This is a genomic window from Spiroplasma culicicola AES-1 (assembly GCF_000565175.1).
Taxonomy (GTDB): domain Bacteria; phylum Bacillota_I; class Bacilli_A; order Mycoplasmatales; family Mycoplasmataceae; genus Spiroplasma_A; species Spiroplasma_A culicicola.
Map to the genome: position 1 here is coordinate 519,042 of NZ_CP006681.1, position 57,671 is coordinate 576,712.

At 25.6% G+C, this 57,671-nt stretch carries 48 protein-coding genes (2 of these 48 cut by a window edge); 37 read left to right on the plus strand and 11 right to left on the minus strand.

Translation table 4 applies throughout. From position 1 onward, the window contains the following. The 6 genes from fib to SCULI_RS02445 form a co-directional block, all read left to right on the plus strand. Positions 1 to 808, plus strand: partial view of a cytoskeletal motor fibril protein Fib gene (fib, locus tag SCULI_RS02420; RefSeq protein WP_025363047.1) — the 3' portion only. The gene continues 731 nt to the left of window position 1, outside the view; the window shows 808 of its 1,539 coding nt (coding positions 732-1,539); the start codon falls outside the window, past its left edge; its stop codon occupies positions 806 to 808. Between the two features lie 81 nt (positions 809 to 889). Then, positions 890 to 1,300 carry a hypothetical protein gene (locus SCULI_RS02425; protein ID WP_025363048.1) on the plus strand — a complete coding sequence of 137 codons (411 nt, stop codon included), beginning with the start codon at positions 890 to 892 and terminating at the stop codon, positions 1,298 to 1,300. A 75-nt stretch (positions 1,301 to 1,375) separates the two neighbouring features. Next, positions 1,376 to 3,064: a YitT family ABC transporter gene (locus SCULI_RS05510; protein ID WP_025363049.1), complete on the plus strand. Its 1,689-nt coding sequence runs from the start codon at positions 1,376 to 1,378 to the stop codon at positions 3,062 to 3,064. A 61-nt stretch (positions 3,065 to 3,125) separates the two neighbouring features. Continuing rightward, positions 3,126 to 3,401 carry a hypothetical protein gene (locus SCULI_RS02435; RefSeq protein ID WP_025363050.1) on the plus strand — a complete coding sequence of 92 codons (276 nt, stop codon included), beginning with the start codon at positions 3,126 to 3,128 and terminating at the stop codon, positions 3,399 to 3,401. A 9-nt stretch (positions 3,402 to 3,410) separates the two neighbouring features. Continuing rightward, positions 3,411 to 7,070, plus strand: a complete 3,660-nt coding sequence (locus tag SCULI_RS02440) for a protein translocase SecDF, variant type (RefSeq protein WP_025363051.1) — start codon at positions 3,411 to 3,413, stop codon at positions 7,068 to 7,070. Between the two features lie 22 nt (positions 7,071 to 7,092). After that, positions 7,093 to 7,605: an adenine phosphoribosyltransferase gene (locus tag SCULI_RS02445; protein WP_025363052.1), complete on the plus strand. Its 513-nt coding sequence runs from the start codon at positions 7,093 to 7,095 to the stop codon at positions 7,603 to 7,605. A 1,443-nt stretch (positions 7,606 to 9,048) separates the two neighbouring features. On the opposite strand, the gene SCULI_RS02450 is transcribed toward SCULI_RS02445, so the two are convergent. Further along, positions 9,049 to 10,755, minus strand: coding sequence for an ABC transporter ATP-binding protein (locus SCULI_RS02450; RefSeq protein WP_025363053.1), 1,707 nt, complete (start codon positions 10,753 to 10,755; stop codon positions 9,049 to 9,051). 436 nt (positions 10,756 to 11,191) lie between these two features. Here SCULI_RS02450 and SCULI_RS02455 point away from each other — a divergent pair, with 436 nt between their 5' ends. The 11 genes from SCULI_RS02455 to SCULI_RS02505 all read left to right on the plus strand — a co-directional run bounded on the left by SCULI_RS02455 (position 11,192) and on the right by SCULI_RS02505 (position 24,812). Further along, on the plus strand, positions 11,192 to 11,707 hold the full coding sequence (locus SCULI_RS02455) for a hypothetical protein (RefSeq protein WP_025363054.1): 516 nt from the start codon (positions 11,192 to 11,194) through the stop codon (positions 11,705 to 11,707). A 327-nt stretch (positions 11,708 to 12,034) separates the two neighbouring features. Further along, complete coding sequence (locus SCULI_RS02460) at positions 12,035 to 13,126, plus strand: hypothetical protein (protein WP_025363055.1); 1,092 nt, start codon at positions 12,035 to 12,037, stop codon at positions 13,124 to 13,126. A gap of 168 nt (positions 13,127 to 13,294) precedes the next feature. Further along, positions 13,295 to 15,601: a RelA/SpoT family protein gene (locus tag SCULI_RS02465; RefSeq protein WP_148294460.1), complete on the plus strand. Its 2,307-nt coding sequence runs from the start codon at positions 13,295 to 13,297 to the stop codon at positions 15,599 to 15,601. A gap of 53 nt (positions 15,602 to 15,654) precedes the next feature. Beyond that, positions 15,655 to 16,173, plus strand: a complete 519-nt coding sequence (locus tag SCULI_RS02470) for an ECF transporter S component family protein (protein ID WP_025363057.1) — start codon at positions 15,655 to 15,657, stop codon at positions 16,171 to 16,173. Positions 16,174 to 16,565: 392 nt separating this feature from the next. Further along, the gene (locus SCULI_RS02475; protein WP_025363058.1) at positions 16,566 to 17,204 is read left to right on the plus strand and encodes a hypothetical protein; all 639 of its coding nucleotides are present in this window, start codon (positions 16,566 to 16,568) and stop codon (positions 17,202 to 17,204) included. Between the two features lie 59 nt (positions 17,205 to 17,263). Further along, positions 17,264 to 17,992 carry an ABC transporter ATP-binding protein gene (locus SCULI_RS02480; protein ID WP_025363059.1) on the plus strand — a complete coding sequence of 243 codons (729 nt, stop codon included), beginning with the start codon at positions 17,264 to 17,266 and terminating at the stop codon, positions 17,990 to 17,992. Between the two features lie 2 nt (positions 17,993 to 17,994). Continuing rightward, a complete protein-coding gene (locus SCULI_RS02485; protein WP_025363060.1) occupies positions 17,995 to 19,626 on the plus strand; it encodes a hypothetical protein in 1,632 nt (543 codons plus the stop codon). Positions 19,627 to 19,751: 125 nt separating this feature from the next. Then, the gene (locus tag SCULI_RS02490; protein WP_025363061.1) at positions 19,752 to 20,567 is read left to right on the plus strand and encodes a hypothetical protein; all 816 of its coding nucleotides are present in this window, start codon (positions 19,752 to 19,754) and stop codon (positions 20,565 to 20,567) included. A gap of 142 nt (positions 20,568 to 20,709) precedes the next feature. Then, positions 20,710 to 21,414, plus strand: a complete 705-nt coding sequence (locus SCULI_RS02495) for a DeoR/GlpR family DNA-binding transcription regulator (protein WP_025363062.1) — start codon at positions 20,710 to 20,712, stop codon at positions 21,412 to 21,414. A gap of 2 nt (positions 21,415 to 21,416) precedes the next feature. Further along, on the plus strand, positions 21,417 to 22,355 hold the full coding sequence (locus SCULI_RS02500) for a 1-phosphofructokinase (RefSeq protein ID WP_025363063.1): 939 nt from the start codon (positions 21,417 to 21,419) through the stop codon (positions 22,353 to 22,355). A 12-nt stretch (positions 22,356 to 22,367) separates the two neighbouring features. Next, positions 22,368 to 24,812 (plus strand): PTS fructose transporter subunit IIABC, encoded by a 2,445-nt coding sequence (locus tag SCULI_RS02505; RefSeq protein WP_025363064.1) that lies wholly within the window; start codon positions 22,368 to 22,370, stop codon positions 24,810 to 24,812. Positions 24,813 to 24,856: 44 nt separating this feature from the next. On the opposite strand, the gene SCULI_RS02510 is transcribed toward SCULI_RS02505, so the two are convergent. Both SCULI_RS02510 and SCULI_RS02515 read right to left on the minus strand, forming a co-directional pair. After that, positions 24,857 to 25,105: a hypothetical protein gene (locus tag SCULI_RS02510; protein ID WP_038648046.1), complete on the minus strand. Its 249-nt coding sequence runs from the start codon at positions 25,103 to 25,105 to the stop codon at positions 24,857 to 24,859. Positions 25,106 to 25,308: 203 nt separating this feature from the next. Beyond that, entirely contained in the window at positions 25,309 to 25,896 is a 588-nt protein-coding gene (locus SCULI_RS02515; protein WP_025363066.1) for a hypothetical protein, read from the minus strand. A gap of 138 nt (positions 25,897 to 26,034) precedes the next feature. On the opposite strand from SCULI_RS02515, the gene SCULI_RS02520 reads away from it, so the two are divergent. The 5 genes from SCULI_RS02520 to SCULI_RS02540 all read left to right on the plus strand — a co-directional run bounded on the left by SCULI_RS02520 (position 26,035) and on the right by SCULI_RS02540 (position 30,654). Further along, positions 26,035 to 26,376 (plus strand): hypothetical protein, encoded by a 342-nt coding sequence (locus SCULI_RS02520; protein ID WP_025363067.1) that lies wholly within the window; start codon positions 26,035 to 26,037, stop codon positions 26,374 to 26,376. 166 nt (positions 26,377 to 26,542) lie between these two features. Beyond that, positions 26,543 to 27,781, plus strand: coding sequence for a histidine--tRNA ligase (gene hisS / locus SCULI_RS02525; RefSeq protein ID WP_025363068.1), 1,239 nt, complete (start codon positions 26,543 to 26,545; stop codon positions 27,779 to 27,781). Positions 27,782 to 27,786: 5 nt separating this feature from the next. Beyond that, entirely contained in the window at positions 27,787 to 29,511 is a 1,725-nt protein-coding gene (aspS, locus tag SCULI_RS02530) for an aspartate--tRNA ligase (RefSeq protein WP_025363069.1), read from the plus strand. A gap of 15 nt (positions 29,512 to 29,526) precedes the next feature. Continuing rightward, positions 29,527 to 29,970 carry a flavodoxin gene (locus tag SCULI_RS02535; RefSeq protein ID WP_025363070.1) on the plus strand — a complete coding sequence of 148 codons (444 nt, stop codon included), beginning with the start codon at positions 29,527 to 29,529 and terminating at the stop codon, positions 29,968 to 29,970. Positions 29,971 to 30,117: 147 nt separating this feature from the next. Continuing rightward, positions 30,118 to 30,654, plus strand: a complete 537-nt coding sequence (locus SCULI_RS02540; protein ID WP_025363071.1) for a hypothetical protein — start codon at positions 30,118 to 30,120, stop codon at positions 30,652 to 30,654. A gap of 58 nt (positions 30,655 to 30,712) precedes the next feature. Here the strand turns inward: SCULI_RS02540 and SCULI_RS05760 are convergent, their stop codons facing one another. Together SCULI_RS05760 and SCULI_RS02550 are read right to left on the minus strand one after the other, a co-directional pair. Further along, on the minus strand, positions 30,713 to 31,525 hold the full coding sequence (locus tag SCULI_RS05760; RefSeq protein WP_025363072.1) for a lipoprotein: 813 nt from the start codon (positions 31,523 to 31,525) through the stop codon (positions 30,713 to 30,715). 112 nt (positions 31,526 to 31,637) lie between these two features. After that, entirely contained in the window at positions 31,638 to 33,803 is a 2,166-nt protein-coding gene (locus SCULI_RS02550) for a lipoprotein (RefSeq protein ID WP_025363073.1), read from the minus strand. A 119-nt stretch (positions 33,804 to 33,922) separates the two neighbouring features. Here SCULI_RS02550 and SCULI_RS02555 point away from each other — a divergent pair, with 119 nt between their 5' ends. Next, positions 33,923 to 35,704, plus strand: coding sequence for a gluzincin family metallopeptidase (locus SCULI_RS02555; RefSeq protein WP_025363074.1), 1,782 nt, complete (start codon positions 33,923 to 33,925; stop codon positions 35,702 to 35,704). 9 nt (positions 35,705 to 35,713) lie between these two features. Here SCULI_RS02555 and SCULI_RS02560 read toward each other — a convergent pair whose 3' ends face one another. Then, positions 35,714 to 36,409, minus strand: coding sequence for a hypothetical protein (locus SCULI_RS02560; protein WP_025363075.1), 696 nt, complete (start codon positions 36,407 to 36,409; stop codon positions 35,714 to 35,716). Positions 36,410 to 36,476: 67 nt separating this feature from the next. On the opposite strand from SCULI_RS02560, the gene SCULI_RS02565 reads away from it, so the two are divergent. Continuing rightward, entirely contained in the window at positions 36,477 to 37,181 is a 705-nt protein-coding gene (locus SCULI_RS02565) for a hypothetical protein (RefSeq protein WP_025363076.1), read from the plus strand. Positions 37,182 to 37,247: 66 nt separating this feature from the next. On the opposite strand, the gene SCULI_RS02570 is transcribed toward SCULI_RS02565, so the two are convergent. After that, positions 37,248 to 37,886, minus strand: a complete 639-nt coding sequence (locus SCULI_RS02570; protein WP_025363077.1) for an MBL fold metallo-hydrolase — start codon at positions 37,884 to 37,886, stop codon at positions 37,248 to 37,250. Between the two features lie 284 nt (positions 37,887 to 38,170). On the opposite strand from SCULI_RS02570, the gene SCULI_RS02575 reads away from it, so the two are divergent. The 3 genes from SCULI_RS02575 (at position 38,171) to SCULI_RS02585 (ending at position 42,283) form a co-directional block, all read left to right on the plus strand. Beyond that, positions 38,171 to 38,404 carry a S1 RNA-binding domain-containing protein gene (locus SCULI_RS02575; RefSeq protein WP_053230324.1) on the plus strand — a complete coding sequence of 78 codons (234 nt, stop codon included), beginning with the start codon at positions 38,171 to 38,173 and terminating at the stop codon, positions 38,402 to 38,404. Positions 38,405 to 38,501: 97 nt separating this feature from the next. Then, the gene (locus SCULI_RS02580; protein ID WP_025363078.1) at positions 38,502 to 41,228 is read left to right on the plus strand and encodes a DEAD/DEAH box helicase family protein; all 2,727 of its coding nucleotides are present in this window, start codon (positions 38,502 to 38,504) and stop codon (positions 41,226 to 41,228) included. Positions 41,229 to 41,395: 167 nt separating this feature from the next. Beyond that, positions 41,396 to 42,283 (plus strand): hypothetical protein, encoded by an 888-nt coding sequence (locus tag SCULI_RS02585; RefSeq protein ID WP_025363079.1) that lies wholly within the window; start codon positions 41,396 to 41,398, stop codon positions 42,281 to 42,283. A 70-nt stretch (positions 42,284 to 42,353) separates the two neighbouring features. On the opposite strand, the gene SCULI_RS02590 is transcribed toward SCULI_RS02585, so the two are convergent. After that, positions 42,354 to 42,908 carry a DNA-3-methyladenine glycosylase I gene (locus SCULI_RS02590; RefSeq protein WP_025363080.1) on the minus strand — a complete coding sequence of 185 codons (555 nt, stop codon included), beginning with the start codon at positions 42,906 to 42,908 and terminating at the stop codon, positions 42,354 to 42,356. A 169-nt stretch (positions 42,909 to 43,077) separates the two neighbouring features. Between SCULI_RS02590 and SCULI_RS02595 the strand changes: the two genes are divergently transcribed. The 3 genes from SCULI_RS02595 to SCULI_RS02605 all read left to right on the plus strand — a co-directional run bounded on the left by SCULI_RS02595 (position 43,078) and on the right by SCULI_RS02605 (position 47,266). Next, positions 43,078 to 44,463 (plus strand): hypothetical protein, encoded by a 1,386-nt coding sequence (locus SCULI_RS02595; protein WP_025363081.1) that lies wholly within the window; start codon positions 43,078 to 43,080, stop codon positions 44,461 to 44,463. A gap of 96 nt (positions 44,464 to 44,559) precedes the next feature. Then, a complete protein-coding gene (locus tag SCULI_RS02600; RefSeq protein WP_025363082.1) occupies positions 44,560 to 45,870 on the plus strand; it encodes a hypothetical protein in 1,311 nt (436 codons plus the stop codon). Positions 45,871 to 45,901: 31 nt separating this feature from the next. After that, complete coding sequence (locus SCULI_RS02605; protein WP_025363083.1) at positions 45,902 to 47,266, plus strand: P-loop NTPase family protein; 1,365 nt, start codon at positions 45,902 to 45,904, stop codon at positions 47,264 to 47,266. A 55-nt stretch (positions 47,267 to 47,321) separates the two neighbouring features. On the opposite strand, the gene SCULI_RS02610 is transcribed toward SCULI_RS02605, so the two are convergent. From SCULI_RS02610 to SCULI_RS02620, 3 genes are all read right to left on the minus strand, one after another. Next, a complete protein-coding gene (locus tag SCULI_RS02610; protein WP_025363084.1) occupies positions 47,322 to 47,510 on the minus strand; it encodes a hypothetical protein in 189 nt (62 codons plus the stop codon). Between the two features lie 40 nt (positions 47,511 to 47,550). Next, positions 47,551 to 48,513 carry a GMP reductase gene (locus SCULI_RS02615; protein ID WP_025363085.1) on the minus strand — a complete coding sequence of 321 codons (963 nt, stop codon included), beginning with the start codon at positions 48,511 to 48,513 and terminating at the stop codon, positions 47,551 to 47,553. A 73-nt stretch (positions 48,514 to 48,586) separates the two neighbouring features. Then, positions 48,587 to 49,189 carry an FMN-dependent NADH-azoreductase gene (locus tag SCULI_RS02620; RefSeq protein ID WP_025363086.1) on the minus strand — a complete coding sequence of 201 codons (603 nt, stop codon included), beginning with the start codon at positions 49,187 to 49,189 and terminating at the stop codon, positions 48,587 to 48,589. Between the two features lie 113 nt (positions 49,190 to 49,302). On the opposite strand from SCULI_RS02620, the gene udk reads away from it, so the two are divergent. The 7 genes from udk to recD2 form a co-directional block, all read left to right on the plus strand. After that, on the plus strand, positions 49,303 to 49,926 hold the full coding sequence (gene udk, locus SCULI_RS02625) for a uridine kinase (RefSeq protein WP_038648051.1): 624 nt from the start codon (positions 49,303 to 49,305) through the stop codon (positions 49,924 to 49,926). 21 nt (positions 49,927 to 49,947) lie between these two features. Beyond that, on the plus strand, positions 49,948 to 50,868 hold the full coding sequence (locus SCULI_RS02630) for a PfkB family carbohydrate kinase (RefSeq protein WP_025363088.1): 921 nt from the start codon (positions 49,948 to 49,950) through the stop codon (positions 50,866 to 50,868). A 146-nt stretch (positions 50,869 to 51,014) separates the two neighbouring features. After that, the gene (parE, locus tag SCULI_RS02635) at positions 51,015 to 52,955 is read left to right on the plus strand and encodes a DNA topoisomerase IV subunit B (protein WP_025363089.1); all 1,941 of its coding nucleotides are present in this window, start codon (positions 51,015 to 51,017) and stop codon (positions 52,953 to 52,955) included. Between the two features lie 28 nt (positions 52,956 to 52,983). Continuing rightward, the gene (locus tag SCULI_RS02640; protein WP_025363090.1) at positions 52,984 to 53,958 is read left to right on the plus strand and encodes a hypothetical protein; all 975 of its coding nucleotides are present in this window, start codon (positions 52,984 to 52,986) and stop codon (positions 53,956 to 53,958) included. 16 nt (positions 53,959 to 53,974) lie between these two features. Then, the gene (gene parC / locus SCULI_RS02645; protein ID WP_025363091.1) at positions 53,975 to 56,536 is read left to right on the plus strand and encodes a DNA topoisomerase IV subunit A; all 2,562 of its coding nucleotides are present in this window, start codon (positions 53,975 to 53,977) and stop codon (positions 56,534 to 56,536) included. Positions 56,537 to 56,592: 56 nt separating this feature from the next. After that, the gene (locus tag SCULI_RS02650; protein ID WP_025363092.1) at positions 56,593 to 57,108 is read left to right on the plus strand and encodes a nucleoside/nucleotide kinase family protein; all 516 of its coding nucleotides are present in this window, start codon (positions 56,593 to 56,595) and stop codon (positions 57,106 to 57,108) included. Continuing rightward, a protein-coding gene (gene recD2 / locus SCULI_RS02655) for an SF1B family DNA helicase RecD2 (RefSeq protein WP_025363093.1) crosses the window boundary here: on the plus strand, positions 57,108 to 57,671 show its 5' end (the start). 1,635 nt of this gene lie beyond the right edge of the window; only the first 564 of its 2,199 coding nucleotides appear in the window; it begins with the start codon at positions 57,108 to 57,110; the stop codon falls past the right edge of the window. Before SCULI_RS02650 ends, recD2 begins: the two co-directional genes overlap by 1 nt.

The following is a 57,671-nucleotide window of genomic DNA, read 5'->3' on the forward strand; positions in this document are numbered from 1 at the left end:
AGATGTTATTAATGAATTATTTGAACTAGAACACGATGCTTGAGTAAAAAGATTCAAAAAAGATGTTGTTTCTTTAATCTCAGGTATGGGACCATCATTGATGTTGGTTGACAAAAAACAAATGAAACCTGAAGCAGTTGATATTGTTGAGGTTATGAAAACTAAAATTGAAGACGAAGGTCCTTCAAAAGTTATCTTAGGAGAAGATGAATGAAAAAATGCTCCTAAAAAATGATTACGTAAATTAATGTTCCTACAAAACATTCACGTAAATGATGATGAATTATTATGAAATAAATCAGCAAAATACGACATTAAAACTGGAAAAATTCATTCAATTGAAGATGTTGCAAAAAACATTGCAAAAGCAATCGCTGATAGATCACAAGACAAATCATCATATACATATGATGGAACTACAGTAAACAATAAACACTTAATGGTAACATGTGATGCAGCAATTTCATTCTACATTACACATAACCAAACTCACGAATTCGTGGAAAGTAGAAAACACGGTTCAAAATTGGTAGCAAACGAATTTATTAAATATCTAAATGAACAATTAGCAGAAGTTGAATCACCATTTGAAAAAATTGTAGTATTTGTTAAAGTGCCTGCAATGGGTGCTGTTAAGATTCCAGTATTTATGGAAACTAAATCAAAAGCAAATCAACCAATTGTATTCAATGGATACTCAGCAAAAGCACAAAAAGACTTTACAGTTGTAGATATTACAAGAAATGACTACGACCCATTAAAAGTTGGTTCATTCAAAGTTACAATTCGTTTAAAATCAGCAGATTAATATATAAAAATCACCACTATTGGTGATTTTTTTTATATTTGATATAATATACTATGTCTTAAAACATGGAAGGTGATTTTGATGAATCAAAAAAATAAAAAGACATTATCTGCAGATCAAACAGCAGAATTAGCATTTGAAGAGTTAATGGAGCTTTCTAAACAACATCTTGAAAATGAAGAAGAAATTAAAGAACAAAAACATAGTTATATAAATATTAAAGATGATCAAAAAGTTGGTCAAACAGATTTACTAAGTATTATTAATAATGTTAAAAATAAAAATAGTCGCCCACAGGGTTGAGTTGATCCTGAACAACAAGAAGAAGAAAATATAATTAATAAAGCAAAAGCAGCTGGAAAAAGTGAATATGACTCTGATGTTTTAAGAGAATTAATTCTTAAAAGACAAAAAGAAAGACATGCAGATAAAGCTGGATTTGGAAACTTATTATCAAATGTACGTCAAAAAAAAGATGAATATAATAAATAAAATATTTTGTAAAAAATATTTTTTTTATATTACAATACTTTTAGAAAACTAATTAAGATAGGGAAAAAATTGCTAATGGACACAAAAGAAAATATCACTATTGAGGATTTAGAGATTCATCAAGAAGAGTTTAGATCTAAAGAAGAAGAAAAAGAAATCAAAAAAGCTGCTAAAGAACTTCTAAAACATGAAGGCCAAATTGATTTATCTCATATTGAAAATAAAGTTATTTCAAAAAGAGAACAAATCTTATTAGTACAATCATATTTTAGAACTAAATTTTTGCGAGATCTAACAGCAATTATGTTAGCTGCCTTAATTAATACAATTGCATTTGACTACTTTATTTCTGCAACGGGAAGAACAGGATTATTTCCAGCAGGAATTGGTGCTCTTGCAAGATTCTTTTCAGTATTAACTTTCCCTGATTCAATTGCAAGTCAAGGATCATTTTACTTTATTTACTACTTTGCAATTAATGCACCTTTATTTATATTTGGTTATTTAAAATTGGGTAAAAAATTTACCTTTACAACAATTTTGTATATCTTATTGCAAATTGCATTTGACCAAACTTTGCAATTGATGCCTTTTATTAATCCTGCTTCATTTCATTTAATTGTCAATTATCAATTATTACAATCAATTTCAAACTCATGAAATACAGGAATTTGATTATTTATCTTTGGTTCACTTGGGGGAATTTTAGTTGGTTGATCTTATTCATTTGTTTACAAAGTTGGTTCTTCAACAGGGGGATTGGATTTTTTAACAGTATATATTTCTAAAAAAAGTTCAAAACCAATTGGAACATTAAATCGAAATGTTAATTTTGTAATTTTAGCAGTTGTTATTACATTAAATACTGCAGTTTTACCAGTTGAATATATTAATCCTGATATTAAAATTAATGCTTTTACATCCTTAAGTGATAGTCAAGCTTCAGGTTTATTGAATGACATGATAACTCATGCAATAAAACATGGTGCAATTGATGTTGAAAATAATGTTATTGATCCAGTATTTGCTTATAATATGGGATTAGGTGATTTAATTGGAAACAGTAAAAATATTGATTTAAAAGAAGCAATCTTTGAACAATTTGGTGGTGAAAATAATTTAGCAGTTAATGGCTCTAATCGTGCTTACTATGAATATTTAGTTGAATACGTGTCTAAAACTGGTTTTGGTAAAGATGTCACTTTACCAACAAATGTTTTAATAAGATTAAAATTTATGTTTATTTTTGGACCATCTTTATTTGCTTCAATTGCCTTAGTTCTATGTTCAGGATTAATTACAAATGCATTATATCCAAAATATAAAGTTAGAACATACTTGATTACAACAAATAATCCAAAAGAAATTAATAAATTACTATTAAATAAAGGTTTTCAAAATGATATTGTTTCATGAGATGGAACAAATAGAATTAATCACAACTATTTGCACAGATCAATTATAATGGTGGCAATGTCTGTAATGGATTGAGATGAACTTGAAAGAGATGTCTTTATGGTTGATCCCCAAGTTAAAATTAATATTTTAAAAACAAAAGCAGTTAAAGGGATTTTTAACTATGAGATTAAAAAGAATGATGATCGTGATATTATTCATCGAAAAGTGACTACAGATGATAGTGAACTTGAAAAAATCCGCCAAATTGCAATTGTTAAATTCAATAAAGAAAATGAAAGATTAAATAAAAAACAACAACGAAAACAATTCAAAAAGCCAACAAAAACTAAAAATAATGATAAATAAAATACAATAAATTTAATATTTATTGTATTTTTTTTGTATAATGTTTAAGTACGGTGATTGTATGAATAGAGAACAAATGCAAGAAATTATATCTAAAATGTTAGATCTCAAACTTAGTGAAATTAAAAATGAGATTAAAAATATATCGCATCAAGATTTATACAATTATATTGTTGAAGTAATTTTAAAAAATAATAAGATTAGGGATGTTAATGATGCTGCTTTCTATATAATGAATATTAAAGTAAACAAATTATATGAATACTTAAATTTTAAGAATATTAAAGATGATTCAAATACAATTGAAATGGATTTAAAATCTATATTAGAAGGATAAGTGATTGCGGTGAATAACAAATCGCCAAAAAAACCTATAAATAAAACAAACATATTTAGATTTATTGGTATGTTTATAATTTTATTATCACTAGTAGTTGGTATATTTTTTAGTTCACAAAAATTCATTGAAAATTATAAATTAGGAACTGATTTTAAAGGCTATTATTCAGCCTTAGTTGCTGTTGATGATGCTAATGAAGAACAAAATAATGATGGTCAACCAAATGGGGATGCTAAAAAAGCGGCAAAATCATTAGAACAACGTTTAAATCCAATGGGAACAAACCAAATTATTGTTGAAACTGCGGGACTAAATTATTTAAAAGTCTTATCACCAGTAGATGCTTATGCTTCAGAAACTGTCTTTAAAAACCAGATTCAAAGAAGTGGGGGAGCTATCATCTTAGATGAGAGCGGAGATGACTTACAATTTAGCGGAGATGAAAGAAAAGGAATTAATGAGTTCTTTACTTCTGCAAAAACTATTTCAATTACAACAAACTCAGGTAAAAATCCTGCACTTGCCTTTGATTTAAATGGAAGTGAATTTACTTCTTCAATTTTTACAGAGGAAGTAACTGAAAAAAAACTAGCGATGATGCTAGATACTGATGGACTTTATAATGATATAAGAAACTGATATTTATTAGTTGAAGGAAAAGATCAAAGAGCAAAAGTTAAGAGTTATTTTGATGTTATTTTAACACCAATGAGATCACTATATAATACAACTTCAGATAACAAAATTAAAAATATTATCGCAGATTTATTTGCAGCAACTTATCAAAGTTCTTCATCAGGGGGAATTGCAACAAGACAATATGTAAATATTATTACAAACCAAAATATTACACAAGATGATTTCATTAATTATATTAATAATGATTTTGAATTTTTAAGTGATGTTTCAAAATATGTTTATGATCCAAATGCAACAACTGATGACTTTAAGGCTGATGGAAAATATGGAAGTGAAGTTGTTGGTTATACAACAAACTCTTCTTCAACAACAGTATTAGCTTCAAATACTAAAGAGGCATTTTCAATTATTAATAAAATGATGTTTGAATTTGTTTATTCAACAATTTGACCATCAGTTCAAAATGATTACAAATCTATGGCAACAAGACTTGATAGTTATAGATTATTTGTTGGAACTGTTTCAAGCACAAAAACGGTAGCAACTCCTGGTTATATTGAGAATAATAAATTAATCTTAGAATTTTCAGGTCAACCAGAATCTAAAGCAAGAATTGCAACATCAATTTTTAATGCATCATCTCAAGGATATATTTTCACAGTTAATAATGTTTCAATGATTGATGGAACAATTACTTCAATTATGTTAACAACTGCATTAATTTTTATGGGAATTGTTGTTTTAGCATTAATGATTTATTCAGCATTCTTATACAGAATTTTGGGAATGTTTATGATTGCAGTCATATTGGCAATTACAGGATTAACATTAATGTCAACAACATGATTTGGTTTAACTCTTGGAGTTGAAGCAATTATTGCAATAATTATGATAATTGCAGTAAACTTAGAAATCTTTTCAATTATTTTTGAAAACATGAAGTTTAATGCCTATACCAAACATCGAAATATTAAATCTAGTTTTATGATTTCAATTAAAGAGAATATCTTTTTAGCGATTGATATATTAATTTCATTAATAATTCCATCAATCTCTCTATTTTGAATAACATCAAATGCAATTCAATCATTTGCAATTATTATTTTAATGGGTTCATTCTTCTCAATTGCACTAGCAATTATTGGAGCAACTATTTTAAATCGAATGTTATTATCAACAAACTGATTAAATAATAAACCTTGATTATTTGCTTTAAATACTGATTTTGTTAACCAAGGAAAAATTGTTTTAAATTACAAATTAAAAAACTTAAAAGATAAAGCTGAAAAATTGAAGAAATCTGAAGCTTCAAATGATAAATTAAAAGTAATCGAAGATAAAATTCATAAAATTGAAGAAAAAATTGCTTTAATTGATCACAAACATGAAACAAAAAATGCAGCAATGGAAGCTAAATATCAAGCAACTATTAAACAAAAAATAGCAAAGCTTGAAGCAAAAATTTCTAAGCTTGATGGTGAAAAAAATAAAAAACAAATTTTAAAACTTGAATTAAAAATCAATGAATTACAATTTGTTTTAGATGATAATAGTGAAAAAATTATTGAACAAGAATCTGAAATTGTGCTTCAAACTCAAGATAAAGTTAAAGTTAGAAGAGTTGAAAAAACAATTAAACATGGTTCAAAACTTTTAATGATAATATTTTTAGCATTAGCTTCAATTGGAGCATTATTTATTGGATTACTTGGACCAAATTATGATTCAACTTTTGGATATCGTACAGAATATACATTCTGAGGTACAAAAGTTGAGAACTTAGATACTGCTGCAACTGTTGTTGCTGAAAATCCTGAAGTTAGTGAAGACTTTAGAACAGCATTAGAAAAAATTAATGAAAATGAAGATGGTTATGAAATTGAGTATCGTGTAGCTTTATTCTTAGATTTACTATTTAAAGATCCAGAAACAATTAATATCTTAGCAAATTCTGGTTCAAGAACTTATGAATACCACAATTTTAGTTTAAATTATGGTGATTCATTTGATTATATTACTGGATCTACTAATGCAGAAAATGAAATTCCTTGAGTTACACTTACAATTAATACTGCAAATTCAAGACAATCTGCTGTTGTTAAAAATTTATTCTTACAAATTGCACAAATTTCAAAAGAAGAAACATTAACAACTGAAGGTGGATACATTGCAAAACGTATTCGTCCATTTACATTCCAAAACATGGCTCTTCAATTAATAATTGCAAGTTTTGTAATTATTCTTGCATTATTAATTTATATCTTTATTAGATTTAAATGAACTTATTATATTGCTATGATTGTTGGAATTGTATTTACTCCAATATTAGCATTAGCAGCGATTATTGCTTTACAAATTCCATTGGGAGTAACAACTTTAATATCTTTAACAGTTTCAGTTTCATTTGTATGTATTTCAATGTTTGTTGTCTTTGGAAAAGCACGAAGTTTAATTTCAAGTCGTGATGAACAAAGTTTAGTAAATTACTTTAAACAAGAAATTGACTTTGCAGTTTCAATTAAAGATAAAAAACGTCTTTTAAAAGAAACAATATTTGCAAAAAAATCAGCTTTAAAAATTAAAATTAAAGAAGAAGAACTAAATAAAGTTCAAAGAAAAGAACAAAAATTGGCATATAAAAAAGAAAAACATCAATTGTACTTAGAATTTAAAAATGCTAAAAAAGCAATTAAGGTTGAAATTACAAAAGTTTCAAAACAAAATAACTACTTAAAAGAAGTTATGGCCTATACTTTTAAATATGCAATTATTAGATCATTATTAGTGGGTGCAATTTATACAGTTGTTGCCTTATTGTTATCAATAACTTTAACTCCAATTATTTCATTTGGGTTAAGCGTAATTATTTCTGTTGTATCTGCAAGTTTAGTGGTATTATTCATATGTATTCCTGTATGAATTTGACTTGAACAAATTAGAATTAGAAATAATTTATCAAGAAAACGTTTTATTAATGGTTTAAAAGTAACAGGAGAAGAACAAATTATTGAAGGAATCAATGATTAATTGTTGAGAAGGGTTAACAAAGATGGACTTAAAAAAATATATATATGATGTTGAAAATTTTCCTATTGAAGGAGTAACTTTTAAAGATATAACTCCACTATTAAATGATGCCCAAGCATTTAAATATAGTGTTGATCAAATGGTTGAATATGTAAAGGAAAAAGGAGCAAATGTAATTGTGGCTCCTGAAGCACGTGGGTTTTTATTTGCAAGTGCTGTTGCTTATGCAGCTGGTTGTCGTTTTGTATTGGTTAGAAAACCTGGAAAACTTCCAAGAGAAGTTAAAGATGTTGAATATGAATTAGAATATGGAAAAGGTCACATTCAAATTCATAAAGATGATTTAAAAAAAGGTGATAAAGTTGTAATAGTTGATGATGTTCTTGCAACTGGGGGAACTATGAAAGCAATTATTGAACTTGTTAAAGAAGATGAAGCCAATATTAATGGAATTGTTTTCTTAGCTGATTTATCTTTCTTACATGAACCAGAGCTATTTGAAGAGTATGATCCAAGAAGTTTATTAACATATTAAAAAATATTTCCCTTACTAGAAAATTCTTCTAGTGGGAAATATTTTTTTTGTAGATTATGAGTTGTGTTAAGTGTTGATATTTGTTTTAATATAAGTGAGATTTATGATGGCACAAAATATAATAGATAAATGAAGAATTTTAATGAGACAACTTTTATAGTTTAAAATGTGGTTAAAGGCAAAAGATATTAATAAAATAGGTCATGTTTAAAATATAAGAAAATAATAGTTTTTTAAATTAAAAATAAATATTAAATATAAACTTTTATGTGTTGTAATTTTAATATTTAGTTATATAATTATACTGGTTTTGGATAGGTTCCAAAACCAGTATAAAAGGAATGCAGTAAGATATGCAAGTTATATAATAATATAGCAATATGTGAAATATCAATCAAGTTACTGGTATCACTTTTAATTAGTTAATGAATTTCAAAATAATGCATTTAAAGAGTTTTAATTGTAGATTAATTAAAACGAAATTAACCGTTGGATAAGTAAAATAATTTTTATATCTAATTTTCTATTTATTAGAGTTAGAATTTAAAAATGAAAATCTTATTTATGGGAGTTGTGTTTTTAACTTAATTATTTTTATTTTAAATTTAATTAAGTTGCTATTGTTTTTTTAACTGAAAATATTAAGCTTTTGTTTAATATTAACTTGTTTAATAACAAAACAACTATTTCTAAGTATTATTTGATCTATTTTGATTAATTTACTTAATAGAAATTGAATAATTTATAAAGGTTTAAATTTTATAATTTAAACATACCCACTTTTTAGGTTATAGCCATTTACAAGATTGATGTTTCTATGTCAAAGTCATAGTCATCATCTCGCAAATTCGCAAGAATATCAGATAATGTCAAACTATACTGTGTACAAACCTTATTAAAGTCCAGAAATATATATTCAATGTTATTTCATTGTGGTGATGAATAATTAATTTGTCGTATTCTTACTGTCAATTTGCTACATTACCACATAGAAAGTTATATTGAAATCAAAAAATAATAGATAATTTAATCATAAAAACCTAAAATTACTAAAGTCATTTCTGCCTTTCTTTGACTTTGGTATAAATTAAAAATTGTAGAAAATACCCACTTAAATAATTTTTAAAAATAAAACTCATATACTTATAAATAAAAAAATAATGATAATATTTCATAAATTCTTTCGAAGTCGATTATATAGATGCTTAAATAAATTTAATGTTTTCAAGTTTTAAGTTTACGATTTTAGAATTTATACATTGAGTAAAATTGGTTTCATTTTGAGCTTTGAAACTAATTTTAGAGAATAAGACTATATTGTTTATTTAAACCGTTTGTAAATAAATACTAATCTGGACTTTAGTCGTAACCACCTTTTAACCCTGAAAAGGTGGTTTTTATTTAGAAAAAATAAAAAGATGTAGAATTTATCTACATCTTTTTTTAATCTTGATCAATTAATCCTGCTTCATATAATTTTTTAAAATGACCAGGTGTATTTTTTAATTGACTAAATGTTCCTTGTTGAACAATACCTTTTCCATTTGCTCCTAAAACTAAGATTTCATCTGCATTTTTAATTGTTGAAAGTCTATGAGCAATAGAAACTGTTGTTCTACCTTTCATTAAAGAATCAAGTTTTGCTTGAATTTCTTTTTCAACAATGTTGTCTAATGCACTTGTTGCTTCATCAAGAATTAATATTTTTGGATTTTTTAAAAACATTCTTGCAATAACAAGTCTTTGTTTTTGTCCTCCAGATAACATGAATCCACGTTCTCCTAAAATTGTGTCATAACCTTCAGGCCAAGTCATCACCAAGTCGTGAAGTTCAGCTTTTTTACATGCTTCAATTACTTCTTCATTACTTGTTTCAAATTTTCCATATCTAACGTTTTCATACACATCTCCAAATAAAATTTGGGGATCTTGTTCAACGTATCCAATATGTTTTAAATAACTTGCTAGATTTAAATCTTTTAAATCATGTTTTTGGTTAATAATAATTTGTCCAGCACTTGGATCATAAAATCTTAATAATAGTTTTGCAATTGTTGATTTTCCACTTCCAGTTTCACCAACAAAGGCATAACTTTTTCCTTGTTTAAATGTAAAATCAAATTTTGGTAAAACCATTTTTTCTGGTTTTTCTGGATATCTAAATTCAACGTCTTTAAAGATAATATCTCCAGTAATTTGTTCAATTTGTTCACCATCAAAGTAATGAGGATTCATAATTGAAGGTGAATTGATAGTTTGATTTACTCTTGAAGCACTAACTGTTGCTTGTCCTAGACCAAATAATGCATTCATTATTTGGAATAATGGACTAATCATAATTCCTTGTGCTAAAGTAAATGCTGTAAAAGTTGTTTGGAAAAAATCTGCTGCTTTTGCTTGTTCATTTCCAAATATTAACATCGCCCCAATAATTGTTGAAAATTGTAATGCAAAGATTCCACCTCACATTGTTGTTAACATTAATGCTTGAATTTTACCAACTGTAATTGCTTTTTTATAATATTCTTTATGAACATTAATAAATCTTTCAGTTTCATAGTTTTCTGTTCCACTTGATTTAATTAATCTAACAGTGGCAACTCTATCTGTTACATTACCATTAATATCGGTAATTACTTCTCTTACTTTTATTGTTTTTCTTTTTGTAATAACAAAGAAGATACTCATAATACCAATAATAGTAAAGAATGCAGCAAGAGGTACAAATGCTAGATTTCAAGATAGAATAAACATTATTGTTGTACTACCAATTATTTCAAAGAATGATATACCAAATTGTAGGGGAACTTGCACTGCTTGGTCTCCTACAATTTGTGTATCTGAAATAATTTTAGTTAGGATTTCTCCAATTTTTTTATCAGAATAGTAAGAAATATCTTGTCTTACCAATGTTTCTAAACAGCGGTTACGTAAACTTATTTCAATTTTTTTACCCATTTTATATGCAAAGTAATCATATAAGAAAGATAAAACACAATAAGTTGCAATTATTGCTATTGCTATGTAAATCAATGTAGATCAATGAAGACCTCAATACCCAAGAGTTGCAGGTGCTGAAGCTTCAGGATCAATTCCAGCTACTTCTTCCATAATTGAAAGTGTCATTTGTAATGTTAATAATGGTAACATTACAAATGACACTTTCAATAGTTATACATAAAACAAGCATTGTCAGTGACAATACTCATTCCTTAGCATAATAGTGAATAATTGTTGGCAATAATCCGCCTTTAAATTTAATTTTTTTGTCTTTTTTTGTCATTCGAATCTTAACTCCTTTTAAATTGTAAATATAATTAGAAATTAAGGCCAGTTAATAAATTGGAATCAATAAAAAACATTTAAATTTATTTCTTAAACAACTTTAATAAATATTAAATAATTTTCATTAAAACCCCCTTTAATGAATTAATTCTAACATTTAAAAAAATTAAAGTCCAATAGTTTATTAATTTTGTCATTAATTTTGGTTTCAAGATAATGCTAAAAGAAAATTTAAGTGTTAAAATTGAAAATAAGGTAAATATTTTAAAATATTTACATTTTTTAGAAGGGTAATATTAATATGAATAGAGTTTCAAAAACATTAAGCCATATTGGATCATACTTTATGCTTGCTTCATTAGTACCAATCATGATAATTGCAGTATTTATGATGAGTGTACATAAATTAGCTGTTACTGGATTTGCTGCCTTAAAAGATGTTGGAGAATGATTAAATTCTCTTTCTGGTGAGGCTCTAATGGCAATTGCTTCAATTGGAGTTAGTATTTTTATTTTTACATTAATCATTTTTGGAGTAATTACATTTTTCCTAATTTTTATAAATTCACGTAAAGCTTATAAACAAAGAATTGGCTATTTTGTAGGAATATTTTTTGGAATAATTTTAGTAATAGCTACATTATTGCCATTAATTATTGTTTCTTCAACAGTTAATGAAGGAGTATGAACATTAATGATGGGAATGTTATTTATTTTTGCAGGTTTAAGTGGTATAACAATTGCAACTGGTTCAATATTTGGGATCTTTGCAGCCAAAACTTTAAAAGAAGAAATTGAAATTAAAACTAAAAAATAAATCATATACTTTTAATTATGTAAAAAAGTATATGATTTTTTTATATGTATTTTAAAATTTTTTTCTCTTTTTAACTTCTTTCTTTATTTCTAATATGATAGTAAAGTATTTATGAAAGAGAGCACAAATAAATTATTATGCCCTAAGGATTTTTAACTACATCAGGAGTTGCTGCAACTACAATTTGTGACGAGGGAATAAAAGAATTAAACAAACAAGATAGGTTAATAAAAATAAACGTAGTTGGAAGTTAATATATAGACTCTAATTATTTTTGAAAAATTTATGGTTGGTAGGGAGGGTTTAAGAAAGAAAGGTATTTTATAGATGTTTAAATTATTAACAATTTTGGGTAGTGTTGCGTTAGGTGCTCCAAGCATTATTAATGTGGCAGTAAACATTAATGAAGAAATTGATCAAAATAGAATTTCAAATACTCAAATAATTTCATCACTTGATGAAAAAGGAAATTTATATTTTGAAAATATAAATGAAAATAGTAATGAACTAAATTCAATGTATAAAAGAAGTATTTTAACTAATTTATCTTGAAATTTCTATGACTTTGCATATAGTAATGAATTTATTTATGAATTTTATGAAGGTAAGGGTATAAATGTACTTAATTCTAAAATTAGAATATCAAATATTGATGGTAAAGAAATTGATACTTTAAAAGTAACTTATAATAAGCCAACATTTATACAAAGTGTAGAAGTTATTGGAGAAATAATATATTTTGTTACATATTCTTTTAATGTTGAAGGAGCATCATGAAATTTATGATCAATTGAAGAAAATAAACTAAATGATTTAGGAGTTTTAGATTTTGGTAGAAATATATTGACTCAAAATTTAACGCTTTTAAATTATAATAATCAATTATTAATAAATACAATTGATGAATTGCCACAGACAGGTAATACATATCTATATCGATATACAAAAGAAAATAACTTAGAGTTAATGTCTCAAATTTTAGATGCAGCAAGAAGAACAGATTGAAATCAAGAATATACAATATTTAATGGAAATTTATATATACAATTTTCTGATGGTTTATATAAATTTGAAGATAAAGGAAGTTACTTTGAATATCATAATTTTGAATTCAATTATCCAGAAAATTTAATTTCAACTGAAGAAAAAATATATTTTACAATTGATAATATAACTGAAGAAGGCGAAATTATAGGTGAAATATTTATGTCATTTGATGGAACTATATTTAAAGAAGAATTTATAACAGAACATGATGATATCAATTCTTTAATTACATATGACAATGTTAATTTCTATATAACTTCTTATTTAAATAATGAAATTAATAAATATAATATTGATTCAAATCAGCTTGAATATGTTGCAAATTTAAAAGGTGATGAAATTGCAAAAGTAAAAAATGTTTTTATAAACTAAAAATATTTAAGATAAATAAATTATTATAGACAATATGATAAAAACCCCTTAATTTAAGGGGTTTTTAAAATTTGATTTGATTCATTACAACCCTTATGGTTGAGTAGTATTTTTAATAGATAAATGATATTATAAAAAAAGAACTATTTTTTTATATGGGAGGTGTATATGATGACTGGTGAAATCCAAACTTTTAATTATGTTGAATGTCGTGACGTTGAAATTTTAATTAAAGAAATGAAAAAATATATTAAAAATGAAAAATCAATTGAAGAAGTACGTCAAGCATATTATTTTGCCGAAGATAAACATAAGGAACAAAAGCGTAAAAATGGAGATCCATTTATTATTCACCCACTATCTTCAGCTTATTATTTGGCTCAATGAAGAATGGGACCAAAAACAATTATTGCTGGTCTTTTACATGACGTAATTGAAGATACACCTGTAACTTTTGATGAAATTGAAGAGTTATATGGAACTGATGTGGCTGATATTGTTGAAGCGGTTACAAAGGTGAGCTATTTTACAAAGGAAAATCGAGCACAAATGAAAGCTCAATACTTACGTAAATTATTCTTATCAATGATTCGCGATATTAGAGTTATTATTGTAAAAATTGCTGATAGAATGCATAACTTATTAACTTTAAAATACATGAAACCCGAAAAACAAAAGATAATTGCAAAAGAAACTTTAGAAATTTATTCAACAATTGCTCACAGAATTGGGATGAAATCTGCTAAAAATATTTTAGAGGATTACAGTTTTGAATTTTTAGATCCAGAAGAATATCATAGAATTATTGCTTTACTTGAAGAAGATAAAGAAGCAAGATATCAAATTATTAATGATATTATTCAAGAAATTAATAGCAAAATTGAAACTGATGGTTCAGTTGGTTCTGCAAGTGTTTATGGGCGATCAAAAACAATTTATTCAATTTATCGTAAAATGAATGTTTTTGGAAAATCATTTCAAGATATTAATGACATTTTAGCAATTCGTATAATTACTGGAACAATTGATGATTGTTATCGTATTTTAGGGTGAATTCACCAAATGTATACACCATTATCTGGAAGATTTAAAGACTATATTGCAACTCCAAAAAATAACTTGTATCAATCACTACATACAACACTAGCAAATAAAGATGGAATTATTTTTGAAGTTCAAATTAGAACAAAAGATATGGATGATATTGCCGAACATGGTGCTGCTGCTCACTGAAAATATAAAGAAGGTGAAGGTTCAGTTGATATTGCAACAAAACAAAGAGAGATTGACAAAAAAGTTGATATGTTTACAAGATTGATGAATCTTGAAAAGTTAGCAGTTGATGGTGAACAAAGTGAATATGAAATGGATGTTGATTCATTAGAACAAGAAATTGAAGAAACAGTTAAATCAGATTATTTAACTGCTATGATTTATATCTTAACACCTGATGGACAAGTTGTTACTTTACCATTTGGTTCTTCAGTTTTAGACTTTGCTTATAAAATTCACACAGATGTAGGACATCGCACAATTGGGGCTAAAATTAATGGGGTATTTTCTCCATATAATACAACTTTGAACTCTGGAGAAATGGTTGAAATTCAAACTTCAAACGATACTGAGCCTCAAGATAAGTGATTGCGATTTGTAAGAACTTCAACTGCAAGAAAAGCAATTGAAAACTTCTTAGCAATCAAGAAAAAAGAAGAAGACAAAAAAGAAGAAATTACTAATCAAAAAATGATTAGAACTACTAAAAAAGAAATTGAACGCTATATTATAGCTCACAATTTAAAATGACAAGTTAACTCTTTTGAAGAAATGCAAAAGAAATTAAAAGTTTTAGATTATAAAAACATTGATGAATTCTTATTGTCGGTTGCAAAAGGTGACTTTACAATTCCTGAAGCAGTTGATGTTGTATATGTTTCAAAAGAAAACTTAACAGACATTGAAACAATTAATGATATGAAAACTCGTAAATACAAATCAAATTTAGGTAGAGATGATTTAAGAATTAATGGGATGGAAAAAGTTAGTTGTTCAATTGCACAATGTTGTTTTCCAATTCCAGTTGAAAATGTAACAAGTTTCTTATCAAAAACTAAGGGTATTCAAGTACATAGAAGTGAATGTGTCAATATTGTCAACATTCGTAAAGTTAGAAACTTATTACCAACTGAATGAATTGTTAAAAATACAAAAGATAAAAGATATAATACAAAAATTAGATTCTTAACATATGATCGTCCAGGAATTTTAATGGATGTTATTAATGTTTTTTCTTCAAAACGAATAAATATTGCTGAAGCCAAAATTATTACAAGTGAAGAAGACTTTATGGGTAAAGGAAGTATGATTATTGAAACTGAGGGAGTTGAACAACTAAACTCAACTTTAAAAACACTTTCTGAAGTTCCAGGAGTTGTAAAAGTTACAAGAGCTTTAACTTCAGGAGATAATTTTGAATAATAGAACCTTTTAAATGGTTCTATTTTTTTATCTTTTTTTGTTAAACTAAATTTATGAAAACAAAAATCACAATTAAAGATATTACATTAACAGGATTGTTAACAGCATTAATGGTTAGTGTAGCTTTACCATCATACTTTTTAGCTGGAATTTTAAATAAGTCAATATTTCAATTAAGTGACATTATTTTCTTTTGTTTATTATCAACAATTAGTTTAAAAATTTTGTCAGTTAGTTCATTAAGCGCCACAATTTTAATTGATTTATTTTTTGGAGGATTAATTTATATACCATTTTCAATCATAATTAAAGTTTTAATTTTTTTAACTGTATATATATTTAAAAATTATTTAAAGTGAAAAATAGTTTTTATTATTCCAATTGCGTATTTACATGTTTTTTGATATGTATTAGTAGCCTATATTTTATTTGATTCTTCAGTTGTGATGGTTGAATTTATTACAGATATTATTCAATATAGTGTAACTGTGTTTGGCGCTATTTTAATATGTTCATCAATTCAATTAAAAGCATACCTTAAAAATAAAAATGAAAATATTGCTTCAAATTAATAAAAAATTTTTGAAAATAATGGTATTATAAGCAAGGAACTTGAGAATTGCTTATTTTTTAAACAACTTCAGGTTCATTTAAATGGATTTAGAGTGTTAATGTAAATATTTAAGTTAGTGGAAAATATTTAAATTGTGGGAAATTTGAATATTACTTTTATTTCAAAAAAATGCTATTGTTAAAGAAACTTGTTAAACATACTACATTTATACTCTAAATTGAGTTGTAAAAATAGAAACTTATTGTTTCTATTTTTATTTATTTGAAACTAAAAAACTCATCCCATCAAAATTTTGAATAATTTCTTTTTTAGTTTAATGTTAAAATTATTATGAAAGTTTTACTTACTTTAATTAAGTTGGTAGGGTGGGTATGTTGAAAGAAAGGTTAAATGTATGAAAAAATGTTAAGTTTGTTAGCGGTGACTTCTTTAGTTATTTCTACTACATCACAGCTTGTTTTTAATAATATTGATGTATATTATTCTTTACCTCAACAAAAACTTGAAGATATTGAACGAGCAATTGAATCAAAAACTGTTGCAATAAATTATAAAGATAGTTTAGGTTTATGAGCTGATGCAGGAAAATCACCTTGGGTTTGAGTTGAAACTTATAAAACTATTTCACATAACAGTTTTTCAATAGATCTTTATGATTATATTTCACAAGAAGTAATATTAGAAAATACTTATTTGGAATTTGACATAAGTAGTACAGAAGTAAAAAGTAGTAATGCTCCTGCTTCTAGTTTTGCTGATGGAGATAAAATTTTAACAATAAAATGACAAGACTTAAAAGAAAATCAAGATAATTATTTTTCTTCAGGTTGAACACAGGATTCTCGAAAACATGGAGATGGTATAAGAGGCAAAGCGGAATTCAAAATTATTAAAAGTGGAAGTAAAATATCATGAAATACTGAAATTACTAACTTTGCGTATAATACTGGAAATGGTAATATTAATACTGCAGGTAAAGGGTCAGTTTATTTTGGTCTTGATAATGTAAAAATAAATTATGTAGTATAGTAGTTAATTTAAAAACTAAACTATTTGTTTAGTTTTTATTATAAAGGAGAACACTATAAATGATCTGTTTAAATGGGATAAATAAAAAGATTAAAAATAAGAATATATTAGAAGATGTTACATTTACAATTAAAGAAAATGAAATAACAGCTTTTGTTGGTGATAATGGAGCTGGAAAGACAACGACAATTAAAGCAATATTTGGTGAGGTTAAGATTGATAGCGGAACTATAATTTTTGAAGATATTGATAAGAATAAAGATGTTGCATTTTTTCCTGATTCAAATAATTTATCGTTAAATATAACCTTATATGAATATTTATATTATTTATCAAAATTATACAAAATAGAATCTGAATTAATTTCTTCAAAAATTATAGAAATTTTAGAATTATTAGCTTTGAAAGAGTATTCTAAAAATATTATAAAAACTCTTTCAGCAGGACAAAAGAAAAGAATTATTTTAGCAGGAATAATTCTTCAAAAGCCTAAGGTAATTATTTTTGATGAGCCAACATCTAATCTTGATGTTCAAGGAAGAGTAGAATTGCTTAGTTTAATTAAAAAAATGAATGAAGAATTAAAAATAACAATTATGATTACATCTCATATTATAGATGAGTTAGATGAAATAGCACAAAACTTAATAATAATAACCTCAGGAAAAATTGTATATGATTCAAAATTAAAAGAGAATGAGAAAATAATTGATATATACAGTAAATATGCAAATAAAAAAGTTATTGATAGTAATGAATTAATTAAAAAAATGAAGGGTGATTATTAGATATGTTTTTATTAAATATTCGTTGACTTTGAAAAAATAAAATTGTATTTTGATTATCAATAACATTATTAGTAACTTCTCTTATAATGGGGGGAATTTTATCTATTGTTTCAATGCAAACCACAACTCCTGAGCAATCAAGTTTTTTGGAATTTGCAAAAGTTTTAGAATTTGTATTTTTAACTGTAGTTTGATCACTATTAATAGTTACTGCGGTTGTTAGTTTATTTTCAGGCCAAATTAATAATGGAATTCATAATTTAGAAATAAGACTTGGTTATAAAACAAGTACGTCATTTTTTTACAGAATTTTATCATTGTATATTTATACATATATATTCTTTTTAATTACATTTCTTATTAAAGTATTATGTTTAACTATTCCCAATGATTTTGGTTATAATTTTAGTTACACAATATTATTAGGGAATTATTCTTTTATATTTTTATTGGTAAGTCTACTAATAATAATAACTTTATTTTTTGACTTATTAATTAAAGGTATTCTATCAATAATAATTGTATGAACAGTTTCAATTTTTATTATTCTATCGCCCATTATAAATATGTTTACATTTGTAAATTTACAATCTTCAAAAGAAAATTATTCATATGATGTTTTACGAACAAATAAGATTGAATATTGAAAAATTCAATCTAATGATTTAAAAAATATTCTGGACAATGATTTACAATCATGACAAGAAGATTATTTTGAATATATAACAGAATTTAGTCAAATATCGGCAAATAATATTTATGCTGGTGATGTATTAAAAGATAGTGAGATATTAGAAGGCAATAAAATTTATGATTTGTTGCTTAAAATTAATGATGCTTCAAAAGTTTTAAATAATAGTGAATGTAATTATGATGATTTTGGTTTTTTTACTAGAGTTATTAGTAAAAAAGAATGTTCTTTAACTTATGGTTATAAGCAAATGATTAATTATGAAAATTTCTCTTCTACAGAAAAACAAATAATTAATAGTTATATTAAAAACACAAAACTGTTTCAAAATAATATTTATGGTTCTTTAAATAGTCTATTGGCAGATGAAAGTATTTCTCTAAGTCAAGAAAAATGAGAAAAAATATTTATTGGAAGTAATTTATATGAAAATGGTTATTCTTCAATTCTTTTGGGATATACTATAAATTCATTTATTAATACATTTGCATTACAATTTAATACTTTTAGATATATTAAAGATGAACTTAATACTATTGAAGAATATAAATTTCTAGAGTTTTTACCTTTTTATCAGATTACAAAACTTTCAAATGGAAAATCAAATAATTCTGATTTAACAGCATATTATTCAATTTATTTTGGTATCTATAAAGTATTGCCAAATAGAATATTAACTTATAAATTAGATAATGATGAACTTATGGAATTTTATTCTTCTGATAGAATTAATTGAAATACTTCTTCATTAGAATCGATGCAAGCACCAACATTCGAAAATGGAGAATTAATATTGAGAGATAAAGATATAATATGAGATTATGTCCAAAGCAGTTTTAAAAATAATATTGATTATGTTTTTCTATTTTTTATTTATTTACTTATACCTTTAGTTTTAATTTATCCATCATATTTTTCTTACAAAAAAACTATTATTTATTAAAATTTTGATTTAATTTTAATAAATAATCCCCTTATTTTTTTATACAACCCACCATTACGGTTCTATTGTGTTTAAAGTAAAAAAATGCTATACTTATATTAATTATATTTAAGGGGATTTAAAGTATGCAAAAAGAGATGATCTATTTACCTATACATGAATTTGTCCAAGCTAATTTGGACTTCAATATTGCTTCAACAAGAAAAGATTCAGAATATGATTTCAATTTTACACGTTGAAAAACATTGATTTTTTCAAGTCAAAAACTGAAGTTTGTTTTAAAATATGCACAATCAGTTTTACAATGATTAAGTAAAGTTGTTGATGTTAAAAACTTTAATGTATCAATTGATACAACAACAGTTGATAGATTCAACTTCTCAATTTATGAATTTGATACTCATATCTTCAACTGTAGTTTATTTACAAACTTCTACTTAATTCCAGAAGGAGATTGAGCTTCAAAAATCTTTGAAATGCATTTTTCAAAATTTGACTTAATTAATGGTAATTTAACAACAACTGAACAAACAAGCTTTTGAAAAGGTGAAGAAGGTTTTGAAAAATTTGTAAACATGCTTTATGCAATTATGAAAGAACCTTACAAATTTGAAAAACAAGCACCAATTCAATGACAAGTTGACTTTAAAGATAAAAAATTATCAAGTTCACAAATTAGAATGCAAATTGCTTCACTTGTTCAAACTGGAATTAGACCTGAAGATCCATATTTAACAATTGAACAAGCAATGAAAATTGAACAAGGAGCAAATCCTGATGTGGTTGCACAAGAAGCAAAAGCTGAAAGTGAACAAAAACAAGTTATCAATCCAATTTGAGATGAAGCAATTGAACAAGAAACAAAATATAGAGATTTAAACTTCGCAATGGCAAAATCTCGTGGTATTGATCCAAATAAACAAAAAAAGAAAAGAAAATAAATAATATAATTGATACATCTACTAAGGATGTATTTTTTATTGTTTTACTATTTTGGTTGAAAATGGTTGAAAAATATTATTTTTGGTTGTTTTTGGTTGTTTTTTAAAATAAAGGGTATAAAATAAAAAATGAGGTGTAAATATGTTAAGAGAAGAGAGACTAAAACTAATTTTAGATTTTGTAAATTCAAATGGTTATTGTTCTAATGAAGATATTTCAAAAGCTCTAAACATTCCTTTTACTACCTTGAGAAGAGATTTAACTGATTTAAACGATGAATGCAAATTAAAACGTGTTAATGGTGGAGCACAATCAATTAAAGAAAGATCAATTTTAGAATTAAAATTGGACGAAAAACTAACAGCAAATGTTGAAGCTAAAAAAACAATTGCCAAAAAAGCATTGCATTGTATTAAACCTGGAGAAACTATTTTCTTAGATGCAGGGTCTAGTACATATTATTTAGCTCAACTTATCAATCCGCAATTAAATATTAGAATTTATACTAACTCAGTGATTAATGCACAAGTATTAGCTAATAATGGAGTAACAGATATTTATCTGTTACCTGGAAAATTAAAATTAACAACAGGAGCAATATGTGGAGTTGAAACTATTAGTGCTATTAAAAAATATAATTTTGATGTAGCATTTATTGGTGTCAACGCTGTTGATAATGAATTTAATTTCTATACAACAGATGATGATGAAGCCGAAGTTAAAAAAACAATTATTTTAAATTCGCAATTTGCCTTTGGACTTGCAGATACTAGTAAAATGAAATCAAAATCATTTATTAAATTCAGTGATAAAAGTCAAATTGCTTTAATAAACGAAGAGGTATAACAATGATATATACAATAACATTAAACCCAGCAATTGATCATATAATTTTGGCTGATAAACCAATTGATCTGGGAATAACTAATTATTACAACACAGAATATAAAGTTGTTGGTGGTAAAGGCATTAATGCAGGAGTTATATTAAAAAATTTACAATCACAAGTACAAGCTATTGGGATTATGGGATTGGATAATAAAGAAATCTTTTTAAATAAATTTGAAGAAATTAATTTAAATTATAAATTCTTTTACAATCAGGGCAGTACGAGAGTAAATTATAAAATTAAGCATCTAGCTTCGCACCAAGAAACTGAGCTTAATGGTTTAGGATTTGAAGTAACTCAAGATACTTTAAAAGAGTTTTTAGATTATTTAAAAGATAATTTAAAACCAAATGATATTGTTATGGTTACTGGAAGTGTGGCTCGTGGTGTACAAAGAGATATTTATGAAATAATAGGGCAAATAGTTAATCAAAATTCAGCTTTATTAGTTTGTGATGCAACTAATGATTTATTAATAAATGCTTTAAAACAAAAGCCCTATTTAATTAAACCTAATTTAGAAGAAATCTGCTCAACATTGAATATTGAATTTAATGAAGATATTGATTTTGAACAAACCAAAGATTTAATTAAACAATTGCAAGGATTAGGAGCAAGAAATATTTTATTAAGTAAAGGATCACAAGGAAGTTTATATTTTGATGAAAATAATGATGTATATCAAGTGGGTATTGCAACAGGGAAATTAATCAACTCAGTGGGTGCTGGAGACAGTATGTTAGCTGGTTTTGTTCATGGAATTGATCAAAACTTCTCAGTAACAAAAACCTTACAATTTGCAGCTGCATCTGGAGCTGCAACTGCTTTTAACGAATGACTGGCATCTAAAGATGAAATTATTGCTTTAGTTGACCAAATTAAAGTAGAAAAAATTTAGGAGAGGTATTATATGGAATTAAAAGATTTATTTCATAAGCAAATTGCCTTCTTTAATGAAGATTTAAAAACTAAAGAAGAAGTTATTGACTTTTTAGCTTCAAAATTAGTAAAAGCAAAATTTGTTAAAGATGAAAGTGAATTTAAAGATGCGGTTTGAAAACGTGAAAATCAAGATTCAACAGGAATTGGAGATGGAATTGCTATTCCTCACGTTTTAAATCCAACTGTAAATTCTTCTGCAATTGCTTTTGTTAAATTAAAAAACGAAATTGATTGACAATCATTAGATGGTAAACCTACAGATTTAGTGTTTATGATCATGACAAACGGAAAAGATGGAAATGAACATTTAGAAGCATTGGCAAATCTTTCTGGATTCTTAGTAAAACAAGAAATTCAAGCAGGGTTAAGAAATGCCAAAAGTGTAACTGAAGTTCAAAACTTATTATCAACTAAAATTGAAAAAACAAATAAAGTTAGTGCTGATGGACATTATGATGTAATTGCAATTACAGCATGTCCTACAGGAATTGCTCATACTTATTTAGCTGCAGAAAAAATTGAAGAATATGCTTCTAATTTAGGAATGAGCGTTAAAGTTGAAACTCAAGGAAGAAGAGGAGTTGAAAATAAATTAACAAAAGCAGATATTGAAAATGCCAAAGTTATTATTTTAGCTCACGATAAAGCAATTAACGGTATGGCAAGATTTAACGGAGTTAAAGTTCTTGACACTACTACAAAAGATGCAATTTACAATGGAAAAGATTTAATTGAAAAATTTGATAAAAATCAAAATGTTAAATTAGTTGAAAATGCAAAAGATGACAGTGATGATTCAGTGGGTGAATTATCATTAACACAATTTAAAAAAGTTAAAGATAACTTACTAGCAGGGGTTTCAAGAATGTTGCCATTCGTTGTAGCTGGTGGAGTTATTTTAGGATTTGGATTCCTTTTAGATTATATTTATACAACAGCAATGGGTATGACAGCCATCGCAAATATTAGTGATTATGTCACAAAGGTAATGGGAATATCTCAAGCAGAATATAATGAGGTATATCAATACATTAGTACACCTGGATTTGATCCAGAAAATTCATTATCTATAACATGAAACTTATGAAATAATAAATTTGGAGAATTTAATGGTCAAGCAGGATGAACAATTGGAGCAGATGAATCATTGTATTATGCTGCTGGTTCATTTGGAACAATTTGAGGACCAGCTCATTTCTTCTCAGGAATTGGTAAAGTTGGTATGGAATTAATGATTCCAATTCTTGCAGGTTATGTATGTTACTCAATTGTTGGTCCTCAAGGATTAATGGTTGGAGCAACTGCTGGTTTATTTGCAAATGGAAATGGTATGGTTTATGGAACACCTGGTTCATGAGCTGGGGCTTGAAGTAGATTCTTACCAGATAACATTCAAGGTTTATCATCTGGATTTATTGGAGCATTAGTTGGTGCATATTTAGGTGCACTTGCAGTGTATGGATGAACTAAATTAATGAAAAACTTTGGTAAAGGATTACAAGGAGCACGTGACATCGTGTTTATTCCAGTATTATCACTATTATCTGTAGCAATTATTATGTTAGCAATTAATATTCCTTTAGGATATGTAATGTTAGGATTACAAGAAGGAATTACATTTATGGCAGAAAAAAACTTAATGTTTATTGTATGTACAATTATTGCCTTAATGATGTGTGTTGATATGGGTGGACCAATTAACAAAATTGCGTATACTTTAGGAGTATTGTCAGTAGGTTATGGATTGGTTAAAGATCCAAACTCAGTTGCATATGCAAATCAAACAATGATTATGTCAGCTGCTATGGCTGGGGGAATGATTCCTCCATTGGGAATTGCAATTTCAACAGTACTTTTCCCAAGACAATGAACTGCTAAATCAAAAGATTCAGCAAAAGCAAACTGATTAATGGGAGCATGTTTTATTTCAGAAGGTGCAATTCCATTTATGATTGAAGATCCAAAAAGAATCCCTGTTTCTGCAATGATTGGGGGAGCAATTAGTGGTGCTATTATTGGTGCATTACAAGTTACAATTGCAGCACCACATGGAGGAATCTTTGTTGTGCCATTAACTAACTCATTATTATTTGAAAGTGCATCAATGGCCAAAGCATTTGGAGTAGCTGGATACTTATTAGCAGTAGTTGCTGGTTCAGTTGCAATGGGAATCGTATTAGGTTTCTGAAGATTGGCAGATATTAAATCTGGAAAATTGGCATTAGCAACTTCAAATGGAGTTAAAGAAAGTATTGAAGCTAAAATTGCAAAATTTGCAAACAATGAATCAAAATTGGCTAAATACAATGAAAAATTAAATAAATACAACAAATTTGAACAAGATTTAAAAGCAAAACAATTGGCTTATCAAAATCAAATGACTGAAAAAGCTAAATTAAAAGCTAGTAAATAATTAAAAAAATCCTTGAAAAAAGGATTTTTTTGTCAAAAATAACTTTAAATAATATTATTTTTGATTAAAGGTTGAAGATAGCGTAATGCTTCATTGACACTTTCTAAATCTTCAATGATTTCTTTGGTAATACCATTAATCAATTCATTTTGATTATTTTTATAACGTTTAAATTTAGCAAAAGCTAAATCAATTCGATTTCCTTTTACTTTAAGAAAATAATTAACTAAAAGCATATCTGATTTTAAAACAATTTTTGCATTAGGTGAAAAATCCATTTCTTTATAATTCATAATTACTTTTGGTATTAATACTTTAAATGCTTCAAATTTATTGGCAGCTGTAAAGTAGAAATCTTTATCAAAAACTATTGATTCAGTTTGGCAAAGTGAATTGTAATCTTGATTATCTTTTAATTTTAAAATAAATGGTTGTGTTAAAAAAATATTTTTGGCATATCCAACTAAACTATAGTTAACAATACTAAAATCTTTTTTTAAAATCTTTTCATTTGGATTATTAACATTAACAGAAACCCAAAAATATAGGGAATATTTTTACGTTCAAATATAATTTTTGTACTAGAGTTGACATTTATATCATCAATTTGAGTTTCTGCTGTGCTTATTCCTTTTAATTTAAATTCACTATTTGGATCTAAAATTGCATAAAACATTTGATATATTCTAAATCAATCATATTGCTTTAATTGTTCATTATATTCTTTGATTAATTTATTTTTTTTACCTTTAAAGAAAAAAGTTAGACAAAGAAAAACTATAAATAATGCAATACATGTAAAGAAAAATATAAACATATAATAAAGTTGATTTAAGGTAAATAAACCCTCATAGTTTTGATCAATTTCAGGTTTTTCAATAGAAATATATATAAAAAATATTAAAGCATAAAACCCAGTTAATATAAAAAGAATGTAACTAATTCTAAAATAAATGGTTGCTCATTTAATTGCATGTGTATTGCTATACACAATAATTTCTTTATTAATAATTGATTTTAAATTTTGAAATGTTATTATATTAATTTCTTTTTTATTAAATATTGGTAATTCTATAGTTTTCAATTTTTTTATTTCTTTCTATCATTTACCATTTTCTAAAGTATTTTATCTTATTTTATAAATATTTTTAATAGTTTTTAAAATAACACTTATTGATTAGTTTTTTTGATAAAAAGTTAGTGAATTTAAACTTGATATTCAATGAATCAAGATTGGAATAATTTATATTGGATATCACTTTTAAATTATTCAAATCATTTTTATCATTTATTAAATGCTATAAATATTGATAAAGGAGAAAATAATACTAAAGTACAATTAATAATTACTAAGAATAATAAACAAGCAATAATTACTTATTGATTTCAAAAACCAAATTTCTATAATAGTCCTGATAAAGTAATTATTTCTAAATCTAATTTAGATAGTACAAATATTGTAATTTGAATAATGTGTTTTATTGTAATAGGATACTTAATAGCTACATTACTAACTATAATTTACTTTATTTTCTATTTAAAACATCTATTTAAAATTAAGTAAATACTATTTTGATCCTTAAATATGTTGATATTGATTATAATTAGATAAAAACTTAAAAAATATTCTAAAAAGTAGATTTGACATCTACTTTTTATTTACTATTTTTTTACTTAATACAATATTTATTTTGGTGTAAAATTAATAAGTTAGAAAAAGGTGAAATTTTATGATACAAAAACCAAGAGGAACTGTTGATTTATATGATAAAAAAGTCAAAGAGTTTTTTGCTTTAGAAATGATTATTCGCAATATTGTGGATTTATATAATTATTCAGAAATTAAAACTCCTATCTTTGAATCAACAGATTTATTTTTAAGAGGTGTTGGGAGTGAAACTGACATTGTTAGCAAAGAAATGTATACATTTAATGATAAAAAAAATCGTTCACTTACTTTAAAACCAGAAGGAACTGCACCAACTGTAAGAGCAATTTTGGAAAATAAAATGTATATCAATGAAAATTTACCTTTAAAACTATTTTATTTTTCAAACATGTTTCGTTATGAACGTCCTCAAAATGGAAGACAACGTCAATTTACACAATTTGGGGTTGAAGTGTTTGGACCTAAAAATGCATTGATTGACAGTGAAGTTTTATGCTTAGCTGTAAATATTTTAAATGCAATTGGAATTGAAAATTATTCTGTTCATTTAAATTATTTGGCAACAGGAGAAAATCGTCAAAAATATATTGCTGATTTAAAAATTCAATTATCAACTTTACAATTATGTGATGACTGTCAAACAAGAATTAATACAAATCCCTTAAGAGTTTTGGACTGTAAAGTTGATAGTGCAAAATTTAGTGACATTAAAGATATGAAAGAATATTTAAGCCAAGAAGATCAAACACAATATAGTCATTTAAAAACTACTTTAGATAATTTAGCAATTAAATATCAAGAAGACAAATTATTAGTTCGTGGTTTAGACTATTACACAGGTTATGTATTTGAAATCAAAGATAAAAATGGATCAACTTTACTTGGTGGGGGAAGATTTGACAACTTAGTCAATGAATTAGGACAAGTTGATTTACCAGCTGCAGGATTTGGAATGGGAATTGAAAGAATTGTTCTTGCTCTTGAAGAGGCAAACATTTCTTTAAGTGAGCAAACAACACTTGATGCATACATTATTGGTTTAAGTGATAAAGCAAAACAATTTTCAAATATCTTATTGTTAATGTTAAGAAGTGCTGGTTTAAAAGTTGATTTTGACTATATGAACAGAAGTATGAAATCAGCTTTTAAACAATCTGAAAAACTAAATGCTCAAAATATAATAATTATTGGAGATAATGAATTAAAAGAAAATGTGGTTGTAATTAAAAATCAAATCACTAAAACAGAACAAAAAGTTAATTTTGATCAAATTGTAGAAACAATTATGAAAGGAAAATAAATTTTATGAAAAGAACACATACATGTGGACAATTAAACATTGCAAATGTTAATCAAACAGTTACTTTACAAGGTTGAATTGCAAAAGTGCGTAAAATGGGAGCACTTACTTTTGTAGATTTACGTGATCGTTATGGAATTACTCAATTAGTAATTGGAGAAGAATTGAATCAATTCAATGATATTTTAAAAAATGAATTTGTAATTGAAGTTACTGGAAAAGTGATTGAAAGAAAATCAAAAAATAAAGATTTAACAACTGGAGAAATTGAAATTGAAGTTTTAAATATTATTTTAATTAATAAAACTGAATTAACTCCTTTTGAAATTAAAGATAACATTGAAGCACAAGAAGATACACGTCTAACATATCGTTATTTAGATTTACGTCGTCCAGAAATGCAAAAAAAATTAATTGTAAGAAGTCAAATGAATCATTCAATTAGAAACTTTTTTATTGAAAATAACTTTCTTGAAATTGAAACACCATTTTTTGGTAAATCAACTCCAGAAGGAGCACGTGACTTTTTAGTTCCTTCAAGATTAAATCAAGGGAAATTTTATGCTTTACCTCAATCTCCTCAATTGTATAAACAATTGTTTATGATTTCAGGATTAGATCGCTACTTTCAAATTGTTAAATGTTTTAGAGATGAAGATTTAAGAATTGATCGCCAACCTGAATTTACTCAACTTGACATGGAAATGAGTTTTGCAAATGGAGAAGATGCAATGAACATGATTGAAGCAATGTTCAAAAGACTTGTTTTAGATGTTAAAGGAATTGATATTAAAGAACCCATTCAAAGAATGAGTTGAAATGAATCATTTGATAAATATGGAAATGATAAACCAGATTTAAGATTTGGTTATGAAATCAATACAGTTGATCAATTATTTGAAAATACACAAATTCCTTTATTTTCAAATTTAGAAAATAAAACTATTAGAGCAATTTGTGTTGAAGGTTTATTAAACAAAAAAGAATTAGAAGCATTAACAGAAACTTCAAAACAAAATAGTGTCAATATTTTAGCATTTGCAAAATATGATTTAAATGAATGAAGTGGATCAATTGGATCAAAGTTAAGTGATAATGAAAAGCAAAATTTAATTAGTCATTTTAATATTCAAAAACCAGTCACAATTTTATTTACTGTTGAAGAATATGAAAGAGCTTCAAAAGCATTAGGAGCTGTAAGAAATCATGTTGCAAAACTTCAAGATTTATTAGATGAAAATGATTTAAAGTTTGTATGAATTGTTGATTTTCCTTTATTTGAATTTTCAGAGGAAGAAAATCGCTTTGTAGCAGCGCATCACCCATTTACAAGCCCAATTGATGAACACTTGAATAGTTTTGACAAGGATATGAAAAATGCTTTTGCAAAAGCCTATGACATTGTCTTAAATGGTTTTGAAGTTGGCGGGGGAAGCCAAAGAATTACAAATGCAAGTATTCAACAAAGAATGTTTGATGCAATTGGTTTAACAAAAGAACAAATTGAACAAAACTTTGGTTGATTTGTAAATGCCTATAAGTATGGAGCACCATATCATTCTGGATGTGCTTTAGGATTAGATAGAATTTGTATGTTATTAACTGGAAGTGAAAACATTAGAGAAGTAATTGCTTTTCCAAAAAATTCATCTGGAATTGATCCAATGACAAATGCACCAGATACTGTAAGTCAATCACAATTAGAGGAATTGGCTATTAAATTAAATTAATAAAGGGGAAAGAATATGTCAAAAGCTAAAATAGTTTATGCTAGTCAAACTAAAAATACAGAAGAAATAGCCTATATTGTTTCAAATCGATTAGAAAAATTAGGGGTTGAAGTAGATATTGAAGAATGTTGAAATGCAACTCCAAAATCATTTCAAGAATATGATATTTGTATTGTTGCAACATATACTTATGGAGATGGCGATATTCCAGATGAATTAATTGATTTCTATTATGATCTAAAAAAAGTAGATCTTAAAGGTAAAATTTATGGAACATGTGGGTCAGGAGACCGTTTTTATGAACATTTTGCAGTAGCAGTTGATGATTTTGCAGCAGCATTTGAACAAGCAGGTGCTATTAAAGGTAGTGAAAGTGTCAAAATTGAACTTGATCCAAAAGAAGAAGATATTCAAGAATTAGAAAAATTTTGTCAGCAATTAGTTGATAAATTAACTTAAAAGACTTTTACAAAAGTCTTTTTATTTTATTTTTGGCACAAATAAGAATATTTCATATTTAATTTCTATAAAACCCAGTATTTATAGTTATTGTAAATAATAATCAAATCATATAAAATACTTTTATAGATAAAAGAGGAAGTTCATATGAGTGTAAATGACAGCGTAAAAGATCTTATTGGTAATTTCTTTAGAATGGATACAAATCTTGAATATTTTGCACCAGGATATATTGGTACAAAAAAGATCACAGAAGATAAAATACCATGATTGGGGTTAAGAAATTTAAATAGAGCTATTTATCTAGCAACAACATTTAACTTTTATTTCTTTGAAACTATGATTGCTGATATTTCAATTGCAATGGATGCAAAAGGGGTAGAACCAATTGTAATTGAAGCAAGAGATAATTTTACTAAATTTATTGAATTAGAAAAATTAGGGTTCTTGCAATCAAGAGTTCAAGTATTACCAGGTCCACAAATGCTGGTATTAAAAGATATTTATAAATTTATGACAAATAATTTTAATAAATTTAATGATTTCTTTGAAAATGATCCAAACATTAAATTATTAGCACAACATCAAGGTGCGTTATCAGCTCCATTATTCTTAGAAGATGATGAAGTATATGAATACTATGAAAAAGGTGCTAAATTAATATTTGCAAGTAGTAAAAAATAATTTACTGCTTTTTTTATACTCAATTTAAGAATTAAAAAAACATGTTTTATAACATGTCTTATTTTTTTATAGCTTGTTCACCAGTTTTGTGAAGTCTTACAGTAACTGTTGCCTCACCTGTAATTCATGATCCATCTGTACCTCAATATTTTACAGTAATTGATTGCGATTCTAATTCAAGATTTTTAATAACTTTATCTCAATCATTTTGATAAGTTTTACCTTTTTGTACTAAATCTTGGTTATTTGGATCAATATCAAATTGATTTTTAACTGTTGTATTAAACACTGAATCTACTTGTGTTCCAATTAAAATTCATGCATATTCAACTGGATCAGTTAAATCAGTTCAACCTTTTTCAATGGCTTCTTCGGCACTTGCAAATTGACTTTCTCAGTCCATTACAAACCCTGTGGCCATGTCTAAAGATTCTTGTGCTTCACCTAAATTACCATTATCTTCTGGGTTAGGTGTTTCTGGATCAGTTGGTCCTGGATTTTCTGGATCAGTTGGTCCAGGTTCAGGAGCAATAACTTCTTCTTGATATTCTCAAGATAAAGTAACTTCTCCAGTTACTGGAAGGAAAAAGTCACTTTTTCCAGCTAATGTTACACTTCCTGTATCATTTGAATAATCTACAGTTCCTTTAATATCATATTGTAAAGAACTAATTACTTTTAGTTTCTTTATTGCTAATTTAATACCGTTGTCGTCCTTAGAATTTATAATTATTTTATTGATATTTGTGAAAATGTCTGTCATATCCCCAGTTGCAAATGTTTCTACATCACCTGGATCACAAGATATTACACTTGAAGCTCCAGTTGCAGTAACGGATGCAGCACCAATTATTGACAATAATTTTTTCATAAAAATGCACCCCCTTATAAATTCTATTTATATTTTACTATGTATGTTGCATATAGCAATCAAGTATAAGTGTGATTTAAATAAAAAAAATCCCATAAATAGGGGACTTTTTTTAACTATTTAAGACTATTTTGATAGCAGTTTTTCCTTTTAATCATGAACCTTCAAGACCAAAACAATCGATTTCAAATTCTTGGTCTTTTAATTCAATTTCATTTTCGACAACTGTTTCTCATAAGTTTGTGTCTCAATCAACTTGATATTTAATAAAGTTTGGATCTAATACTACTTCTGGAATATCATATAATCCTAGAATTTTTAACATTGTAGTTCTAAATACAGATTGAACTGTAGACATAACTCCACCGTTAACATCCATTCATATAAAGTGTTCTAGAGATTCGTATTTATCTTGTTCACCTAATTCATTTTTTTCTCAAGCTTTTGTACGACTTTCAACAACTTCTTTTCATCTAATATTGAAGTTTGCATTTGAATTTAATTCTTCTCCTAAATTACCTAAATCATTTTCACCATCTTCTGCATCTTTATTTTTTGATCAAGATACTTCAACAGTTCCTTTGTAATTTGGTCATTTTAGTTCATCACCTTTAATTATTGCACCATTTTCATTAATATCAGAAATGATAACGTGTTCTAATTTCAATTCATTTAAAGTATTTGCATTAGCCTTAATTACCAATCCTCATACTGAACCTGGATTTGTAGGTAAAGTTATTAAATCATCTGCAAGCATTGTTCTTTGAATTAATTTTGTAATATCTTTTTCATCTTTATCAACTTCTTGTTCAACAAAGATACTAAATGTAACTTCGACGCTTCCTTTATAAATAATTGAATTATCTTTTGCTTTAATTGTTGCAGATGAATCTGTAATATTGATAACTTCAACTTCTGCTTTTTGCAATGCTTGGTTTTTAATAGCAACTCTGTTTAAAATTGTTTCACTATCTTTATCATTGATTTCTCCAAGTTTTCTGACACTAATTACGTCTTCTAAAGCACTTGAAATTGTGAAAGTAACAGAGATTGTTGATGGATTATAAAACTCACTATCATTTTTAACTTTAATATCAGCTTTATTTTCACCAATATTAATTACTTCAAGTTCACTAATAATTAAATCAGGATTTAAAGTTTCTGCTTTGGCAAGTAAAGTATCTGGTTCACTATCACCAACTCCAAGAAGATCTGTTGTTTTTAAATGTTCTTTTAAATCAATTTTTTCCTCTGGTGGTGTTGGAGTTGAAGCAAGACTATAAGTTATTTTAATTGAACCTTGTTCATAAACTGTTGAGTTTGCTTTAACTTTAATTGTGGCATTAGTGTCATTAATTGCACTAACTTCAATTTCACTTGTATTAACTTGTGAGTTTTTAGCTTTAACAGCACTTAAAATTGTATTTTCATCAGCTTTACTAATTTCACCTAAATTAGTTGTTTTTAAATGTTGCTCTAGTTTGATTAATTCAATTGGAGGTTCTACTGATTCTTCAACTGTAAATTTAACAGCAACACTACCTTTATAAACTTTTGAATTTGATTTTGAATTAATTAAAGCACTTGTTGAAGTAATATTTGAAATAGTTACTTCTTTTGTATTTAAAGCACTATTCAGGTTTGCAATTGCATTTAAAATAGTTGTTGATTGATTATCTGCAAGCTCACCTAAACTAGTAGTTTTAATTACAGAGCTCAATTCAACACGAGTATCTGCTTCTTTAACAGAGAATGAAACTTTTGCAGAACCATAATATTTTTCAGAATTATTTTTTGCCTGAATTGTAGCACCTTTATTAGTAATATTGATAACTTCTATTTCATTTGTATCAAGATTTGTATTTTTTGTACTTAAAACACTTAAAATTACACTTGCATCAACTTTTTCAAATTCACCTAAGTTTTTTACTTTAATAACATCATGTAAATTTTGAACATACATTCATTGAACTTTAGCACTACCTTCAAGATCAAAACCTCACTCAATGTTTGGTGTTAAAGTAACAGTACCTTTATCTGAACTTGAAAGGGCAGGATCACCTTCAATATCAACTTGAAAGCTGGCTAATTTTTTAGACGCATCAATTGCATCATTAATTCCTTTAATTGATTTTTCTTTAATTTTTAAGACCATATCTGTAGTCAATTCAGATAAAGGTCCTTTTCCTAGAACCGCAACTTCTCCGCATGATACTGCACTAGCTGCAGCGGGAGCAGTTACCGAAGCGGCACCGATTAGTGATAGTAACTTTTTCATATAGTTGCTCCCCCCTTAAAATATAAAAATATTAATATAATTTTATCTTTTAATTTATGATAAAACAAGTTATCAACTTGTAAGTGTGCTGTATAATCTAAATAAACAAGGGGTTATTTATGCAAAATCAAGAAATTGAAAAAAAATATAAATGAAAGTTGGAATTTAGTTTTAAAAGTAAAAAACATTTCATTAAAAAGCTTAATAAGATTATTAAAATGAATATGAAACTATTAAAATTTGAAGATAAATTTAATGATTTTCAAGTTTTTAAGAAATTTTTCTTTAAAAATAGAAAAGTTAATAAATTAGAAGAACAATTAGCTTATCCATTTAATTTATTAGAAGTTGAACAAAATAATGATTATTTATTGGAATTAAATCAGATTTATAATATAAAAATGAATGATATTAGTGATAAATTTACTTGAGTTCAAGAAAATTTAAAAAACTATAATAAAGATCAATTTTTAGAGTTTGTTAAAAATGATAATGATTTAAAAAACTATTATAAGAGCTATGTTGATTTTTATAAAGAAATTAAATATTTATTGCCAGAAAAAGATAGAAAAATATTGGCCAAAACCAATGGATCTAGTTCTACAATCTATGAAATGTATGAAACTTTAATGTATAAAGATTACAAAACATCCAAGTTTATTTTTCAAAATCAAGAATATAAATTAGATAATAAAACTTATACTCAAATACTTACAGATAGTAATCCTATTAAAGATCAAAAATTAAGAATTGAATATAGTCAAGCTTTTAATAAGAATATCTTTAATAAAAGATTTAGTTTTATCAAACTATATGATGCTTTGATTCGTGAAAATGTTGAAAGTTATAAGTTAATTGGAATTAAAGATTATTTTGAATACTTCTTTGATGATAGTGATTTTTATAAACCAGATTTAGAAACAATTATTAATGCAACTTCAAAATATGAATATTTAGTCGAAAAATTTTATTTACTATTCAAAGAACATTTTAATTTTGATAATGAATTTTATATTACAGATACTTCTTTAAAATTAAGTAAAGAAAATAATCAAAAAATTACGATTGAAAAGGGCATTGAAGTTATAAAATCAGCTTTTGATATTTTTGGAGATGAATACGGTCAATTTTTAGAAGAAATGTTAATTCCTGGAAAAATTGATTATTTAGAGTATAAATATAAAAATTCAGGAGCCTTTACAATTACAAACAATTATTTTAAGCCTTTAATATCTCTAAATTGAACTAATGATATTAGTTCAATCATGACATTGGGTCATGAATTAGGTCATGGTATTCATCATTTATATGCTCAAAAATATCAACCTGAACCTTTTAATAGTTTTGGCCATTTAATAGGAGAAGTTGCTTCAACTTTTAATGAATTGATAATAATGCAATATTTATTAAAAACAGCAAGTAAAGAAACTAAGATTTGATTAATCCAAAATAAAATTGAGTTTCTAATGTCCAATCTATTTTCTGCAATTAAATTCACAAAATTTGAGTTAAATTGTTTTGAGCAAGTACATAATGACAAAATTATTAATGAACTCTATTTAGATCAATTAATTAAAGAATTAAATCAAAATTCATCAATACAATATTTTGATAAAGAGTTTAAAAAATATAGTTGAATAAATATTGACCATATTTTTGAACAACCGTTTTATTTATATAAATATAGTGTTTCAATTTCTGTTGCTTTTCATTTTTTTAATAATTTTCTAAAAACTGGTGATATTACTCCATTTATTGAATTTTTAAAAGAGGGTGGCAATCTGGAACCAAAACAATTATTTAAAAAGTATGGTTTTGATACTTTAAATGAACATAGTTATGATTCAATTTTTCAATATATTGATAAGCTAATTGAACAGTTAAGAGAACTTATAAAATAAAAAGATGTTTTAATAAACATCTTTTAAAAAGTGACTCATTATAAAACTAAAAGAATTAATATATGCATAAAATTCAATCACAGAAACATTGCAATTAATGAATTTATCTTCACTAATTTTTTTAACCTTTAGTAATTGACGCAAATACTTTGTAACAATAATTGCTAAAAATGAAATATCTGTGATTTTAGTATCAATTTTAATTACTTGGTCAACAACCATTGGAATATATTCATCATTTTTCAATTGAACTAAAAGTTCTTTTTTAAAAATTTCTAGATTTTGATCAATAATTTTATTAATTAATTCTAAACAATATTGTTTTTTATTACCAATATCTGTTTTATTAATTCCTTCAAAATAATTGGCAATTGTTTCAATTGCTTTTACAATTCCAAGCGTTGTACAGTAATCAATTATAAACTTATGAAATTTTTTTAAGATTCTTACATTTGATTTAATCAAACTATATTTTTGATTAAAGAAGTTTTTATAATTGTCAACTGATTTGAACATTTGACTATATTGCTCATAACTTGTTGTAAAAGTTAATTTAAAATTATCTAAATTTTTATTAAATTTAAGTAATCACTTTTCTAATTTTTTAAATGCTTTTTTTAATTCCTTATCTCAAAAAGGATTAACATTTTTTAAGTGATTAATTTGGTTTTCATTTAACACACTTGGTTTATAACTATTTATCATACAAAATCATCTTCCTTAAATACTTTAAATATTATATAGTATTTATAGCAAAGGAATAAATTAAACTATGCTTGGAAAATACGATTTTAAAGAAGAACATATTGATGAAGTTTTAAATTATTTTGCTTTATCACTTTCAAATACGTTTATGTGACTAAAATTAGTCAAAGAACATTATAAAAAATTTGATTTAGATTATCAAAGAGTTAATAAAATGATTAAAATGTTACGATCAATTGAATTTTTTCATGAGTTTCAAAGTGTGAGAGATTTATTTTATGATTGATATGATCAACAATTTATGTATTTTTTAAAATTAGATGAACAATCAATTGAATTTGACAGAGATATTTTGCAACCAAGAATGATTTCTTTGAAAGAAACAATTATTACAACTGATAAGACAGTGAGATTTATTTATGATTTTATTGCTAAACATAATCGTTTACCAGACAAAGTTGAAGTAGTTGATTTTTTACTAGTTAGAGCAGTTGATTATATTAGTGCTATTGAAAAACTATATCAAGTAAATAAATTTATATTAAATCCTCAACAAAAGGACATATTGAAAAATTTGAAAGAAGAAATTGATGTTGATGAATGAATATTGGGAATAGAATTAACAATTGGTATTTATGAAGATGAATTTGCTCATGTAAAAGCAAAAAATGATCCTTTTGATAATGGTTTTAATGATTATTGAAAAATAAATGGAATTTTATATCAAATTCAAGTAATTTGTGAACTAGCAAATAATATATCTGAAAATTAATATTTGAAAGAAAAAAGAGTTATTAATTTAAAAACAATCTTGTTTCCAAGATTGTTTTTAAATTTCTTAAATAATTTCTTTAAATTTTTTACCATCTAAAATTATTTCATCTAATTTAAATGTATTTTCAGAATGACTAGAAACAATGTTTACTTCAGTTCCATAATTTTCAAAAATATATTTAATAGCAGTTTTAGCTACTTCTTTTGAATTAGAAGAAGTGAAATCTGCTTGATCACACAAAGGAATGTCTCCAACAAATAATAACTTTTGTTCTTTTGTGTAAAACATATGTTTCAATTCGTTATTAATTTCAAATTTATCAAAGCTAAATTCAAAATTTTTAATTACTAATTGAAAACTTTTATTAATAAAAATTTTATGTTTAATATCTCAAGGTGTTTTTTGTGATTCATTTTTATTTATATTTGTAATTAAACGATCGTATTCTTCAGGATCTATAATTAAATTAACTTCAGGATATTTTTTAACAATGTTATCAATTCCAAGTCCATGGTTAATGTTTCCATTAGTTAAGATTATAGTAGTTAATTCAATGTTTCTTTTTTCTAAAAAATTTATGATTGTATTATCTAAGCCAAAAATATCAATTAAAATAGCAGTATTATCTTGATTGACAAGTAAATGTGCTACACTTGAATTTAATTCTTCATTTGTAAAACTTCTCATTATAAACATATGCATTAATTCCGTTTCTTGCTTTTTTTAACAATATATAAGCAATATAATTATAAATTTATTTTTAATAATATAAGTGAAATATTTAAATTATTTTAAATTTGCAATTAAATTTTTAAAAATAGTTAAACCAAAAGAGAAATAAAAGTAAAAAAATGGATAAGATTTCAAAAATAATTAAATTTTTAAGTTTATAAGTGTTTAATTTGAAATTTATTTTCAAATTATTCAATTTGCTATATCATTATGTTTAAAATTAAGTTATAGTTTATTTGAAGGAAGTAAATATTATGAGACAAACAGTAAAAGTAACTATTACAAACATTGTTAATTTTGGTGCATTTTGTGATGTAACAATTGATGGCAAAGTTTATAACGGTTTAATTCATATCTCAGAAATTACAGATGGTTATGTTGCAAACGTATCAGATCATTTATCAGTTGGTGAAACAGTTGATGGTTATGTAATTTCAGTTGATGAATCAAAAAACCAAGCTAAAATTTCTTTAAAAAACGCACAGTAATATCTGTATAAACTTTTAAAGGAGTCATAAAAAACTTATCTAAGAATAGATAAGTTTTTTTTATTTATAATAATTAAGAAGGGTGTCGTAGAAGTCCATGAAAGAAGAAAAATTTTTTACAAATAAAGATCAACAAGAATTATTGACAGAAATTCAAAATGAGATTAAAACTTCAGATGAAGTCTATTTAATTTATCCATTTATTTCAAAAATGATTCTAAATAAGATTTCTTCAACTTTTGATTACTGTTTAGAACACAATATTCCAATTAAAATAATTTCAACAACATTTGATGATTTATCACAATTTAATAATTTAAATGAATTAAAAAATATTGTTGAAAAATATAGTAATATTGAAATCAAAATTGAAGATAACCTAGAAAAGCATAGTGAAAGAATTCATATTAAAGCTTCAATTTTTAAAAGAAAACATAAACCTGATAGTGCTATTATTGGTTCATCTAATTTGACTTATAAGGGAATGGTTAGTGGAAGAGAATGAAATATTAAAATCATTTCAAAACAGGAAAATGACTTAGTTCAACAAATGATTGAAGAATTTGATAATTTGTGAGTAGAGGATTTTATTAATTTTTCAGATACAGAACAAAGAGAATTTTTAATTCAAAGAGTTAAAGAAAATCAAGAAGCCAAAATTCAATTGGATTTAATGAATCAAAATTCAAATTTTGTTTATGTAAGACGATATTTATATAAATTTCAAAAAGAAGTTATTAATAAGCTATCATATCGACGATTTATGGGTAAAGATAAACATTTAGTTGTTATGGCAACTGGTACTGGAAAAACACTTGTTTCTGCTTTTGACTATAAAAGACAAATTGAAAGTGCAAAACAAAATTTAAGAATTTTATTTTTAGCACATCAAAAAGAAATTATTGATCAAGCTATTAAAACTTATCGTCAAGTTTTAAATGATCCTAATTTTGGAGAAGTGTTATATGATGGTCAAAACATTAGTCAAAAACCAAAACATCTTTTTGCAACCATACAGTCACTTTCAAACAAAATTAGTGATTTTGAAAAAGACCAATTTGATATCATTGTTTTTGATGAAGCACATCATATTGCTGCAAACACTTTTGATAAAACTTTTAATTATTTTCAACCAAAACAAATTTTAGGTTTAACAGCAACTCCTGAAAGAGAAGATGGAAAAGACATAAAAACATATTTTAATAATGAATTTGCGTCAGAATTAAGATTATGAGATGCTGTAAATCAAAAATTACTTTGTCCTTTTGATTATTATTGTGTTGATGATACTTCAACTGATTTAACTGGAGTTGATTTAGATTCAGATAAAGAAATATTTAAAAAAATAAATACTGATTCTAGAAATGAATTATTATATAAAACAATTGAAAAATATTTGGGAATATATGCAAGACCAACTGCTTTGATATTTTGTGTGACAATTGAGCATGCCAATATTATTGCTAGTTTTTTAAAATTAAAAAATTTAAAAGCAGAAGTATTAACTTCTGAAAATAAAAAAGAGCGTAAAAGAATTTTGCATGAATTTAGTACTGGAAGAATAAATTACTTATGTGTTGTCAATATTTTTAATGAAGGAATTGATATTCCACAAATTAATACTATTATTTTATTGAGACCAACAAATTCCAAAACAATTTATCTTCAACAACTTGGAAGAGGGCTAAGAAAAACAGAACTTAAAAATAAATTAGAAGTTTATGATTTAATTTCTAATATAGATAGTAAATATGATTTAACTTTAGGAATTAGAAATTTATTTGATCCAAAAATTATAGGAACTAATTTTATTTCTGCAAAACAAGGTTTACCATATAATTCAACAATTACTTTAGAAAAACGTGCAGAAGAATTAATTTTAAGAAGTCTTAAAAAATGATATGGTAATAAAATTATTCTTAAAGATCAAGTTGTTAAATATTATAAAAAATATCAAGATAAAGCTTTGGAAATGATTATTAAAGATTATGATTTATCTCTACAAGATTTTTATAATACTTTAGATGATTTATTTTTAAAAACAGCGAAACAAATAGGCAAGTATCAAAAATTTGAAAATGAAACTAAAAGAAATAAAAATATTTTAAAACAATTTATTTTCTTAGATAATTATCAAATTATAAATTACTTTTTAAAACGATTATCTAATCAAATTTTAAAATCTGAAATTGATTTAGATTTTGATAATTTATTAATGACTTCGTTTTTATATGAAATTACAAGTATGGATAAATTTTTACAATTGTATCCAAATTATTTAGAAATAAATGATCTTGTTGAACATTTCATTAATAATAATAAAATTATTGTTGAAGAATTAATCTTAATATTAAAATATAAGCTTGAAAATGAAACTTTAATTTTTACAAGTAATATTGATAAGCTTTTATCAATTGATTCAACTTATACAGTAAAACAATCACTTGCAGCAGTTGGAAGAACCAATTTCTTACATTATCGTGAAGAATTAAAAGTATTGACTTTTCAAGCTGGATATTTAACTTGACAAAATTCAAAGCAAATTATCTTAGCAGATGAAGATGGAACAGGATATGGAAAATTGACAAAATATGATCCTGATAATAAGAAGTTTTATTGGTCTCTTCCCGAAACAATGACTTTAAAGCATAAAATTATTAAAGATTTTAAAGATGAAAATATAATTAAATACTTATTTATTCATGATCGCCAAAATTATGAACAAAAAAATATGTTTTTAAAATTATATAAATTCACTGGAATTGGAACTTTTAAAGAAATGTTGGTTAATAATTATTTAACAGCAGAATTTGATATTTTTTAAATATATTAAAAGGAGATAGATACTATCTCCTTTTAAATTACACTTTTTGTTTATTGTAATCACTTTTATGCTTATTATAATAAAAATAGTATTAAAAGAATGAATGAAATAATAACTCTATCAAAAAGGATGGCAGGGTGGGTTTGTCGAATGAAAGGAATTAATATATGTTTAAATTACTAAGTTTAATTGGAACTTTATCAGTTGGTTCATCAGCTGTGACGCCAATTGTAATTGCAAATCATAATGTAAATGAAGAAATTTCAACTGATGTTGAAAAAGGAATGATGTATATTTTTATTGATAATGATAAACATTTTGATAGTGAGGGAAATCTAATACTTGGAACTCAAGATTACAAAGAGATTTTAATTAAAGAAGTAGAAAGACAAAGACAATTTAATCAAGAAAATGGTGTTACAAATTTTGAAATTAAAGAAAGTACTACAAGATTTCCTGGAACTCAAAAAGATGGAGAAATTCAAGTAGGAAGAAATATTGCAAGAATAGTTAATGCAGTTGAATATGAAATTTTAAATGTTAATGTGAATATTGAAAAACTAGATAACTTTGGAAACTTTACATACGCAATCGAATATACAGCAATTGCTGATGGAGAGCAATATACTGAAAATTTATATGGATATCAACCAAAACAAGCTTTAACAGATTTTCAAATTAAACCAGGATATGTAATTCAATTCGAAACAGAATATGAAATTGGAAATTCAATTGAATATACTGATAATAATTTTGAATCTGGAATTTATTTACCTGATTTAGGAATTGATTTCTTAGTATGGCAAGTTATTGATATGTTTAATTATTCAAATTCAAATTTCAATTCTGACGCAATTGATTATATTAATAAAACTATGAATACAAAAATTGAATCTGCAACTTCAATCGAAGTTTATTCAGCAGTAAAAAATAATGAAGGTTATGAAAAGGGTTCACAAATTTTAAATGATGAAGTTGTAAGTGATGAATATTTCTATGTTTCATTCACATCAAGTGATGCAACTGGAACATTCAACATGCTAGTACATAAATAAAATAAAAAATATCTTTATTAACTAATCAAAAGATTGATTTAGTTTTATAAAGATATTTTTTTATAAATAATTAATATTTGAAATCACAATCATTAACATGATCATTTATTATTCCAATTGCTTGTAAAAATGAATAAACGGTAGTTTTTCCCAAAAAAGCAAATCCTTTTTGCTTTAAGATTTTGCTAATTTCAATTGATAAATCTGAATAGGCAAGTATTTCTTCTTGTTTTTCAATTGAATTAACTATTTGTTTATTGTTAACAAAACTTCAAATAAAATTACTAAAACTTTGATATTCTTCTTGAATTTTTAAAAAAGCATTAGCATTAGTAACAGCTGCTTTAATTTTTAATCTATTTCTAATAATTCCAGGATTATTTAATAATTCATTTTTTTTACTTTCATTATATTGTGCAATTTTTTGATAATCTCAATTATCAAAAGCTGTTCTAAAGTTAGTTCGTTTCTTTAAAATCGTATTTCAACTTAAACCTGCTTGATTTAATTCTAAAATTAGCATTTCAAATATTTTTGTATCATCATAAACAGGTTTACATCATTCATTATCATGATATTCTTGATCAAATTGATCTTTTGTAGCTCATAGACATCTCTTTTTCATTTTTTATTTCCTTTGTTTTCAATTTATTATACCACTTAAAGTATGAATAAATATTTGAGAATAAATTCATAAATGATTATACAACCCTTAGTGGCGAGAGGGTATATTTTTAATCATTTTTTTGCTATAATCTATTTAAATAGTTTGATATTTATAGGGGAGAAATTGTATGTTTGTAAAGAAAATACTTGTAAAAAACTTCATAATACCAGGAGAACAAGAGTTCATTTTTGATGAGGAACAAAACTTAATTGATGGGTGATTTTATAACATTAAAGAATTACCTTTAATTAATGAATTGTTAAACGGTAAGTGAAATGAAAATACTTTAAGTTTTGAAAAATATTATCCAAAATTTGCAAGAAAAATTGCAGATATGGATTTACAAATTGATGCTTTAATTGTATTTACACCAGAAGAATTAGAATTAATGAATAAACATATTATTCAATATACTGGAAAAGCTCAATATTCAAGAGCATGATATTATTCAATTAAATGTACATATCCATACATTTTCCCAGTAGTATCATTAGTACCAGCTGAAAATCCAAAAGATAATACTTTTGGTATTGGAACTCATTATGAAAAATTTATCAAAGTTAATTCAACTAAAAAAGATATTTTAACAGTTACAGGAATGAATGCTGTTGGACTATTACGTGAAAAATACTTTGAATATAAAGCAATGCAAGTTAGAGTTGATCAATTAAAAACTCATAAACGTTATTTAGATGTTATTAAATCAACATATAGATATGATGAACAATTTATTAAAAAAATTGGACAAGTAGTTTACGCAATTGATGATGGAGATGTAATCAATTATGGAGACCAAGCAGATTTCTTCTTAAGAAATAAAGGGTTTGCAGAGTTTTTAGATTCAGTGCCATTATTAAAAGAGAATTTAGAAATTAAATTTGATTTTGCAGAAATGTTATATGAAGTATATTTAAGAGATTTACAATGAATATATTCAGTAAAAAGTTCAAATGATATTTTAGAAATTAGAAAAATAATTGTTAAAGCTCACTGTGAAAAACCATTAAATGATCGTAATGTTTTATCATTAATTAAATTTGATTTAAAATATGATCCAAAAATGGATATAACAGAAATGCAAAAAGAATTTATTGAAGATCCAACAAATGCAACAGTGTTAAAAGAAAAAGATGAACCAATTAATATGTTTGATAAAAGCGTTGTTGAAGAGGTTGATTTAACTAAATATGATGATACTTCTGATTTAGAAGATTTAGCAATTTTAAAATCTTCTTTAAAAGATGAAGAGAAAAAAATTAAAGAAGCTCGTAAAGCTGAATTATTAAAAGCTAAAAGACAAATTCAAGATGCTAAAGAACATGAAAAACGTGTTACTTTAGAAGAAAAACAAAAATTAAAAGCTGCAAAAGAAAAAATGAAAGCAAAGGAACTTGAAACATCAAAAAAAATTGCTGAGGGAAAAAGAAAAGCAGCTGAAAAACAAAAACAACAAGATTTAATTCTAAAACAACAAAGACAAAAAAGAAATGAATCTCAACAAAAAGCAGATTAGTATCTGCTTTTTTATTGCACTAATCGATATGTTTTATTAATGAGTGTAATAAAAGTATAGAATTTATGTATAATCTTAGTATAAGAGGTATTTATCATGGACAAATCAAAAAACAATAAACTTGTAGAAGAGTATGATTTTATTGATCGTGCTGCTTTGTATAAGGAATTAAAAAATAACCAAATTTCTAATGAAGATGCTCAAAAATTTGTTGAATCTATTTTTGAAAATTATTTCTTAGATAATGATAATATTAACTTTTTACAAATGAATGGGTATCATTTTTTTTCATTTTTAGATGATGAACTTTGTTTTTGTTTAAGCGCAAAACCATATGGAGAATGTTGCAAACTTAATTTAAAAACAGATATTCATAAAGAATATGTTGCATTTGAAAAAAGTTTAGTAAATGACAAAGAATATCAAAAATACTTACTAAATTCACAAGAAATTTATCAAGCAGTTTATAAAAAAGTTGCAAAACAAGAAGTATGTAATTATGTTTCATGTTCAGAACCAACAGTTGCAAATAATTTATATAACTTTGATTTTGCAAAACAAAAATTTGTAACTACAAAAAAAGATATTCCATTTGATAATAAATACAAAATGGGAGATATCTTCTTTGACTTAGCTGTTAAAAAAACATTCACTTTCAATGGTTTTTGTAAAAAACATGATGAGCTTACAAATATAAAGCTATCAAAAGATTCTAAAGATAAAGATATCATTAATTTGCATTATCGTGCATTAGTGTTTAAAGCATTTAACTATAAAGTTTATTTAAATGCTTTAAAAGAAGAATATTTAAAATATTTTAATTCAATTAAAGAAGAAGGTTTTAAATCGTTATTTATCTTTAGATTAAAAAAAGTTTCAAACCAGACTAGTTCAGTTTTTAATACACTAGTTGAATATCAAAAAAATTTAAAAACTAATAATGAAATTGAAATTGTTAAAATTAATTTACCAGTTTCAGAAGCAATTGAGGTCTTAGATCTAGTTTATCCTCAAATTTGTCCAAATGATTTTAAACTTGTAAACTCTGTAAATAATATCTTTATTCAAGAAAATATTGCTATTATGAATGTTGCAAATGAGAATAAACATTCGTTTACAACATTCAGTTATATTAAAAGTAATAAAGCATTGAATGAATTCTTCAAACAATATTTAAAAATAATTAAAGATAAAGCAAAATCAGAAGCTGCATTTGTTTCAAATTGTGCTTTGATTTTAACTGATAATATTTTGTTTAAACAAGAGTATTTTGATCAATTATCTCAAGAAAATAAAGCTTTATTTTCTGCATTAAATAAATTTAGATTTGAAAATCCTAATATGGGTCAAGAATACATTAAGATGAAATTCTTTGCGGGATTTAATAAAGGTAACAATTTCTTTTAATAGAAATTGTTTTAAAGAAGGTTAGTTTTATATGTACAATGAAAAATACTTTGATAAAGTGAACGGGAAAAAATTATTACAAAAGATTTTAAATAATATTTTTAATGAATATAAAGGCGCTATTGCAATTGATGGACCAAGTTTATCTGGAAAATCTTCAGTTGTTAATGAAACAATTGAAAGATTAATTCAAGAGGGTTTTATTAATGTTTATTTTGATTTTAAAAACTTTGTAGACAATAGAGACATTTTAAGTGAATTTACTGGAATGTTAATTTTTAAATTGAAATCACTATTGGGAAAAAGATTTATTAAAAGATTTTTAAAAGCAAATCATATTAAAAAAATTGAATATACAAAGATTGCTTCTTCAAAACAAAAAGCAATTACATTTACTTTTAGAAAGAAAAAGAAAAAACATGATAAAGAATTTAATTATTTGCTAAATACATTATTAGAAATTGATCAATTAATACAAACACACAATATTAGATTATTATTAACATTTGATAATTTAGAAAATCTAGAATTATATGAAATTTATGATGCATATAAATTATTAGAGATAATTTCACAAAATATTAAACACATTTATACAATTACAACAGTGGATTCAAACTATTTAAAAACAGACTTAAATATTAAAGATGAGTTTGAATCAATGTTTCCAACAATCTTTGAAATTAAAAAGGAATTTGATTTCTATGATCATCATAATAAATTTGTGAAACAGTTTATTGCTCAAGAAAAGATTTATGATATTTCTTTAATTAAATCAATTGATATTGATTTGGACTTAATTGAAAAATGATTAAAACGTACTTATGATTTTCATTTGATTGAAGATGATAAAAAATATTATGAAGAATTATGTTTTATCTTTTGAACACTAAAATATTACAAAATTCAAGATTTTGAATTAATTGATACATTAAATAATTCAATGGAATTTATAAAAGATGTCAAAAGAAATAATAAAATTTATGATATTGATTCAGTTTCAAATCTTAATTTAATAACTTTGGCCCTAAAAAATGCAGGTTTCAAATTTAATCAAAAGAATACTTTCTTAGAATTAATTCAAATACTTGAATTACCAACCAAAAGTGCTTTACCAGTATTAATTTATTTTTCAAATGACAATAAATTTAGTGTTGTAAATGAGCTATACATTTTCTACATATTTGTTGCAAACTTAACACAAATTAAGTCGCCTTACAATCAAAGAGAAAATATTGCCTTTTTAATTGATAATAATACTTTAAAACCAAGTGTATTATCAGTTTTAAAAGTAATGAATCAAAGAATTGTAGAAGAAATGAGTTCTTCAAGAATTAAAGAAATTTATGACATTGAATTCTTTGAAATATTAAAAAATTTCTTAGAATTGTTATAAATAAAAAGCCATTATTATAAATATAATAATGGCTTTTTTTATTAGTTATTAATGATTATTTTTCTGTTTCTTCAACCGAATGATCTCAGTCGATATTGTTATCTTGATCTTTTTCTTTTTTGTAACAATCATCGCAAACTGCCACAGGCACTTCGTCTTCAATTGTTTCATCAAAGATATAAATTCTTTTGGGATCTAAAGCATTAACTTCTTTTCCACAGTTATTTAATTCACATTTAGTCACAATATCACTCCTTTTTATTATTTTATCTTAAAATAATAAATTAGAAGTTACTTGTTTTTAAAATTACATAATCAACTTTTTTGATGTCACTTACAATATTTCCCCCTGAATAAGAGATTGATGATTGTAAATCTTCTTGCATTTCTTTATAAGTTTCTAGTAATTTTCCTCTTACTTGAATTAACTCTTTTTTACCCTCAACATAACGTTTTTCACCTTTGTTATATTCACTAGCACTTCCGTAGTACTCTTTAAACATTACTCCATCAATTTCAACGTTTGCTCCAGGTGATTCTTCATGAGCTGCAAATAAACTACCTACCATACACATAGTTGCACCAAATCTAATTGATTTAGCGATATCTCCATTTACACGTAATCCACCATCAGCAATAATTGGTTTTTTTGCAGCTTTGCTACATCATTTTATTGCTCCAAGTTGTCATCCACCAGTTCCAAAACCTGTTTTTAATTTAGTAATACATACTTTTCCAGGGCCAACTCCAACTTTAGTTGCATCAGCACCTCAGTATTCTAAATCTCTAACAGCATGAGGGGTTCCCACATTTCCAGCAATGATAAATGTTTTATCTTGCATATGTTTTCTAATATGTTCAATCATATTTTTAACACTTAATGAATGTCCATGAGCTATATCAATTGTGATATATTCAGGAATTAAGTTTTCTTTTACTAAGTTTTCGATTAAATCATAGTCTTCTTGTTTTACTCCAACAGAAATTGAAGCAATTAAACCAAGTGATTTCATTTTTCTAGTAAATTCAACACTATTAACATTGAAACGATGCATTACATAAAATTGATTTTCTTTTGCAAGTAATTCACATAATTCTTCATTAATAACTGAAGCCATATTTGCTGGCATTACTGGCATTTTAAATGTGTGATTTCCTAATTTAACTGAAGTGTCACACTCACTTCTTGATTTAACAACACACATACTTGGAATAAGTTGTATATCTTCATAATCAAATGCGTACATAATAATTTCTCCTTGTCATACCTATCAATTTATAACATAAAAAAAATGAGTTTGAACTCATTTTTTTTATTTTCTAAAAGTTTTTTACAACTTCTTTAATTTTATCTTCAATAGTTAAAAATGCTTCTTTTGGATTCATTGTTGAAATTGGAGCAATTTTTGTTCCAGCAAATAAAATAGGTTCATTTACAGTAGCTCCTGTAAATTCTCAAGTTCCTTTTAAATATGCTGTGTGATCTCCAAATAAATATCATCCATAAGGAGCACCTTGAGTTGTTAAAATTTGCACTTTTAAGTGATCTAATAGACCTACAGCATCTCCTTTTTTAACATATTTATATGAAAAAGTTTGATCTGCTAATAAAATATGGTCTAAATAGTTTTTAATTAAAGTTGATACATTGAAGTTGTTCATTGGACTTGCAATAATAACTTTGTTAACTTCTTTTAATTGATTAATATATTTTAATGCATCATTTTCATTGAAGTAAGTTCCAAAATTATCTCTTGTAATAGTAATTGCAGCCATTGCTTCATTATTTAAATCTAAATTAATAATTTCATCATTTGGATTTAAAGCTTTATATTCTTCAACAAATTTATTTGTTAAAGCCATTGAAAAAGATTTTTCAGGTGCACTTACAGTTCCTGTGATTACCAATACTTTGTTTGACATGTTTTATACCTCCATAATTGATTTTATTCCAAAAAAAGTGAAATATTTTTTTAAATTACTAAATAGTTTATTTATTATTTTGTTAAAATCTAGTAGGTTGGAGAATTTCATATATGAAAAAAGTTACAATAATAATCATCGCGGGGGGTAGTGCTAGTGGAAAAACCACAGTTGCTACAAAAATTGCGGGTGAAATATTAAAAAGTGAATCTGTATCTCATATTTCAATGGATAGCTACTATAAAGATTTTAGTGACTTAACATTTGAAGAAAAACAAAAACTGAATTTTGATCATCCAAATACAATTGATATTGATCTTATCTGTAAGCATTTAGATGATTTAAAGAACTGAAAAAGCATAGAAGTACCAATTTATGATTTTAAAAAGCATGCACAATCGGGAAAATCAATTAAGGTTGAACCAAGTGATGTTGTTATTTTAGATGGTATTCTATCGCTACACGTTGAGCAAATACGTAAAAAAGCAGATATCAAAATTTTTATAAGAACTGATGATGATATTCGTTTTATAAGAAGAATGATGCGTGATACAAAAGAAAGAGGACGTAAATTAGATGATGTTGTTAATCAATATTTAACAACAGTTCGCCCAATGTATAAATATTTTGTAGAACCTTCAATTGATAATGCAGATATTATTGTTCCTTATTATGAGGGAAATAATATTGCAATTGATTTAATAGCTACTAAAATTAAAAGTCTATTAAACAATTAAAGTAAGTTAGGGGTTATATTTATGAAAAAAGTAGGTGTTGTTGGGTCAATGACAGTTGACTTAACTTTACATGTAAATGACTTTCCAAAAGAAGGTGACAAATTTACATTTGCAGCTAATGCACGTAGTGAATTTGGTGGAGTTGGTGCCATCACTGCAATAGCTTTGGCTAAATTAGGAGTAAATGTTGCTATGTGTGGTAAATTACAAGATGATCACAATGGTATGGCAATAATTGCAAACCTAAAAAAACATCATGTTAATACAAACCAAATTTTGAGAGATCAAAACTCTCCAACAGGAATGAGTATGGTTTTAATTAACAAAAATAATAAAGCAAATACTATTAATGCACCAGGAAGTAACTTGGCATTTGATAGTAACGATATTGAAGATGTACAAAACTTCATTTATTTAAATGATGCGATTGTATTTCAATTAGATATTAATAATCCATTTATTTTTGAAATGATCAACTATGCAAAAGAAGAAGGAAAATTTGTTGTTTTAAATGCTGTTCCAGGAAGCTTTGTTCCAACTGAAATTTTAAAAGATATTGATTTATTAATTGCAAATACACATCAATTAGAAACAATTCTTGGAGTAAAAACTGCAATAAAAACAGAAGAACAAATTAAAATGTCTGCAGAAAAATTGGTTGACATTGGAGTTGGACAAGTTGTAGTTACTCTAGCAGAAAAAGGTTGTGCTTATTTTGATGGTAAAAAATTCTCAGTTATTAAACCATTTGAAGTTAAAAAAGTTAAAAGAGCAGGAGCAAATGAAGCATTTACAGCAATGACTGTAAAATCTATTATTGATGAAGCACCAATTCTAGAAGGATTAGCAACAGCAAATAAAGCTGCAGCTTATGCATTAACTATTGATGGTTATGCAGATTCATTGCCAACAGTTGAAGATTTAAAAGGATTTAAAGGTTAATATATTTAAAAGTCAGATATTTCTGATTTTTTTTATACTAAATTTTGATTAATTTGGTATAAAAAGTAACAAAATTTTCATTTTAATTATTTTGTGTTATATTATTGTTATTAACTATATTCAACTAATAGGGGAGTATTTAAAAAATGGCAGAAAAAGATAAGAATTTAAATTATACAGAAGATAGTATTCAAGTACTTGAAGGACTAGAAGCCGTTAGAAAAAGACCAGGAATGTACATTGGATCAACAGATTCAAGAGGATTACATCACTTGGTATGAGAAATTGTTGATAACTCAATTGATGAAGCATTGGCAGGATATTGTAATGAAATCAATGTGACATTAGAAAAAGATGGGTCAGTTTCTGTAAAAGATAATGGTCGAGGAGTTCCAATTGGAATGTATAAAGGAACAAAACAATCAACTCCAGAAATTATTTTTTCAGTATTACATGCTGGGGGAAAATTTGGTGGAGATGGTTATAAAACATCAGGGGGATTACATGGGGTTGGTTCTTCTGTTGTAAATGCTTTATCTTCTAAATTTAAAGTAACAATTAATAGAGATGGAATGATTTCAACTATTAAGTTTGCTAATGGGGGAAAATTAACTTCACCATTAAAACAAACAGGAACTTCTAAACAAACAGGAACTTGTGTTAATTTTTTACCTGATGAAACAATGTTTAGTACTACAAAATTTAGTTTTTCAACTATTTCTGAACGTTTAAAAGAGTCTGCATTATTAAATTCAGGCTTAAAAATAACTTTAAAAGATGAAAGAAGCGACAAATACGTTGAATATATCTTTGAAAATGGACTAATTGAATTTGTCAATGAACTTAAAGGTGATCAAAAAGCTTTATGTAACCCAGTTTTAATTAAGGGAACTGAATCTCAAATTGATGTAGAAATTGCTTTAACTTATACAAATGATTTTTCAGATAATATTATGGGATTTGCCAACAATGTTAAAACTAGTGATGGGGGAACTCATATAACTGGATTTAGAACTGGTATTTTAAAATCTTTAAATGAATATGGAAGAGCACAAAATATTATTAAAGAAAAAGATAAGAAATTAGATTCAACAGATATTAAAGAGGGTTTAATTGCAGTAGTTACTGTTAAAGTCCCTGAAAGTTTAATTCAATATGAAGGACAAACTAAAGGGAAATTAGGAACTACAGAAGCAAGATACGCTTGTGAAAAAATTACAGAACAAAGTTTTGGATTTTGATTACAAGAAAATAAAACTTTAGCAATATTGATTATTGAAAAAGCACTGTTAGCAAGAAAAGCACGAGAAGAAGCAAGAAAAGCACGACAAGCTGTAAGAGATCAAAAATCAAAATCAAAAGGAAAAACAATGCTGGGAAAATTAACACCAGCACAAGGTAAAAATAAACTGGACAATGAATTATTTTTAGTTGAGGGAGATTCAGCTGGGGGAAGTGCTAAATCTGGAAGAGATAAAAAATTCCAAGCAATTCTACCTTTAAAGGGTAAAGTAATTAATGCTGAAAAAACAAAACTAATTGATTTATTAAAAAATGAAGAAATCACTACTATCATCAATGCAATTGGTGCTGGTATTGGAAGTGATTTTGATTTAAACGATATAAATTATGGAAAAATAATAATAATGACCGATGCCGATACTGATGGTGCCCATATTCAAACATTATTATTAACATTCTTCTATCGTTATATGAAAGACTTAATTGTTAATAAACATGTTTACATTGCTTTGCCACCATTATTTAAAGTGTCACAAGCAACTAGCAAAAAAGATTTTGTCTACTTATGAACAGAAGATGAACTAGCGAGCTATATGAAAAACAATAAATCTAAAATCGAAATTCAAAGATATAAAGGATTAGGTGAAATGAATGCAGATCAATTGTGAGAAACAACAATGGATCCCGAACAAAGAAAACTAATTCAAGTAAGTATTGAAGATGCATTAAGTGCTGAAAATACATTTAGAACTTTAATGGGAGATAATGCTGAAAAAAGAAAAGAATGAATTGAAGAAAATATTAAATTTACATTAGAAGATAATGTTGAGTTTGTAGAGTTTTAGAATTAAATAGTTTGTGAGGCGAGCAATCGTGAGAGATACTGAATTTGATAAAAAAGTTTTAAAGATTACAGAAATCTTTGATAAATACAATAGTATCAATAAATATATTAAGAGATTTGGTATATTTAATTCTTTTAGTGTGTCTCATCAAGTTGATGGAAGAAACTTGTATTTTGAACTAAGAAATACTGACAATGAAGAATTTGATTTAATGACTTCAGCTGAAAGTGAACAATCAATTATGATAAGCATTGACAATAATGTTGAATATAATTGACTTGTAAAAACAATGCACCGTTTCTTAGAAAAATCAAAAGCTGCAAGTGATAAAGCTCGCCAACTTGCAAAACCACAAGTGGGTATCTTAATTTATGATGAATTTACAGATACATATTATTTAAATCCACATACTGGTCCAATTTTATTAAAAACTAAAGAAATTTCAAAAGAAATTGCATCAACTAGACTGGATATCTTTGGTATCTTTATGAATTTAAGAACAGCTATTCTTGAAAGAAATAGGGTAGCTGAAGTTATGACAGACAATTATCAAACAATTAATAAAAAGATTATAAAATCAATTGAAAACATTAATCAATTAGAATTAAAGTTGAAAAAAATTGAAGATATTCCTCGTTATAAAATTGTGATTAAAAATGAGGGTGAAAAAAATATCGCATATGCTTATGCAACAGTTGATTTTGGAGATAATATCAATGATTTACAACGAATTTTCAATGAAAGTGAATTTGCTTTAGATTCAGAAAATACTAATGAAGTTGAAAATAATTATAAATTAGTCAGAATGATTGAAGAAACTCAAAAACAAATGGTAGAACTTGGAAGAAGTTTAATTACTAGAATTGATCCAAAGTTATATTGACAAGATATTGATACTAAATTGTGACGTCTAACAGCTGAAGGAAGAGAGACCATGAATAATTTAAATATTATGGATTTCTTAAACAATGATATTACAGAAGTTGATTTTGAAATTAACTAGAAAGGAATAAATAATTATGTCTAACAAGCAAGAAAAAGGAATCTTAAATTTATCACTTGAAGAATTAATGGGTGATCGATTTGGAAGATATGCAAAATATATTATTCAAGAAAGAGCTTTACCTGATGTAAGAGATGGATTAAAACCCGTTCAAAGACGTGTACTTTTTGCGATGAATGATCTTAATTTAACTCATGAAAAACCATATAAAAAATCTGCACGTATTGTTGGAGATGTTATTGGTAAATATCACCCACATGGTGATTCATCAGTTTATGAAGCCCTTGTTAGAATGAGTCAACCTTGAAAATTAAATATTCCTCTAGTAGATATGCACGGAAATAATGGTTCAATTGATGGAGATAGTGCAGCTGCCATGAGATATACTGAATCGCGATTATCAAAAATTACAAGTTTGTTGTTAAACGATTTACAAAAAGATACAGTCTTATATGCACCAAACTTTGATGATTCAGAAAAAGAACCAACAGTTCTGCCTGGATACTTTCCAAATATTTTAATTAATGGAGCAACTGGAATTGCTGCAGGATATGCAACAAATATGCCTCCACACAATATCAATGAAATCATTGATGCAACAATTCAAATTATTAAAAATCCAAAAAGTAATTTAGCAGATATTTTAAAAATTGTAAAAGGTCCAGATTTTCCAACTGGAGCAATTGTAATGTCAAAAGAGGGAATTGAAAGTGCTTTTGAAACTGGAAAAGGTCGCGTAATTATTCAGTCAAAAATGCACAAAGAAGATAATAATATTATTATTGATGAAATTCCTTATGAAACTGTTAAACAAGATTTAGTCAGAAAAATTGGAGATGTAGCTGATGCAAATCCTCAAATTGAAGTAAAAGAAGTTAGAGATGAAACTGATCGTACTGGTTTAAGAATTGTAATTGAATTATCACCAAAAGCAGATTATGAAATTACAAGAAAGTTCTTATTAAAAAATACGCCTTTGCAAATTTCATATAACTATAATAATGTTGTTATTGTTGACAAACAACCAAAACAATTAGGAATTATCAATATTTTAAAAGCATATATAGCTCATTACCAAGAAGTATTTTCAAGAAAAACAAAATTTGATCTTGAAAAAGCACAAAAACGTAATGAAATTATTGAAGGATTAATTAAAGCAATTTCTATTTTAGATTCAGTAATTCAAATTATTCGTGAATCAAAAAATAGAGGAGATGCTATTGCTAATTTAATGGCAAAACATCAATTTAGTGAAACCCAAGCAATTGCAATTGTTGATTTAAGATTGTATCGTTTAACTTCAACAGATATTGAAAAATTACAGCAAGAAAAAGCTGAATTATTAAGTATGATTTCAAAATATAAAGCAATTTTAAATGATAAAAAAGTTTTAAATAATGAAATTATTAAGCAACTTGAAGAAACAAAATCTACATTTGGAATTGCAAGAAGAAGTGCAGTTGTTGATGAAATTGAAAATATTGATGTTGAAATCAAAAAAACAATCGTACAAAAAAACTATACAATTTGAATTTCACAAGATGGATATTTAAAAGCAATTGAAGATTCACAACTTGGAAAATTCCCAATGAGTGACTTTAAACGTAAACCAAATGATATTTGAATTTCACAAGTTCCAGCATCAAGTTTAGATTTTATTTTATTGGTTTCAAGTGCTGGAACATATTATTCAATTCCAGTTTATAAAATTATTCCAAGTAAATGAAAAGAAACAGGAATGCATATTAATAAAGTTGCAACATTAACTGGTCAAAATGAAAAAATTCTAGCAGCTTTTGTGGTTCATGAATATAAAAATGCAAAACAAGAAATTTTATTAGCAACTAAAAATGGAATGATTAAAAGAACTCCTGTTGAAGATTTAGAAACAAAAATGTTTTCAAAATCATTTAGAATTATGAAATTGGCACAAGGCGATGAAGTTGTATCTGCATCATTGGTAAGCAGCAAAACAAAAACTGTAACAATGTTAACAAAAACTGGATTTGCAGTTCGTTATGATATTACAGAAATTCCAAGTGCTGGTCCAAATGCAAAAGGAGTTAAATCAACTGTTGTTAAAGATGAAGATATTATTGCTGGAAAAGCGTTTGCAAGTGGTGATGTTTTAATCTTGACAAATAAAGGAAATGTTAAAAAAATTAAACAAGATCTTGTACCAATTATGGCAAGACCAAAACGTGGTGTAAGACTTTATCCTTGAAATAAAAAACGTGATGAGTTTGCAACATTCTTGTATAATGTTCAACAAAAAGATATCTTAAACATTTTAGATGAAGAAGATAAATTAACTCAGTTGAATGTTAAAAACTTTAAGTATGCAGAACTTGAAGATGTCCCAGAAGACTTAGATATGAATGAAATTCTAACAACAACTTTAGAAAAATCATTTGTAGTTAAAAATGGTGATGTTCCTCCAGCTCCAAAAACAAGTGAAGAAGAAGCAAAACCAACACCAGTGAAAGTAGTTGCAAAGCCAGCTGTTGTTAAAGAAACTAAAAAAGTTGAAGATGAATCGACACAAGAATTAAAACTTGATCTTGATGATTTAGTTTAAAATACCTTTAAAGGTATTTTTTTATTTATGTACAATATATTTAAGAGGTCAAAAAAATGAAAATACAGATTTTGGGGTATAGATTAAGTGGTAAAACACAACTTGCAAAATATTTATCTAAAAAACTTTCAATTAAATATATTGATACTAACCAATATCTAAATGTTGAATTAGAACAACGTTATCAAAAATATTTTCAAGATATTCAAAACTTTGACTCTTATATTGTTGATGGGTGAACTACTCAATGAATGCAATCTGGTTTTTATAATGTTGATTATGTTTTTGTTTTAATGTTAGATAAAAATGAAATTATTCAAAGAGCAAATCAAATTGAAATGCAACAAGATCATTTATTTGAAATGAAAATTATAAAACGCAAAGATTACAGTACTGAAGAACTAGAATACATTAGAAGTGATAAATGTTTTTTAGAAATGGAAAGTGAATTACAGTTAATTGTAAATTCTTCAAAATCAAATGTTATTTTATTAGATGGCTCAAACTCATTAAAACAAAATTACTTTAAAGTAATTGATTCATTAAATTTTAAGAAAGGTAGAAAAAAATAATGAAATTAAAAGGTAAGATTAAAAGTTTTTTATTTAATAATAATGACAATTTTGGAGTTGCTATTTTTACTTTGATGGACAATGATAAACGCTCAACAGTAATTACTGGAAATATTTGTCTAATGAAAATTGGAGTCATTTATGAAGTTGAAGGAAAAAATACAATTGATCCAAAAAATAATCGTCAAAGTTTTTTAGTTTCAAGTTTTAAAATAATTAAAGAATTTAGCAATGATTATTATATTAAATATTTAAGTTCGTCTTTATTTCCTACAATTGGAAAAGTTTTAGCATCAGAAATTGTAAATCATTTTAAAGAAGATATTTTTGAAAAAATTATTACCCAACCTGAAGAACTTTTTAAAATTAATGGAATGACAGAAACTAAAAGCGAAATTATTTTAGATGTAGTAAAAACTACTTTTCAAAATAATGAAATTATGGATAAATTTGTCAAACATGATTTAAAACTTGAAGTTTATAATATATTAGATAAAAAATTTATTGATAAAGAAGAACTAAAGTCAATTTTAGAAAATGACTTTTATAGTTATTGAAGTCAA